The following is a 56,264-nucleotide window of genomic DNA, read 5'->3' on the forward strand; positions in this document are numbered from 1 at the left end:
TCTTGGGGGGGGGGGGGGGGGGGGGGGGGGGGGGGGGGGCCGCCGGGGGGGGGGGGGGGGGGGGGGGGGGGGGGCGGGGGTTTCGCCCCCCCCGGGCCCCCCCCCCCCCCCCCGCGCTCGGCTCCCCGCACCGCTCCCCCGCTCGGCTCCGTGCTCAGCCCGCCGACGCGAAGCGGACGCGGCCGCCGACCTCGACCGTGCCGTCCGGGCCGGGGGCGGTGAGGATCTGGGAGCCCGCGCCCTGGGTGATGTTCAGGGCGCGGTTCAGCTGGGCCGTCAGCAGGATCGCCGCCGAGCCGGTGGCCTCGTCCTCGACGACGGCCTCCCCGGGGCAAGCCCCGGCTCCACAGGAGCGGCTGTCGCCGCACGCATGGCGGCGCGGGAACCCGCGGGCGCGCACGCGGCCCGCGGTCTCGTCCTCCCAGGCCCAGGCGTACAGCCAGCCCTCGCCCGGGGGCGGGGCGGGCAGCGCCTCGACCTCGGCCGCGCTCGCGTACTGCTCGGTGCGCTTGTCCCCGACCCACTCCGGGCGGGCCGTGATCCAGGTGAACTCCCCGTCGTCACGCGCCCATACGGAGCCGGCCGGCGGGTGCAGTTCCTCGATGTCCAGCAACCACGCGACCCCGACCAGCGGGTGTCCCGCGAAGGACATCCGCGTGCCGGGGGTGCGGATGTCGACGACCCCGCGCTCGGGGTCGTCGACGAACACCGTCTCGCTGTAGCCGAGTTCGGCGGCCAGGGCCTGCCGCGACGCGTCGTCGGGGCAGGTCCGGCCGTCGCGTACGACTCCGAGCGGGTTGCCGTACCGGCCGTCACCCGCGCAGAAGACCTTGAGGACGTCGAGATCGTTCACGCGGGCATTGAAGCACGGCTCAGTTCCGGGCCGTACGGCGACGGCGGGCGAAGTACACCGCGCCCGCGCCGGCCGCGATGACCGCGCCGGAGGCGCCGAGCAGGGCGCCGGCCGGGATCTCGGCGCCGGTCGCGGCGAGGTTGCCGCCCACCGAGCCGCCGCCGACCGAACCGCCGCCGGAGCCGCCGCCCGCGGTGGCGCCCGCGGCGCCCGTACCGCCGGTGGAGGAGGAGCCGCCGGTCGCGCCGCCCGTGGCCGGGAGGGTGGCGTCCTTGTCCACGGCCACCGAGAAGCTCAGCGGGTCGATGGCGTCGCCCGCCTTGTACATGGAGCCGACGGTGTCGTTGGCGAAGACCGCAGCGCCCTGGGCGGTGAAGGCCGCCGGAACACCGTTCAGGGCCAGCACGCCGCCCTTGGTCCTGTAGTCGGCCTTCGACAGGTCCAGCGTGGCGAACGGGACGGCCGTCTTGCTGCCGGACGCGTTCTTGACGTCGACGTACAGGGTGCCGGTCCTGCCGGTGGCGTCGACCCGGGGGTTGGCGAAGCTCATGTCGATGCCGTGGCCCGTGTACTGAAAGCGGAGGCCGCCCTCGAAGGACACGTTCAGCTTCTGCTTCGCGGCGTCGAGCTCACCCTTGCCGAGGGCGAAGTCGTACAGGTCGCCGCTCTTCGCGGCGCCGCCGGACGGGGTGACGGAGCCCCCGCTCAGGACGTACCTGCGGAAGGACTCCTTCACGCCCCACGTCAGCTTGGCGCTGAGGACCTTCTGCGCGCCGGCCGGCGTCGTGGGCCGCGCGGTGGCGGTCGCGGTGGGCGTCGCCGCCGGCTTCGTCGCGGTGGGCGCCGGCGTGGGCGTCGGCTTCGTCGCGGTCGGCGTCGGGGTGGGGGTCGGCGTCGGCGTCGGCGTGGGGGTGGGGGTGGGGGTCGGCGTGGGGGTCGGCTTGGGCTTCTCGAACTCAAGCCGCGCGGTCAGCGGGTCGCCGAGCTTGCCCTCGTAGCTCGCCGAACCGAGCGCGTCGGCGGCCTCCTTGGTGAGGGTGGTCGCCAGCTTGTCCATCGCCTGGCCGCCGAAGGCGACCGCGGCGAGCGGGACGTCCTGGGTCGTGGCCCCGCTCTTGGTGACGTCGGCGGTGAGCTTCTTGGTGCCGGTGTCGATGCGGAAGTCCGAGAGCTTGACCTCGAACCCGTGGCCGGTCGGCGGCGCGGGCGAGGAGAAGGTGACGCTGCCCTTGAAGGCGGCCTTCACCACGTGCCCGGCGGCCGGGTCGTACTGGCCGGTGGCCTCGCCGAACCGCAGGGTGCCGTCCGCGTTGGCCTTGGCACCGTCGGCCGGGGTGATGGCGCCCTTGGCCATGCCCGTCACGTACGCGCGGTAGCTGGCGAGCACGCCCCAGTCGAGGGTGCCGCCGACGATCTTCATCGGCGCGGTCGGGGCACCGCCCGCCTGCGGGGCGACGGCCGGGGTGCCCGCGGCCGTGGCGGGCAGGACGAAGGCGGTGGTGCCCAGGGCGGCGGCGGTGAGGATGGCGGCCGCGACGGCGATCGGGCGACGGGTGGACGACATGGCGGAGCACTCCTGAAACGAGGAAGGAAAAGGGGGGAGAGGGGGTGCGCTACCGCGCGTCGGTGGGCGCGGGGCCGTCGGCGGGCGCGGCCTCGGCCGCCGCCGTACGGCGCTTTCGCACCACCAGGAAGGCCGCGCCGCCGCCCAGGACCAGCAGGGCTGCCGCGGCCAGGGCGGCGTACAGCCCGGTGTTCGAGGACTCCTCCGCCCGGGCGGCCGGAGCGGGGGCGGCCGCGGGGGTCGACTCCGCCGGAGCGGGGGCGGCCGTGGAGCCCAGGTCGGGCAGGGCCGGGAGCTTCGCGGTGGCGTCGAGTGCGACGGCGAGCGAGACGGGGTCCATCTCGGTGCCCGCCTTGTACATGGAATTGAACGCCTGGGAGCCGCCCTCGGTGAGCGTGGCCGGGGCCTCGGCGAGGGTGGCGAGGCCGCCCTCGGCCTTCAGGCCCTTGGCGTCGAACTCGACGAGCGCGACGGCGGGCTTCGTCTCGGTGGCGGTGGTGACGTCGGCGGACAGGACTCCCTTGCCGTTCTCCACCTTGACGCTCACCTTGCCGAGCTTGAGGTCCAGGTGGGCGCCGGTGAACTGGACGCTGCCCGCGAAGGCCGCGTCAAGCGTGCCCTTCTGGCCGTCGTACGCGCCCTTGCCCTGGGGGAAGCGGAACAGCGCGCCGCCGTCCTGGGCACCGTCGGCGAGGGTCCACTTGCCCTGGCCGATGGAGCCGGTGACGTACTCGCGGAAGGTGCGCCGGACGCCCCAGTCGACGGCGGCGTCGGTGAAGGCGCCCGCCGCCTGCGGGGTCTCGGCGGAGGTGCTCGGCTGCGGGCCGGCCGACGCGGCGGGCTGCGCCGGGCCGGCGGCCGGGGCCTTGACGTCGGCGGAGAGCGAGACGGGATCGAGCCGCGCGCCGGCCGCGTAGTAGCCGGCGAACGCCGTGGCCCCCTGCTCGGTGAGGGTGGCCGGGACGTTGGACAGGGCGATCGGGGTGCCGCCCCCCTTCATGTTGATGCCGCCGAGGCCGAGCGTGGCGAAGGCGACCTGGGACTGGTTCGTGACCGATCCGCTGCCCTTGGCCTTGCTGGAGACGTCCACGTACAGCGTGCCGCGGCCGCCGGAGATCTTGACGGTGGGGCGGCTGACGGTCATGTCCAGCTCGTTCGTGCCGTCGGGCTTCTGGTGGCCCTGGAAGGTCACCCCGCCGCTGAAGGAGGCACTGAACTCACCGCTGTCCGGGTCGTAGGAGCCGGCCGCCGAGTGGAAGCGGAAGAGGCTCCCGCCGACGGTGGCGGCGCCGCTCTTCAGCTTGAATCCGCCTTTCGCGATGGGCCCGGTGACATAACTCTGGAACGACGATTTGATGCCCCAGTCCAGCCGGCCCCCCTGCACGACGCGGTCGGCGGCCTGCGCGGCGGTGGCGGGGAGCAGGGCACCCAGCAGGGCCGCCAACAGGGCGACTGCGTACATACGGGCGGGCCTTGCGGACATGACGGTCCCCTCCAGGGGCTAGCAACTCAGGTTAGGCTAACCTAAACTACCTCCGCCCGGATACGGAACCCCCCGGTCGTTGAAAGTTCACCAATCAGCCAGCCGCACGAACAGGACGGTGCATTCGTGCCTTCGCCCGCCGCGTCTTCCCGCCCCTCCCGCACGCGCCTCGCCCTGACGGCCACTCTGGTCGCCCTGGCCCTGGCCGCGACGGGCTGCGGGGGTACGGCCACGCCCGCGGGCAAGCCCGCCCCCTCCGCTCCGGCCGCCCCGGACCGGGTCGAGCCGCTGTCCCCGTCGCCCGCCCCCGCCCTGCCCGTCACCGTGTCCTCGTACGACGGCGCCCAGGTGACGGTCGCCTCGGCGGACCGCGTCGTCCCGCTGACGGGCGGCCTCAACGAGATCGTCCACACGCTCGGCCTCGGCAGGCAGGTCGTCGCCCGGGACATCACCGCCACCTTCGAACAGGCCGCCCGACTACCGGTGGTGACGCGCGGCCACGACGTCTCCGCCGAGAGCGTGCTCTCGCTGCGCCCGACGCTGGTCCTCGCGGAGACCACCAGCGGACCGGCGGAGGCGATCCAGCAGATCCGCGACGCCGGCATCCCGGTCCTCGTCATCGCCCCGGCCAAGAGCCTGGAGGACGTACCGAAGCGCATCGACGCGGTCGCCACCGCACTCGGCGTCGAGGACGCGGGCGCGCAGCTGAACCGGCGCACCGCCGACCGGATCGCCGCCGTCCGCAAGGACATTCCGGCCGCCTCCGGGAAGAAGCCCCGGGTGGCGTTCCTCTACCTGCGCGGCACCGCCTCCGTCTACCTGCTGGGCGGCTCAGACTCCGGTGCCGCCTCGCTGCTGGAAGCGGCCGGCGCCGTCGACACGGGCAAGGACTCCGGCCTCGGCAAGGACTTCACCCCGATCACCAGCGAGGCCCTGGCGGCCGCGGCGCCCGACGCGATCCTGGTCATGTCCAAGGGCCTCGAATCGGTCGGCGGCGTCGACGGCCTCGTCACGATCCCCGGCGTCGCCCAGACCCCGGCCGGCATGGACCGCCGGGTGCTCAGCGTCGACGACGGCGTCCTGCTGAACTACGGGCCGCGCACCGACCAGGTGCTGTCCTCCCTGGTCGCCCAGCTCTACGGCAAGGGCGCCTGACGTGACCCTGCCCCACGACCCCCACCCGACGGACACCACCCCCGAGCCCACCCTCGAACCCACCCCGGCGAAGGCGGCGCCGGCCCCGGCCCGAGCCGGACGTTCCGCGCCCGTCTCGCAGCGGGCCGCCGGGTCCGGGCGGGTGCCGGGGCGCTCCCCGCAGGGTGCCGAACACAGTGCCGCGTCACTGTCCGACGCCCCGTCACGTTCGGCGTCCGAGGAGACGCCCCGGCGCCCTCCCGGACCCGGCACCCCCGCCGCCCAAGGACCCACCACCCCCGCCCAGGGACCAGGCCCCGCCGCCCCCCGCACGCCGCGCCGCCGCAAGGCCGTGCTGCTCACCGCGGCCCTGGTCGCCGCCCTCGTCGTACTCGCCCTGGTCTCCGCCGGCACCGGCGCCTACCGCATCCCCCTCGGCGACGTACTCGCCTCCGTCCAGCACCGCGCCGGGCTCGGCGGGGCGCCCCTCGACCGGGTCGGGGAGAGCGTGCTGTGGAACGTACGCCTCCCCCGCGTCGTCCTCGCCCTGCTCGTCGGCGCCAGCCTCGGCTGCGCGGGCGCGCTCATGCAGGGCGTGTTCGGCAATCCGCTGGCCGAGCCCGGCGTCATCGGGATCTCGGCCGGCGCGGCCGTCGGCGCGGTCGCCGCCATCGGCCTCGGACTCAGCTTCTTCGGCAACTGGACGATCACGGTGTGCGCGTTCGTCGCGGGCCTGATCACCGTCAGCGCCGTCTATCTGCTCTCCCGCAACGGCGGCAAGACCGAGGTCGTCACCCTCATCCTCACGGGCATCGCCGTCAACGCCTTCGCCGGCGCCCTCATCGGCCTGTTCGTCTTCTTCGCCGACAGCGGCCAGGTCAACCAGATCACCTTCTGGCAGCTCGGCTCCCTCGCCCAGGCCACCTGGCCCAAGGTCCTCGCCGTCCTGCCCTGCGCCCTCGCCGGCCTGCTCGTCGCCCCGTTCTACGCCCGCCGCCTCGACCTGCTGGCCCTCGGCGAGCGGCCCGCCCGCCACCTCGGCATCGACGTGGAGCGGCTGCGCCTCGCCCTCGTCCTGGTCGTCGCACTGCTGACCGCGGCCGCCGTCGCCGTGGCCGGCGTCATCACCTTCGTCGGCCTGCTCGTCCCGCACCTGCTGCGCATGGCCAACGGCCCCGGCCACCGCTTCCTCGTCCCCGGCAGCGCCCTCGCCGGCGCGGTCGTCCTCGTCGCGGGTGACCTGGCCGCCCGGACCATCGCCCAGCCCGCCGAGCTGCCGCTCGGCGTGCTGACCGCCCTGATCGGCAGCCCGTTCTTCTTCTGGCTGCTGCGCCGCACCCGCCGCAAGCAAGGAGGCTGGGCGTGACCAGCAGGCTGACCGGGCTCCTCGCCCGCAACAAGCGGACCGTCCCGGCCCGGCCCGCCCCCGGGGCGGCCCTCGCCGAGGTCACCGGCCTGCACGTACGGCTCGGACAGCGCGAGGTGCTCGCCGGGATCGACCTGACCGCCCGCGCCGGGGAGGTGCTGGCGCTGGTCGGCCCGAACGGCGCCGGCAAGTCCACGCTGCTGGCGGCGCTCGCCGCCGACCTGCCCGCCGCCTCCGGCGAGATCCGGATCGACGGCCGGCCGGTGGGCGACTGGAGCGCCGCCGACCTCGCCCTGCGCCGCTCGGTGCTCCCCCAGTCGGCCGCGCTGTCCTTCCCGTTCCCGGTGGAGGACGTCGTACGGATGGGCCGCGCGCCCTGGGCGGGCACCCCGTTCGCCGAGTCCGACGAGGAGGCGGTGGCCGCCGCCATGGCCGCCACCGAGGTCACGGACTTCGCCGAACGCCCGTTCTCCGCCCTGTCCGGCGGGGAGCGGGCCCGTGTCGCGCTGGCCCGCGTCCTCGCCCAGCGGGCCCCGCTGCTGCTGCTCGACGAGCCCACCGCCGCCCTCGACCTGCGCCACCAGGAGCTCGTACTGCGGATCTGCCGGGAACGGGCCGCCGCCGGGGACGCCGTGGTCGTCGTCCTGCACGATCTGGGGCTGGCCGCGGCCTACGCGGACCGGGCCGCCGTCCTGCACGACGGGCGGATCGCGGCGGACGGACCGCCGTCGGTGGTCTTCGAGGACGCCCTGCTGAGCCGGGTCTACCGGCAGCCCGTGGAGGTCTTCGCGCACCCCCGCTCCGGGGCTCCGCTGGTGGTTCCGGTACGCGCGACGGCGCCCGTCGCGGGGCGTTCCGCGCCGGCGGCGGAAGCGGGTTTGACGAGCGCTTGACCTGTCCGTGGGGCCGTCGTGGGGCGTCCGTGACGCGCCTGTGTCCGGCACGGAGAGGTGAGAGCTGAATCACTGTACGGGCGGGTATGGGTGAGGTAAGCCTCGGTTAAGTTAGGTCCGCCTCACTGGCCTGCCCCACCCCTGGGACGGCCCTCGTCCGAAGCCCAGGAGTCCCGTATGCGTCCCGCCCGCCTCACCGTCGTCGCCGCCGCCTCCCTGGTGGCCGCGCTCACCGCCGTCACCGGCTGCGCCGAGAAGAGCGGCGCCGGGGGCGACGGCGCGATCAAGGTCGCGGCCTCGGACACCGCCTGCGACGTCTCGAAGACGGAGTTCCCGGCCGGCAAGGTCCAGATCGACGTCGAGAACAAGGGCGCCAAGGTCACCGAGCTGTACGTCCTGTTCCCGGACGACCGGATCGTGACCGAGCGCGAGAACATCGGCCCCGGCACCAAAGCCTCCATCACCGCCGAGATCAAGGCGGGCGACTACGAGATCGTCTGCAAGCCGGGCATGAAGGGCGACGGCCTGCGCACCCAGGTCAAGGCCACCGGTCAGGGCGCCGCCGAGAAGCGCAGCCCCGAGGCGGACGCCGCGGTCGCCGCCTACCGCCAGTACGTGGTCGCGCAGTCCGAGGAGACCCTCCCCAAGGCGCAGGTCTTCGCGGACGCGGTCAAGGCCGGCGACGTCGAGGCCGCGAAGAAGGCGTACGCGCCCTCGCGCATCGGCTGGGAGCGCACCGAGCCGGTCGCCGAGTCCTTCGGCGACATCGACCCGAAGGTCGACGTCCGCGAGGACGGCCTGGAGCCCGGCCAGGAGTGGACCGGCTGGCACCGCCTGGAGAAGGCCCTGTGGGCCGACAACACGATCGGCGACGCGGAGAAGAAGCTCGCCGACACCCTGATCGCGGACCTCACCGACTGGCAGAAGAAGGTCGGCCAGGCGGAGATCACCCCGACCTCGATGGCCAACGGCGCCAAGGAGCTCCTCGACGAGGTCGCCACCGGCAAGGTCACCGGCGAGGAGGAGCGGTACTCCCACACCGACCTGGTCGACTTCAAGGCGAACGTCGAGGGTGCGGAGAAGGCGTACGCGCTCCTGAAGCCGATCGCCGCGAAGAACGACCCCGAGCTGTCCAAGCAGCTGGACACCCAGTTCGCGGCCCTGAACACGCTGCTGGACAAGTACCGCGCGGACAAGACCGGTTATGAGTTCACCGCCTACGACAAGGTCGGCGAGCCCGAGCGCAAGGAGCTGTCGGACGGCGTCAACGCGCTCGCCGAGCCGCTCTCCAAGCTGGCCGCCGCGGTCGCGAAGTAGGTACGGGGCGACGGAGCAGGCGGGAGAGCACGATGACCGAGCCGAAGCCGGAACAGCGGCCGGAACCGGAGGACCACGGCGCGGGCCCGGACACCTCCGCGAGCCCGGACACCCCCGCGGCCGCGCCCTCCCGGCGTGCCGTCCTGGGCTGGGGCGGCGCCGGGCTCGCGCTCGGCGCCGCCGCGGCCGGCGGTGCGGCGGTGGCCTTCGGCGGCTCCCCGGACACCGTGCCGGTGGCCGCGGCCGGGGGGGCCGTACCGTTCCACGGCGCGCACCAGGCGGGCATCGCCAGCGCCGTGCAGGACCGTCTGCACTTCGCGGCCTTCGACGTGAAGACGAAGGACCGCGCCGCACTGGTGGAGCTCCTGAAGGAGTGGACCGAGGCGGCCCGGCTGATGACGGCCGGACTTCCCGTCGGCGAGGGCGGCTTCGGCGGCCTGCCGCAGGCCCCGCCGGACGACACGGGCGAGGCGCTGGGCCTGAAGCCCTCCCGCCTCACCCTGACCGTCGGCTTCGGTCCGGACCTCTTCGCCAGGGACCGGTTCGCGCTGGAGGGCAGCCGCCCCGCCGCCCTCGTCGACCTGGAGCGGTTTCCCGGCGACAACCTGGACCCGGCCCGCTCCGGCGGCGACCTGTGCGTCCAGGCCTGCGCCGACGACCCCCAGGTCGCCGTGCACGCGATCCGCCAGCTCGCCCGGATCGGCTTCGGCCGGGTCGCGGTCCGCTGGTCGCAGCTCGGCTTCGGCAAGACCTCCTCGACCACCCCGGACGAGCAGACCCCGCGCAACATGATGGGCTTCAAGGACGGCACCCGGAACATCGCCGGCACCGACGCCGCCGCCCTGGAGAAGCACGTGTGGGCCCGGGCCGGCGACGGCAGCGACTGGATGACGGGCGGCTCGTACCTGGTGGCCCGGCGCATCCGGATGAACATCGAGACCTGGGACCGCACCTCGCTCCAGGAGCAGGAGGACATCTTCGGCCGCGACAAGGGCGAGGGCGCCCCCGTCGGCAAGTCCAAGGAGCGCGACGAGCCGTTCCTGAAGGCGATGAAGCCGCAGGCGCACGTGCGCCTCTCGCACCCCGACAGCAACGCCGGGGCGACGCTCCTGCGCCGCGGCTACTCCTTCACCGACGGCACGGACGGGCTGGGCCGGCTCGACGCCGGCCTGTTCTTCCTGGCCTACCAGCGCGACGTCCGCACCGGCTTCGTCCCGGTCCAGCGCAACCTGGCACGTCACGACGTGCTCAACGAATACATCCAGCACGTGGGTTCGGCCGTCTTCGCCGTCCCGCCGGGCGTCCGTGACAAGGACGACTGGTGGGGCCGGACGCTGTTCGCGTAAGCACCCGCCGGAGAGGAAGAACCGCCGTGTTCGGCAACTATCTGATCGGCCTGCGCGAGGGGCTGGAAGCCAGCCTGGTCGTCTGCATCCTGGTGGCCTACCTGGTCAAGACCGACCGCCGGGACGCGCTGCGCCCGGTGTGGCTGGGCATCGCCATCGCCTGCGGGATCTCGCTGGCCTTCGGCGCGATGCTCGAATTCGGCACGCAGGAGCTGACCTTCGAGGCGCAGGAGCTCCTCGGGGGCACCCTGTCGATCATCTCCGTGGCTCTGGTGACGTGGATGGTCTTCTGGATGAAGCGCACCGCGCGGCACCTGAAAGCCGAACTTCACGGCAGGCTCGACGCGGCGCTGGCCATGGGCACCGGCGCGCTGGTCGCCACCGCCTTCCTCGCGGTGGGCCGCGAGGGCCTGGAGACCGCCCTGTTCGTGTGGGCGTCGGTCCGGGCGAGCGGCGAGGGCTCCTCGGCGCCGCTGATCGGGGTGCTGCTGGGCATCGCCACCGCGATCGTGCTGGGCTGGCTGTTCTACCGGGGAGCGCTGCGGATCAACCTGGCGAAGTTCTTCACGTGGACCGGCGCCATGCTGGTGGTCGTGGCGGCGGGCGTGCTCGCGTACGGGGTCCACGACCTCCAGGAGGCCCGCTTCCTGGGCGGCCTGGGGAACCGGGCCTTCGACGTCAGCGGCGCGGTCCCGCCGGACAGCTGGTACGGGACCCTGCTCAAGGGCGTCTTCAACTTCCAGCCCGATCCGACCGTGCTCCAGCTGACCGTGTGGGTGCTGTACCTGCTTCCGGTGCTGGCCCTGTTCCTGGCGGGGCCGCGCACGCCGTCCTCCCCTCCGGCGGCGCCGCCCGCCCCGCCCACGGGCGCCGCGCAGGGCGGCTGACCCGCACCGGATCCCCGCCGGCGGAGGGACCCGCCTCAGGGGATCCGGACGCCCGCGCCGCCGACCCGCACCCGGGGGTCGCCGGCGCGCAGCTCCACGGTGAGCACTCCCGGGCGGCCCATGTCCTCGCCCTGGTGCAGTGTGAGCACCGCGTCCGGCGGGACCAGGCCCAGTTCCCGCGCGTACGCCCCGAACGCCGCGGCCGCGGCCCCCGTCGCCGGGTCCTCGACGACGCCGCCGACGGGGAAGGGGTTGCGTACGTGGAACTCCGCCGGGCCCGCCCGGTGCACCAGCTGGACCGTGACGAGGTCCAGGCGCCGCATCAGCGTCTCCAGCCGGGCGAAGTCGTAGTCGAGGTCGGCGAGCCGGGCGCGGGTGGCGGCGCCGAGCACCAGGTGCCGGGCCCCGGCGTAGGCGATGCGCGGCGGGAACGCCGGGTCCAGGTCCGCCGCCGGCCAGCCGAGCGCGGCCAGCGCCTCGGCGAGGTCGGCGGGGGCGATCTCCTCGGTATGCGGCTCGACGCTGGTCAGCACGGCCCGCAGCCGGCCCTCCTCGGAGGTGACCGAGACCGGCACGGTCCCGGCCCGCGTGGCGAACAGCAGCTCCCCGGGGCCGATCCGCTCGGCCAGGGCCACCGCCGTGGCGACGGTGGCGTGCCCGCAGAAGGGGACCTCGGTCTTGGGGCTGAAGTAGCGGACGGTGAACGCGCGCCCGGGCTCGCCTCCCAGCCCCTGCGGGGGCGCGGTCAGGAAGGACGTCTCGCTGTAGCCCAGCCCGGCGGCGATCTCCAGCATCGCGGCGTCGTCCAGCCCGGCCGCGTCGGGCACGACCCCGGCGGGGTTGCCGCCCGCGGGGTCGTCGGAGAAGGCGGTGTAGCGCAGCACTTCGGTCGTCATGACCGGCTCAACCTCCGCCACCCGCGGCCCATTCCCGGTTCCGCGGCCTCAGCCGCGCCCGACGTACGGCATGTTCGTCGCCATCACCGTCGCGAACTGCACGTTCGCCTCCAGCGGGAGCTCCGCCATGTGCAGCACCGTGCGGGCCACGTCGGCCGCGTCCATCACCGGTTCGACGGCGAGCTGTCCGTTGGCCTGGAGGATGCCCGTCCGCATCCGCTCGGTCATCTCGGTCGCCGCGTTGCCGATGTCGATCTGCCCGCAGGCGATGCGGTAGGGGCGCCCGTCCAGCGACAGGGACTTCGTCAGGCCGGTCACCGCGTGCTTGGTCGCCGTGTAGGCGATGGAGTGCGGGCGCGGCACGTGCGCCGAGATGGAGCCGTTGTTGATGATCCGGCCACCTTGCGGGTCCTGGGCCTTCATCAGGCGGAAGGCGGCCTGGGCGCACAGGAACGCGCCGGTGAGGTTGACGTCGACGACCGAGCGCCATGCCTCGTGGGTGAGGTCTTCCAGGGCGACGCCGCCCGGGCCGAAGGTGCCCGCGTTGTTGAAGAGGAGGTCCAGACGCCCGTACCGCTCCCGCACCGCTCCGAACAGCGCGGTCACGTCGTCCGGATCGCTGACGTCCGCCCGTACGGGGAACACGTCCGCCGCCGCCCCCGCCGCCGCGGCCGTGTCCTCCAGCGGCCCGGTCCTGCGGCCCGCCGCGGCCACGGCCCAGCCGGCCGCCGCCAGGGTGAGGGCCACGGAACGGCCGATCCCGGAACCGGCCCCGGTCACCACGGCGGTCTTCTTCCCACTCTCGTTCATGGGGCCGCAGGCTACGTCACACCGGGCACCGGCCTCCGGACGTTCCGACAGCTGAGAACATGGGTCGGTCAGGGGTCAGAAAACACACAAGATGACTGGAGTTCCGCATGTCGGAGAGAGGCCCCGCGACGGCCCCGTCGCACGAGTCGTCGCCCGAATCCACCTCCGCCCCCGCCCCCGCGGCCACCGCACCCCTGACGGCCGCCCGCCGCACCGGTCTGCTGGTCACCTTCATCCTCGGCGGGCTGACGGCCCTCCCTCCGCTGTCGATGGACATGTACCTGCCGGCCCTGCCGCAGGTCACCAGCGCCCTGAACAGCCCCGCCGCGACCGTGCAGCTCACGCTCACCGCCTGCCTCGCCGGCATGGCGCTGGGCCAGCTCGTCATCGGCCCCATGAGCGACAAGTGGGGCCGCCGCAGGCCCCTGCTCGCGGGCATGGTCGTCTACGTCCTCGCCACCGCGATCTGCGCGCTGGCCCCGACCACCGAGCTGCTGATCGCCTTCCGGCTGCTCCAGGGCCTGGCCGGCGCGGCGGCCATCGTCATCGCCCGCGCCGTCGTGCGCGACCTGTACGACGGTGTCGAGATGGCCCGCTTCTTCTCCACCCTGATGCTCATCTCCGGGGCCGCCCCGATCGTCGCCCCGCTCATCGGCGGCCAGGTGCTCCGCTTCGCCGACTGGCGCGGGGTCTTCGTCGTCCTCACCGGCGTCGGACTGGTGCTGACTCTGGTGGTGTGGCGCCGGCTCGACGAGACGCTGCCGCCCGAGCGGCGGCACACCGGCGGCGTCGGCTCGGCCCTGCGCACCATGCGGGGGCTGCTCGGCGACCGGGTCTTCGCCGGCTACACCCTGGCCGGCGGCTTCGCGTTCGCGGTGCTCTTCTCGTACATCTCCGCCTCCCCGTTCGTGGTGCAGGAGATCTACGGCGCCTCGCCGCAGACGTTCAGCCTGCTCTTCGGCCTCAACTCCGTCGGCCTGATCATCGTCGGTCAGGTCAACGGCAAGCTGCTGGTCGGCCGGGTCAGCCTGGACAAGGCACTGGCCGTCGGCCTCGGGGTGATCACCGCCGCCTCGGTGGCGCTGCTGCTGATGTCGGCCGGGGTGTTCGGGGAGGCCGGGCTCGTCCCGGTGTCCGCCGGGCTGTTCGTGCTGATGTCGGCGATGGGCCTGGTGCTGCCGAACACCAACGCGCAGGCGCTGATGCGGACCCCGCACGCCGCCGGCTCGGCGTCGGCGCTGCTGGGCACGTCCTCGTTCCTCGTCGGCGCCATCGCCTCCCCGCTGGTCGGGATCGCGGGCGAGGACACGGCGGTGCCGATGGCGGTGGTCCAGCTGGTCTGCTCGCTGCTGGCGGTGGGCTGCTTCCTCGGGATGTGCCGCCCCTGGCAGAGCCGCGAGCCGCAGGCCGCGTAGTCCGTACGGACCGGGCCGCCGCCCCTGCGCGGCCCGGAGCCCCGCGGGGGCGCCGTAAACTTCGCGGGTGAACGCCACCACCCCCACCACCAGCGCCGAGTCCCTCCGCAGCGTGCTCGGCGGGCTGCTCGACGGGCTCCCGCCTAAGCAGGCCACCGCCGCCGTCGAGCGGCTCATCGCCAGCTACCGGGGGCAGACCCCGACGGACGCGCCCGTCCTGCGCGACCGCTCCGACGTGGTGGCGTACGCGGCCTACCGGATGCCCGCCACCTTCGAGGCCGTACGGACCGCCCTGGACGCCTTCGCGCAGGCGGCGCCCGGCTGGGCCCCCGCCTCGCACGTGGACGTGGGCGGCGGCACGGGGGCCGCGACCTGGGCGGTGGACGCCACCTGGGACGGCCCCCGCGAGACGACGGTGCTGGACTGGGCGGAACCCGCGCTGGCCCTGGGCCGCGAGCTGGCGGGCGCCTCCTCCTCGCAGGCGCTGCGCGGAGCCGGGTGGCGGCGGGCCGTCATCGGCTCCGGGATGACCGTGCCCGACGCCGACCTGGTGACGGTCTCGTACGTCCTCGGCGAGCTGACCCCGCAGGCGCGCACGGCCGTCGTCGCGGAGGCGGCGCGGGCCGGTCAGGCCGTGGTGCTGGTCGAGCCGGGGACACCGGAGGGGTACCTGCGCGTCCGCGAGGCCCGCGAGCAGCTGATCGCGGCCGGGATGCACGTGGCCGCGCCGTGCCCGCACGACGGGACCTGCCCGATCGAGGTGGGCCAGGACTGGTGCCACTTCTCGGCACGGGTCAGCCGGTCCTCGCTGCACCGGAAGGTCAAGGGCGGCTCCCTCGCGTACGAGGACGAGAAGTTCAGCTACGTCGCCGCGACCCGCTTCCCGGTGGAGCCCGCCGCGTACCGGATCACGCGGCGGCCGCAGATCCGCAAGGGGCTCGTCCTGCTGGAGCTCTGCGGTCCGCAGGACGGGGACGGGGACGGGGACGGTACGGGCCTGTCCCGGGCCACCGTGACCAAGCGCCACGGCGACCTCTACAAGGCGGCGCGCGACGTCGACTGGGGCCGGGAGTGGCCGCCGGCCCCGTAGGACCCGCGGCCCCCGCAGGTCCGCCGGCCCGGGAGCGGGCCGCCGCCGGACCGCGACCGGGCCGCCGCCGGACCGCGGGCCGCCGTACCCGGCACCAGTGCCCCGGCGCTAGGGCCGCAGCTCCTGCGTGCAGCACTTCACGCTGCCGCCGCCCTTGAGCAGCTCTCCCAGGTCCATCGGGACCGGCTCGAAGCCCCGGTCGCGCAGCGGCTCCAGCAGTCCGGTGGCCGCCTGCGGGAGCAGGACGTGCAGGCCGTCGGAGACGGCGTTGAGGCCGAGCGCGGCGGCGTCCTGCCCGTCGGCGATCAGCGCGTCCGGGAAGAGCCGCCGGAGCACGGCCCGGCTGCCCGGGGAGAACGCGTCCGGGTAGTACATGACCTCGTCGCCGTCCAGCACGCTGAGCGCGGTGTCCAGGTGGTAGTAGCGCGGGTCGACCAGGTCCAGGCCGATGACCGGGCGGCCGAAGAACTCCTGGGCCTCGTCGTGCGAGAGCGGGCTGGAACGGAAGCCCCGGCCGGCCAGCAGATAGCTGGCGGTGACGGCGAAGTCCCCCTCGCCCTCGTTGACGTGGGCCGGCTCGTGGACGTCCCGGTACCCGTGGGACCGGAACCAGTCGAGGTGGATCGCGGCCTCGGCGGTCCGTTCCGGGTGGGCGAACCGGGCGCCCAGCACCCGTCCGTCGACGACGAGGGCGCCGTTCGCCGCGAAGACCATGTCGGGCAGCGCGGGGTCCGGTACGAGGGTCTCGACCGTGTGCCCGAGCGAGCGGTAGCGGTCCCTCAGGTCCTCCCACTGGGCGAGGGCGAGGGGCAGGTCCACCGGTTTCGTGGGATCCATCCACGGGTTGATGGAGTAGGTGACTTTGAAGTGTGCCGGTGGGCACATCAGGTAGCGCCGGGGTGTGGCGTCTCTGCGCAAAGAAGGCTCCTCACGACTTGCACGACGCGCACGATTGCGCGACGCGCGTGGAGAGAATCGTCTCCCCTCCGGGGGCGGGGCGCAGCCACCTGACCGGGTGGTTCAAGGGAGCGCCGGGAAGAGACGAGACGTATCGGGTTGGTACGTTCCCGGCATGACCAAGACCCCTGACGCCGCCCGCCGCAGCGACCGCTCCCGGCGCGCCATCCTCGACGCCGCGCTCGCCCTCGTCGGGGAGGTCGGCTACAACCGACTGACGGTGGAGGCCATCGCGGCCCGCGCCGGGGTCGGCAAGCAGACCATCTACCGATGGTGGCCGTCGAAGGCGGCGGTCCTCCTGGACGCCTCGCTGGCCCTCGCCGGGGACGCGGAGACGGAGGGCGGGTGGACCGGCTTCCCCGACACCGGGGACCTCGCGGCCGACCTGAAGTACGTACTGCGGGCGACCGTGGACGAGTTCGCAGACGCCAGGTACGAGGCCCCCGCGCGCGCCCTGGCGGCGGCCGGGGCGACCGACCCCGGGCTCGGCGCCCGCTTCACGGAGCAGCTGCTGGAGCCGCAGCTCGCCCTGTACGAGGAGCGCCTGCGCACGGCGCGGGAGGCGGGACAGCTCGCACCGGACACGGATCTACGCCTGACGGTGGAGATGCTGCTCGGGCCGCTGACGTACCGCTGGCTGCTGCGCACGGGCCCGCTCACGCACGCGTACACCGACGCGCTCGTCGACCGGGTGCTGGGCGGGGTGTCAAACGTCACCGGGGGCTAGGCGGGACGGGACGGACGGCCCACCGGGAACATATGCCCGAATAGTGTGCTTATCTAGGGGTTGTCCACTGCCCCTCCCCAACCCCCCGGTTGAGGAGTCCGGTCACCCGGGGCGCAGGATGGTGGGAGCATGGAAACGTCTGCCGGGTTAACGGTTCGGTTTGGTGAGGGGATAGATGGGGTCTGAGTCCGGCCGCGTCCAACGCGGCGAGAGCAGGATGTCCCAGTGGCTGCGCCGGCGGCAGAAACCCACCGCCGAGGATCCCGGACGCGAGCGCGAGGCGCTCCTCCTGGCCGTCGCCGCCGCCGGCCTGCCGATCTCCCCCGCCGCCCATCCCGTCGGCTACCGGTGTTCGTGCGACCGGATCGGCTGTCCGACGCCCGCGCGGCACCCCGTCTCCTTCGCCTGGCAGACCCAGTCCACCACCGACCGCGCCCAGGTCGAGCGGTGGGCCCGCGACCAGCCCCAGGCCAACTTCATCACCGCGACGGGCATGGTCCACGACGTGCTCGACGTCCCCCTCGAAGCCGGAGCCGCCGCACTGGCCCGCCTGCTGGAGGCCGGGATCGACGTCGGCCCGGTCGCCGAGTCCGGCGGTACGGGCGACCAGGCCCGGATGCTGTTCTTCACCGCCACCCGCGGCACCCCCGAGGACGAGGACGAGTGGTGGCCCTGCGAGCTGGACTGCCACCCCGAGACGATGGACGAGCACCCGGGCCTGCGCTGGCACTGCCGCGGCAGCTACGTCCTGGTGCCGCCGGCGGCCCTCCCCGGTGACGAGGCGGTGACCTGGCTCCGCGGCATCGAGCACCCGCTGCCGGACCCGCTGACCCTGCTGGAGACCCTGACCGACGCCTGCGCCCAGTACGCCGGCGCCTCGGACCAGGTCCCGGCCACGGTCGCCTGGCCGCTGGGCCGCGCGTAGCCCTCGCGGGCGGCGGGCCGACGACGCGTGCGGCCCCGTCGGACGGACGGGGCCGGGGGTGCGGGAGCGGCGGACCGGACGCACCGGATCACCGGATCACCGGACGCACCGGACGCACCGGACGCACCGGACGCACCGGACGCACCGGACGCACCGGATTCAGTGGATCTGGGACACGACCACGTCGAGCGACCAGGCTTTGCCCGCCTTCGCGGGAGCCCCGGCCTCCACGGTGTACCCCAGGTCCCGCAGGGCCTCGACCAGCTCGGCGGGTCCGGCCGGAACGGCCCCCGCCAGCAGCAGGTCCCGGACCATCCGCCCCTTCGTCGCCTTGTTGAAGTGGCTGACCACCGACCGCTTCTCCACGCCGTCGACGATCTGCGCGTGCAGCACCCGCACGGTCGCGGTCCGCCCCGCCACCTCGCCCTTCGGCTTCCAGGCGGACGCGTACGCCGACGAGCGCAGGTCCAGGACCAGGCCCTCCCCCGCCGTCCCCGGCAGCACCTCGGCCATCGGGCCGCGCCAGTACGCGCCGAGGGCGCCCAGCCCCGGCAGCTTCACGCCCATCGAGAAGCGGTACGAGGGGATCCGGTCGGTGACCCGTACCGCGCCCCACAGGCCGGAGAACACGAGCAGCGCGTCATCGGCGAGCTTGCGCGCCTGCGGGGTCAGGCCGGCCAGGTCCAGCGCGTCGTACAGGACGCCCGTGTAGACCTCGCCCGCCGGGCGGGCCACCGCCGTGCGCAGCTCCGCGTTCTTGGCGACCTCGCCGCGCAGTCCCTCGCTCAGGCCCAGCACCTCGCGCGCCGCGGTGTCGTCGCCCGTTCCGCACAGGGCGACCAGCTCCTCCAGTACCGCCGCACGCGCCGGGGCCAGTCCGGGCAGGGACAGCGACTCGGGCCTCAGCGGTGCGCCGGAGCCGCCGGCGGCCTTTCCCTCGGAGGGCGGCAGCAGCACGAGCACGGTGGTTCTCCTTCGGTACGGCACGGCGCGGGGATGCGGCCCCGGAGCCAGGGTAGACGGCTCGCCGTGCCGCTCCGGCCGGACGGCCCTACGCTCGGTCCATGCCACGCCGTCACCTGCACATCACCGGCGCAGACGGGGCTGCCCTGCGGGCGGCGCTGCGTGACCTGCGGACGAAGCTGGGGGTGCCGGGGGAGTTCCCGGCCGAGGTGCTCGCCGAGGCGGAGCGGGCCGCCCGCGGCCCGCGGCTGCCGGAGTACGACGCCACCGAGCTGCCCCTCTTCACCATCGACCCGCCCTCCTCCGTCGACCTCGACCAGACCATGCACCTGGCGAGGCGGCCCGGCGGCGGCTACCGCGTGCACTACGCCATCGCCGACGTCGCCGCCTTCGTCACCCCCGGCGGCCCGCTCGACGCGGAGGCCCACCGCCGCGTCACCACCCTGTACTTCCCCGACGAACGGGTCCCGCTGCACCCGGCCCTGCTCTCGGAGGGCGCGGCCAGTCTGCTGCCCGACCGGACCCGCCCGGCGCTGCTGTGGCGCCTGGACCTCGACCCGGACGGCCGGGCCGAGGCCGTCGACGTCCGCCGCGCGCTGGTCCGCAGCCGGGCCAAACTCGACTACGACGGGGTCCAGAAGGCCATCGACACCGGCACCGCCGAGGAACCCCTCGCCCTCCTGAAGGACATCGGCAGGCTCCGCGAGGCCCTGGAGCGCGAGCGCGGCGGCATCTCGCTGAACGTGCCCGAACAGGAGATCACCGTGCACGACGGCGGCTACCGCCTCGGCTACCGGGCGCCGCTGCCCGCCGACGGCTGGAACGCGCAGATCTCCCTCATGACCGGCATGGCCGCGGCCGACCTGATGCTCGCCGCCGGGACCGGCATCCTGCGCACCCTGCCCACCGCGCCGGACGGCGCCGTCGGGCGGCTGCGGCGGGCCGCGAAGGCCCTGCGCGTCGACTGGCCGCACCACGTCCCGTACGCCGAAATCGTCGGCTCGCTCGACCCGCACCGCCCCGCCCACGCCGCCTTCCTCCAGGAGTGCACCTCGCTCCTGCGGGGCGCGGGCTACACCGTCTTCACCGGCGGCCAGACCCCCGATCCGGCGGTCCACGCCGCGGTGGCGGCCCCGTACACGCACTGCACGGCGCCGCTGCGCCGGCTGGTCGACCGCTACGCCGGCGAGCTGTGCGTGGCGGCGTCCGCCGGGGCCGGGACCCCCGAGTGGGTGCTGTCGGCGCTGGCGGCCCTGCCCCGGGAGATGGCCGACGGCACCCGGCTGGCGAACACCGCCGAACGGGAGTCGGTGGACCTGGTCGAGGCCGCCCTGCTCAAGGACCGCGTCGGGGAGGCGTTCGAGGCGACGGTGATCGACGTCCGGGAGCGCGAGCCACTGGTCGGCACGGTCCAGCTGGCGGACCCGGCGATCGTCGGCCGTGTCGAGTCCGCCGGTCCGGAGCTCCCGCTGGGCGAGCGCGTCCGGGTCCGGCTGACGGAGGCGGACCCGGGCACCGCGAAGGTCCTGTTCGCCCTGGCGTGAACGGGCGGGCGCCCGGCTGCTCGGCCGTCAGGCGGGCTGTCGCAGGGCGCCGACCAGAGCGCGCGGGTCGTCGGCGTGGAAGCGGATCGTCCGGGCCTCGCCCCGCCCGCCGAGCGGGCGGACGAAGGGCAGCGGCCGGTTCAGCTCCACGGTCACCGAGGTCTGGCTGCCGACGATCAGGTCGAGCACCCCGTCCTCGGAGAGGGTGACGAGCCGGCCCTCGGGGTAGCGCCGGTCGACCCGGACCGAGGCCACCGCGTCCGGCGGGACGGCGAGGTCGAAGAGGGCTCCGTAGCGGATCCGCAGGGAGCCGTCCGGGCGGACCACGTGCGGCCGGGTGACGCAGGCGGCGTGCAGGGCGAGGACGGCCAGGATGCCGTACAGGTCGAGGACCAGCATCACCCGGTGGACGGCCGGCCAGGGGATGAGGAAGGCCAGGGCCGCCGTCTCGATCACCGACACGAAGAGCAGGCCGTACATCATCGCCGTCTGGGGTCCGGTGTAGGCGGCGGCCAGGTCCCCGGGGCGCACCCCGTGCTTCCGGCGCAGCGCCCACCGGCCGAGGGAGCCGGTGGAGCGCAGCTCGTGCCCGAGCAGGCGCCGCACCGCCACCGGTACCACCTGCCGCAGCGCCGACCGCCGGGCCGCCCGGCGGTCCTCGCCGCGGGCGCGGGCGGCGGCGTACAGGGAGCGCAGCACCCAGCTCTCCAGCAGCAGCACCGCCAGGACGAGGACCTCGGCGCCCGCCAGCGCCCAGCCGGGCGGCCGGACACCGGCCACCAGGCAGACCGCCAGGGCCAGTTCCGCCGGCAGGACGGCGGCGACCGCGATCCGTGCCGCCCGTACGCCCCGCGCCCCTGCCCGTTCCCGTGCTCCGCCCCCACTCATCCCCGGCCCCTTTCCATGAAAGCGTCCATGAGCAGGCGGACGACTTCCGCCTGCGCGGGCGCGTACTCGGCTAGCAGCGCCTCCTTGAACCCGGTCACGACCACCCCGTCGGCGGGGATCGCGGCGAACAGCTCGTCGGGGACGGCGGCCAGCAGGTCACCCACCAGGGGTGCGATCCGCGGATCGTCGCCGGGCGCTCCGGCGAGCGCGTCCAGCCGCTCGTACAGCGCGAGCATCGCCGGGTCGGCGGCCACCGTGCCGAGCACCTCGTAGACCTGCCGGCCGCCGGTGCCGGTGGCGTCCAGCAGGGTCAGGTACTCGCGGTCCTTGGCGGCGCTCGGCGAGGCCGTCTCCGGGGCCCGTGCCAGGAGGGCGGCGAGCGCGGGCGAGACGGGCCCGGTGTCGCCGGGCGGCTCCGCGAGCAGCGCGGCCAGCCGCAGCCGCCGCTCCCGCAGCGCGGCCTCCTGCCGCGCCAGGTCGGCGTCGAGCTCGGCCAGTACCTCGGCCAGCTCGCGCCCGGCGTCGTCCGCGAGCACGTCGCGGACCTCGTCGAGGCTCAGGCCCAGCTCGGTGAGCCGGCGCACCCGGGCGAGCAGGACGGCGTCGCGAATGCTGTAGGCCCGGTATCCGTTGGGGCGCCGCTCCGGTTCCGGGAGCAGCCCGACATGGTGGTAGTGCCGGATCGCCCGGGTGGTGAGCCCGACGAGCGCGGCGATCTCTCCGATCCGCATGCCCTCCAGTAGAAACCCTGCCGCTGCGTCAAGGTCAAGCCCGTCAAGGTCAAGGTCAAGGCGGGGCGCGGCCACGGGTAGCATGGTCGGCACGACAGACGAGTCGGCCGGGCGGCCGCGTCGGGGTCTTCGGATCCCGCCGAGGAACGTCCGGGCTCCACAGGGCGGGGTGGTGGGTAACGCCCACCCGGGGTGACCCGCGGGACAGTGCCACAGAAAACAGACCGCCTGCGGCTTCGGCCGCCGGTAAGGGTGAAACGGTGGTGTAAGAGACCACCAGCGCCTGGGGTGACCCAGGCGGCTAGGTAAACCCCACCCGGAGCAAGGTCAAGAGGATCCGTCCCCGGACGGGTCTGCGCGAACGCTTGAGGGCTGCCCGCCCGATGTTCGCGGGTAGACCGCACGAGGCCGGCGGCAACGCCGGTCCTAGATGGATGGCCGTCTCCCCGGCGACCGCGAGGTCTCCGGGAGACAGAACCCGGCGTACAGGCCGGCTCGTCTGCCGCTTTCCGCCCCGCCCCGGCTCACGCCGGGCCCGGGGCGGTTTTTCGTGCCCGGCCTCCCCCGCCCGCCGGCCCGGCGCGTCCCCTGCGGGCCGGCGGAACCGGAGGGGACGGCGGGCCGGGTCAGCGCAGGTGCGAGGTGTCGTTGAGCAGACGGACCGAGGCGTTGCCGTCGGCGTAGTAGGCCACCTCCGACACCGAGGCCGCCGAGAGCTCCATGCGGAACAGCGACTCCGGCGGGGCTCCCAGGGCCAGCCGGACCAGGATCTTGACCGGGGTCACGTGCGTGACCAGCAGCGTGGTGCGGCCCGCGTGTGCGGCCAGCAGCCGGTCCCGGGTCGCGGAGATCCGCCGGGTGGCGGCCGCGAAGCTCTCGCCGCCGCCGGTCGGGGCGGCCCGGGGGGAGTCCAGCCAGGCCTGGAGGTCGTCCGGGAAACGCTCCCGCACCTCGGCGAAGGTCAGGCCCTCCCAGGCGCCGAAGTCCACTTCGCGCAGGCCCTCTTCCACCGTCACGGTGAGCCCGAGGCGGTCCGCGACGGCCTGGGCGGTCTCGCGGCAGCGGCGCAGCGGGGAGCTGACCACCGTCTGGACGGTGCGGCGGGCCGCGAGGGACTCGGCGACGGCCGCCGCCTGGCGACGGCCGGCCGGGGACAGCTCCGGGTCGGAGCCGCCGCTGCCGGAGAAGCGCTTCTGCGGGGTGAGGGCGGTCTCGCCGTGGCGCAGCAGCACGAAGGTGGCGGGGGCGCCCATATCGGGGCCCCAGCCGGGGGCGGCAGCCGTGTCCGCGCCCGCCACTGCGTCCGCGCCCGTGTCCTCGTCCTCGTCCCCGAACAGGGTGTCGGCGCGGGCGGGCTGCGCCGCCGCGCCGCCGCGCGCGCCGGTGCCGGCGGCGAGGGCGGCCCGTACGGCCGCCGCCCCGGCCGCGGCGTCGCCGACGGGACCCGACGGCGGCGGGGTGGCCAGGGCGCGGGCGGCGCCCCGGTCGAAGACGGCCGTGGAGCCCGACGGCTCCCAGCGCTCGCCGCGCTTGCCCGCGTCCATCGCCTCGTTGGCGAGCCGGTCCGCGTGCTTGTTCCGCTCGCGCGGGATCCACTCGTACGTCACCTGCGCGCGCGGCAGGATCTTCGCCGCCTCCGCCGCGAGCGGCTTCATGTCCGGGTGCTTGATCTTCCAGCGGCCCGACATCTGCTCGACGACGAGTTTGGAGTCCATCCGGACCAGCACCCGCGCGTCCGCGTCGAGTTCGCGCGCCGCCCGGAGCCCGGCGATCAGTCCCCGGTACTCCGCCACGTTGTTCGTCGCGACGCCGATCGACTCGGCGCGCTCGGCGAGCGTCTCGCCCGTCGCCGGGTCGAGGACGACCGCGCCGTAGCCGGCGGGCCCCGGGTTGCCCCGGGAGCCGCCGTCCGCCTCCACCACGAACCGGACGAGCCCCGGCATCAGACGCCCGAGTCGGCCGTACGGACCAGGATGCGGCCGCAGTTCTCGTGCCGCACGACCTGGTCGCGCGGCTGGGCCTTGATCTCGTTGACCTCGGCCATGTCCAGCTCCAGGCGGCAGCCCTCGCAGCGGCGCTGGTACAGGCGCGCGGCGCCGACCCCGCCCTGCTTCACGCGGATCTTCTCGTACAGCGCCATCAGCGCGTCCGGCATGGAGCCGACGATGACCTCGCGGTCCTTCTCGATCTTGGCTACCTCGGCGTCGATCTCGGCGGTGGCCGCGTCGCGGCGCGCGGTGGCGTCAGCCGTCTCGGCCTCCAGCGAGGTGACCCGCCCGGTCAGACCGGAGACCCGCTCCTGCGCGGCCTCCAGACGCTCCATGACCTCCAGGACCAGGTCCTCCAGGTCGCCCTGGCGCTTGGCGAGGGAGACGACCTCGTTCTGCAGGTTCGCCAGGTCGCGCGCCGAGACGCCGACGCCGGAGTCCAGCCGCTGCTGGTCGCGGGCCGCGCGCGTGCGCACCTGGTCCACGTCCTGCTCCGCCTTGGTCTGCTCGCGCGCGGTGTCGCTGGCCTGGGTCTGGGCGGCGACGAGCAGGTCGCGCTGCTGGACGAGGTCCTTGGTGAGCGTGTCCAGCTCGGCGTGCACGGGCAGCGACTTGCGCTTGTGGGCGAGCTGAGACAGCCGGACGTCCAGGGCCTGGACGTCGAGAAGTCGGATCTGGTCGGCGGGCTCGGCGTTCAGTTGGGGGCTCCAGAGATAGAAGGGGTGCTCACGGACGGCGCGTGCGCCGTCCACGGGTCGGTGACCGTGCGCGAGACGTGGGTCCGCAGACCCCAGCCGTGGCGTTCGGAGATCGCGTCGAGCTGCGCGGCGGCCTGCTCGCACCAGGGCCACTCGGTGGCCCAGTGGGCGGCGTCCACGAGGGCGAGCGGGCTCTGCTCGCGGGCCTCGGACACGGGGTGGTGGCGCAGGTCGGCGGTCAGGAAGGCGTCGACGCCGGCGGCCCGCACCTGGCCGAAGAGGCTGTCGCCGGAGCCGCCGCTGACGGCGACGGTACGGATGACCGCGTCCGGGTCGCCCGCGACGCGGACGCCCTGCGCGGTGCGCGGCAGCCGGGCGGCGGCGCGGGCGGCGAACTCGCGCAGGGTCTCGGGGTGATCCAGCTCGCAGATCCGGCCGAGGCCGCGGCGGCCGGCCGGGTCGCTCGGGTCGGGTACGAGGGGTCCGGTGATCCGCAGGTCCAGGGCGCCCGCGAGGGCGTCGGAGACGCCGGGGTCGGCGCTGTCGGCGTTGGTGTGGGCCACGTGCAGCGCGATGTCGTTCTTGATCAGCGTGTGCACGACGCGGCCCTTGAAGGTGCCGGCCTCGACGGTGGTGGTGCCCCGCAGGTAGAGGGGGTGGTGGGTGACGATCAGGTCGGCGCCCAGCGTGACCGCCTCGTCGGCGATCTCCTGGACCGGGTCGACGGCGAACAGGACGCGGGTGACCTCGGCGTCGGGGTCGCCGCAGACGGTGCCGACGGAGTCCCACTCCTCGGCCCGCGAGGGGGGCCAGAGAGCGTCCAGCGCGGTGATGACTTCAGAGAGACGGGGCACGGGCCAAGGCTACCGTCCGTGGCGACCGGCCCACGGCCCCGCCGGCCCCGGAGGCCCCGGCCCCGCCGGCCCCGGAGGCCGCTGGGCCGACGGCCGGGAGGCGGGCCGGGAGGCGGGCCGGGGGGCGGCCGGGGGGCGGCCGGGGGTCCGGTGCGGCACGACCCGACGACTCCGCACCCCAAACGCCCCGTTATCGCACAGCACAATCGCCGCCTCCGGTACAGCAGAACCCCCGCGCGGCCACCCGTATGTGTGAAGCGGAGTTGCTGGTGTTGTTCGGCGTGAGGTGCGAAAACTAGCTTCCACTCCGGAGGTGACGCACGGATGACTGTCTGTGCCATCGAGATGACGACCACGACCCCGTTCACGATCGCCGCGGACGGGTCGTACGCCGCCCGGCTCGCCGGGGACGGACAGGCGCGGTACGTGGAGCGCTGGACCCTCGCCGGGCCCGAGGCGTACGCGGTGCCGTTGCCGCTCGCGCAGCCCGAGGAGGCCGACAGCGAGGTGCTGCCGCTGACGGACGGCCGGGTGCTGATCCACCGGCGGGTGGCGGACCGGCACGCTTTCGCCCTGCTGTACCCGACCGGCGCCGCCTCCGGGCCGCGCACCGGGCAGCTGTCCCTCGGGGCGGTGGACTGGGAGGAGGGCGTCCTGGTCACGATGCTGCCGCCGTCGCCGGACGGCCACGCGGCGTTCGCCCTGGCCGCGTCCGACGCCGGGACCACGGTCTGGCGGGTGGCCGGCGGTCCCTTCGGGCCCCAGCGGGTCGCCCGGATCCCGGGCCGGTGCTCCGGCGGCGTCTGGCTGGACCGGTCCGGCCGGCTGCTGGCCCTGGACCGGGAACTGGACGGCGTCGTCAAGGCCGTCGCCGTGGACCTGGGGTGCGGCGAGGTGTCCCCGCTGCTCCAGATCGCCGAGGACAGCGACGACCGGCTGCTGCTGGCCGACCCCGACAGCGGGCTGCTGCTGCTCCGCTCCGACGCGCCGGGCGAACCGCGCCTCGGCTGGGGGGTGCTGGGCAGCTCCCTTCCGGTGCGCTTCCCGGACTGCCTGCGCGCGGACGGGGCCACGGCCGTGCCGTTCGCCGTGCAGCCGGGCCAGGCGCTGATGCCGGAGACCTGCGGGGTCGCGCTGCGGCTGGAGGGGGGCGGGCTCGCCCTGTGGCGGCCCGCCGACCGGCACGTGTTCCGGCTCGGCGCCCCGGTGGGCTGGCTCGGGGGGACGGGCCTGTGGAGCGCGGAGGGCCGGCTGCACCTGCCGTACGCGACGCCCGAGGTGCCCTGCGGGGTCCTCGGGATGAGCCTGCCGGTGGCGCCCCCGGCGCCGGTCCGCGTGGACCCGCCGCCGGCGGCGGCGCGCCCGGTGCCGTTGCAGCAGGCTCCGCTGCGGTGACACCGGGCGCGTACGGGCCGGTGCCGGCCCCGGCGGCCGGCACCGCTGTCCGTCAGCCGTGCTTGAGGCCCAGCACCTCCGCCGCCGCGAAGGTCTCGTTCGCGGGGCGCGCCTCGTAGTGCGGGGTGAGCAGCTCGTCGAGCTCCTCGTAGGAGAAGGACTCCTTGGCGGTGTCGAACTTGGCCGCCACCCTGGGGCGTTCCATCACGACGACGATCCCGCCGTGTACGACGAACAGCTGTCCGTTGGCTTTGGCGGAGGCGGGCGAGGCCAGGTAGCCGACGAGCGGTGAGACGTGCTCGGGGGCGAGGGCGTCGAGCTTGCCCTCCTCCGGGACCTGGAACCCGGCGAAGACGTCCTCGGTCATCCGGGTGCGGGCGCGCGGGCAGATGGCGTTGGCCGTGACCCCGTACTTCGCCAGGGCCAGGGCGGTGGAGGTGGTCAGGCCGACGATGCCGCCCTTGGCCGCCGCGTAGTTCGGCTGGCCGGCCGAGCCGCCGAGGAACGCCTCGGAGGAGGTGTTGACGATCCGGCCGTAGACCGGCCCGCCCGCCGCCTTCGAGCGCTCCCGCCAGTGCGCGGAGGCGAAGTGGGTGGTGTTGAAGTGGCCCTTGAGGTGGACCCGGATGACCGAGTCCCATTCCTGCTCCGACATCGAGAAGACCATCCGGTCGCGCAGGATGCCCGCGTTGTTGACCAGGACGTCCAGCTTCCCGAAGCTGCTGACCGCCAGCTCGACGAGCTCGCGCGCCTGCTCGAAGTCGGCCACGTCGCCCAGGTGCGCCACCGCCTGCCCGCCCGCGGCGCGGATCTCCGCGGCCACCTCCTCCGCCGGCGCGGCCGAGGCGTCCCCGGAGCCGTCCCGGCCGGGCTGGCCGAAGTCGTTGACGACCACGCTCGCGCCGAGCCGTGCGAGCTCGACCGCCTCGGCCCGGCCGAGGCCGCGGCCGGCGCCGGTGACGATGGCGGAGAGTCCCTCAAGTGGCAGTGACATCCGTACGGTTCCTCTCGAAACGGGTCAGAGTTCGATGCAGGTGCGCAGCGCGGTGCCGGTGCGCATCTGGTCGAGGGCGTCGTTGATCTCGGCGAGCTGCACCCGGTGCGTGATCAGGCTCTCCAGGTCCACCCGGCCGGCGCGCCACAGGGCGATGGTGCGCTCGTAGGAACGGAGCACGTCGCCGCCGCCGTACATCGACGGCAGGATCCTCTTCTCGTCGAAGAACAGCGAGAACATGTCGATCTGGAAGGTGTCGTCCATGGCGCCGGCCCCGACCACGCACACGGTGCCGCCGCGCCGGGTCATCTTGTACGCGGTCTGCGCGGTGGCGGACTTGCCGACGACCTCGAAGACGTAGTCGAAGCCCTCGCCGCCGGTGATGCGGTTCTTGGCGTCGTCGAAGGCGTCCGGGGCGACGGCCTCGGTGGCCCCGAAGCGCAGGGCGGCGTCCCGGCGCGACTGCACCGGGTCGACGGCGACGATCTGGGCGGCGCCCTGGATCTTGGCGCCCTGGATGACGGAGATGCCGACGCCGCCGCAGCCGATGACGGCGACGGAGGAGCCCGCCTCCACCTTGGCGGTGTTGATGGCGGCGCCGAGGCCGGTGGTGACGCCGCAGCCGATGAGGGCGGCGATGTCGAACGGCACGTCGTCGGGGATCGGTACGGCGCACGCGGCGTCGACGACCAGTTCCTCGGCGAAGGTGCCGGTGGCGGCGAAGCCGAAGATGTCGCCGCCCGCGCGGCGGAAGTTGGGGGTGCCGGCGTTGACCAGGCTGGCCAGGCAGAGGTGGCCCTGGCCCCGCTTGCAGGACGGACACCGGCCGCACGGCGGCAGCCAGCAGACGAGGACCCGGTCGCCCTGCTTCAGGTCCGTGACGCCGTCACCGACGTCGGCGATCACCCCGGAGCCCTCGTGGCCGGGGACGAAGGGGGCGGGCTGCGGCAGGATCCCGCTCATCGCGGAGAGGTCGGAGTGGCACAGGCCGGTGGCCTTGACACGGATCTTCACCTTGCCGGGACCGAGGCCCACGGCCTCCATGTCGTCGACGACTTCCAGCTTGTCCTGGCCGATCTCGCTCTGCAGTGCTGCGCGCACGGTGCGGCTCCTTCAGTCGGTCTGTCTTACGCGTGCTGTCGGTCTGTCTTACGCGTGTTCGACGACGGTGTCGGCGAGGACCGGCGCGTCGTCCCGGTCGGCGACGGTCACCGACACCAGGACGCGGCCGGGCTCCCGCCACATCCGGATGCGCAGCGTCTCGCCCGGGAAGACGATCCCGGCGAAGCGCGTGCGGTAGGCGCGGACCCGGGAGACGTCCCCGTCCAGCGCCGTGTCGACGACGGCCTTGAGGGTCATGCCGTACGAGCACAGGCCGTGGAGGATCGGCCGGTCGAAGCCGGCCAGCTTGGCGAACTCCGGGTCGGCGTGCAGGGGGTTCCAGTCGCCGGAGAGCCGGTAGAGCAGCGCCTGCTCCTCACGGATCGTGCGCTCCTCGGTCCGGTCGGGCGCCCGCTCGGGCAGCTCCTCGCGGACGGAGGGCCCGCGCTCGCCGCCGAAGCCGCCCTCGCCGCGTACGAAGATCTGCGCGTCGCTGGTCCACAGCGGCCCGTCGGCGTCGGCGACCTCGGAGCGCAGCACGATGACGGCCGCCTTGCCCTTGTCGTAGACGGCGGCGACCTTGGCCGTGGTGGTGGCCTCACCCTTGACGGGGATGGGCCGGTGCAGCCGGATGGACTGGCCGCCGTGCAGGACGGCGGCGAGGTTCACGTCGATCCCGGGGGCGGCGAGGCCGCCCATCATGGCCATGCCCGCGCCGGCGACGGTCGCGAAGCTGGGGAGGACGTGGAGCTTGGACTCCAGGGTGTAGCGCAGCTCGTCGGGGTCGGTGGCGGGCAGGCCCGCGCCGAGGCCGAGGTGGTAGAGCTGGATGTCCTTGTGGTCCCAGCCGATGTCCCCCCGGCGGGGGTCTGCGGCGAGGGCCTTGGCGGCATCGATCGGCATGAGGATGCTGCTCCTTGTTCTTTGGAAGACCTCGGTGCGGCCGTCCGCACCGTCGGTCGCACCGAGGTCGTATGCGGGAACCGGCTCGGTGAGCACGTTCTAGAACGCGTTCTAGGGCTGGGCCGGTGAAGGAATGTATAACGCACCCCCCAGCAGTTGGGAAGACTCCCGGCCGCACTCCTGACTGAACGTCAGATGCGATGTCCGCCTGGCGCCCCTGGCCCGATCGGAGGCCGGGGGCCTAACCTGGCGAGGTGGACGAAATGCCCGTTGCGCACCGCCCTGCCCGATCCCTGCGCGTGCTGCTGCACCCGCCGAACCCCGCGCTGGCCATCCAGCTGGGCCTCCAGCCGGACATCGAGGTCGTACGGGACCAGCTGGCCCGGCCGGCGGTCGCGCTGGTGGAGGAGGCGGACTCGGTCGGGGAACTGCTGGCCGAGGACCCGGAGTGCCGGGTGCTGGTGCTGACGGGGTCCGCGCACCCGGGGCTGGCCGCCGCCGTACTGGCCGCCGGGGCGGCGGGCCTGGTCCTGCGGGACGGCCCGGTGGACGACCTGGCCGACGCGATCCGCCGCGCCTCCCGCGGCGAAACGGTGATCGACCCGTCCCTGACCGGCCCGTAACCCCACCCCGGGCGCGGGGTCCGGGGCGGAGCCCCGGAAACGGCTCCGCTACCTCCGGAGCAAGGTCACCACCGCCGCACCCCCCAGCCCGATGTTGTGGGCGAGGCCCACCCCCGCTCCCGGCACCTGCCGCGCCCCCGCCTCGCCCCGCAGCTGCCACACCAGCTCCGCCGCCTGCGCGAGCCCAGTGGCCCCCAGCGGGTGCCCCTTCGAGATGAGCCCGCCGGACGGGTTGACCACCCACCGCCCGCCGTACGTCGTCGCCCCGCTCTCCACCAGCTCCCCGGCGGCGCCGTCCCCGCACATGCCCAGCGCCTCGTACGTCAGCAGCTCGTTGACCGAGAAGCAGTCGTGCAGCTCCACCACGTCCACGTCCTCGATGCCGAGCCCCGACGCCTCGTACACCTGCCGCGCCGCCGCGGCCGTCATCGGCTTGCCCACCACGTCGATGCACGAGCCCGACGCGAACGACGCCTCCGTGTCCGTCGTCATCGACTGCGCCACGATCTCGACCGCCTTGTCGTGCAGCCCGTGCCGCACCACGAACCGCTCGGAGACCACGAGCGCAGCCGCCGCGCCGTCCGAGGTCGGCGAGCACTGGAGCTTGGTCAGCGGGTCGTGGATCGGCTTGGCGGCCAGGATGTCCTCCACCGAGTACACGTCCTGGAACTGCGCGTTCGGGTTGTTCGCCGAGTGCCGGTGGTTCTTGGCTCCCACGGCCGCCAGCTGCGCGGCCGTGGTCCCGTACCGCTCCATGTGCTCGCGCGCCGCGTTGCCGAAGATCTGGGCGGTGGGCGGGGACATCTCGAAGCCGTGCCCGGCGGCCATGATCCCGTAGTGCCGGGCCACCGGCGAGGTCGCGAAGTCCCCGCCGTCGGCGCCGCCGCCCAGCGCGCCGCGCTTCATCTTCTCGAATCCGAGGGCGAGCACGCAGTCGTTGATCCCGCCCTCGACGAACTGCCGCGCCATCATCAGCGCCGTCGCTCCGGTCGCGCAGTTGTTGTTGACGTTGTAGACCGGGACCCCGCTCAGTCCCAGTTCGTACGCCGCCCGCTGACCGGCCGTGGAGGACTGGAAGCAGTAGCCCACCGGCACCTGCTCCACCAGCCCGTAGTCCACGCCCGCGTCCGCGAGCGCCGCCTGACCGGCCTCCTTCGCCATGTCCCAGTACTGCCAGTCCCTCGACTCCGGCTTCTCGAACTTCGTCATGCCGACGCCCACGATGTACGACTTCATGTCCCTGCTGTCCCTTCAGTCCCTGTGCGTCCGGTGAGCCCCTGTGGGTCCGGTCAGTCCCTGTGGGTCCGGTCAGTCCCTGGGCAGGCCGAGGATCCGCTCGGCGACGACGTTGAGCTGGACCTGCGTGGTGCCCCCGGCGATGGTCAGGCAGCGGGACATGAGCATCCCGTGCACCGCCCGCTCCCCCGCCCCCTCCCGTACCGCGCCCGCCGGCCCCAGCAGTTCGAGCGCGAGCTCGGCGGTCCGCTGCTGGTGCGGGGTCTGGACGAGTTTGCGCACGGACGCGCCCGCGCCCGGCTCCAGCCCCGACACCTGCTGGAGGGTGGTCCGCATCCCGATGCACGCCAGGGCGTGCGCCTCGGCGGCCAGCGCCCCGATCCGGGCCCGGTACGCGCCGTCGAGCGCGTCGGAGCGGGCGATCAGCGCCTCCAGGCCGGTGTCGAAGGTCATCTGGTCGGCCATGTGGACCCGCTCGTTGCCCAGCGTGTTGCGGGCCACCTTCCAGCCGCCGTCGGCCGCCCCGACGAGCGCGTCGGCGGGGAGGGACACGTCGTCGAAATAGACCTCGTTGAAGAGGGCCTCGCCGGTGAGCTCCTTGAGCGGGCGGACCTCGATGCCGGGGGTGTTCTTCATGTCGACGAGGAAGTAGCCGAGGCCCTTGTGCCTGGGCGCGGCCGGATCGGTCCGGGCGAGGAGGATCCCGAAGTCGGCGCTGTGCGCGGAACTCGTCCACACCTTCTGTCCGTTGACCTTCCAGCCGCCGTCCCCGGTGCGCTCCGCCCTGGTCCTCAGTGAGGCCAGGTCGGAGCCGGCTTCCGGTTCGGAGAACAGCTGGCACCAGGTGGTGTCCCCGCGCAGGGTCGCCGGCAGGTGCGTCCCGATCTGTTCCGGGGTGCCGTAGGCGAGCAGCGAGGGCACGACCCAGGTGGCGATCCCCAGGTCGGCGACCTTGACCCCGGCCGCCCGCAGCTCCTGCTGGACGACGAGCTGCTCGACGGGTCCGGCGCCCAGCCCGTACGGGGGCGGCAGGTACGGCGCCGCGTAGCCGGTGGGGGCCAGGACCCGCCGGGCGGCCGCCGGGTCGAGGCCGCGCGCGTCCTCGATGGCGGTCCGGGCCCGCGCCCGGTGCGCCTCGGCCTCCGGCGGGAGTTCGAGGCGCAGCTCGCGCCGGGCGCCGGCCGCCGCGAGCCGGGCGGCCCGTACGCGGTGCCCGTCGCCGGGGCCGAGCAGCTGGCGGGCGACGAGGGCCCGGCGCAGGTAGACGTGGGCGTCGTGCTCCCAGGTGAAGCCGATGCCGCCGAGGATCTGGATGCAGTCCTTGGCGCAGGTGTACGCGGCGTCCAGCGCGGTCCCGGCGGCCAGCGCGGCGGTCAGCGACCGTACGTCGGCGCTCTCGTCCACCGCCCGTGCGGCGTCCCAGGCGAGCGCCCGCGCCTGTTCCAGGCGCACCAGCATGTCGGCGCACAGGTGCTTGACCCCCTGGAACCGTCCGATGGGCCGGCCGAACTGCTCGCGCACCTTGGCGTGTTCGGCAGCCGTGCGCACCGCCCAGGCGGCGGTGCCGCAGGCGTCGGCGGCGAACAGCGCGCAGGCCAGGTCCCGTACCAGGGCGGCGTCCAGCTCCAGCAGCCGCCCGGGCGGCACGGTGACCCCGCGCGCCCGTACTTCGGCGGTGGGCCGGGTGGGGTCGGCCGCCTCGTGCGTACGGATGTCCAGCGTGGCGGCGTCCACGGCGAACCAGCGGGTGCCGTGCGCGGCCTCGGCGGCCAGCAGTACGACCTCGGCCTCGCCGGCGCCGAGCACCGGGGGCGCGTCCCCGTCCAGCAGGTGGCCGCCGCCCTCGACGGCGACGGCGGTCAGGCTGCCGGGCCCCAGCGCGACGGCGCCGACCCGTCCGGCGAGCGGCTCGGCCCCGGCCCGGTCCAGGAGTACGGAGGCCAGCGCGCTCGGCAGGTACGCCCCCGGCAGCGCCCCGCGGGCGGCCTCCTCCACCACGACGGCGAGGTCGAGCAGGGTGCCGCCCTCCAAGTGCGGCTCCAGCAGCCCCGACTCGGCCAGCGCGTCCCAGTAGGCGGGCCGCAATCCGGTCCGCGGCGGGCTGTCGAGCAGCTTGCGCACCTCCTCGGGCGGCACGGCCCGCGCGACCCAGCCGCGCACGGCCTCGGCCAACTCCCGCTGTTCCTGCGTGATTCCGATGCCCATGCGCGGCAGACTAGAACACGTTCCAATCTGACGGAAGGTCAGAACTGTAACGCGTTCTCGCTTCGGCGTGCCGCGTGCGGGGGCGTGCCGGGCCGCCTCTCGGGGTCAGGAGCGTTGGTAGTAGTACCCGTCCGCGTGCGCGGGGCCCACGTTGTGCTGGAGCCCGGCCGGCTCGCTCTTGCTGAAGAAGGACGCCTCCAGGACCCCGCAGAACTGGCCGGTGGACTTGCTCTTGTCCACGGCCGCGGCGCCGATGTTGATCCGGGACCCGCCGGAGGCCACCGACGTCACCTTGGCGGTGTTCTCGCAGTGGCCCATGGCCGTGTTGCTGATCAGCCGCACGGCCCCGGAGGACGCGATGGTCACCGTCACGGGCTGATTGATGTTGACCTGCTCCTTGTAGGTCCAGGAGCCGACGAAGTACGCGGGGAGCCCGCTGCCGCCGGAGGAGCCCCCGCTCGGCGAACCGCCGCCGCCCGGGGAACCGGCACCGCCCGGGGAACCGCCGCCGCCCGGAGTCGCGCCCGAGCCGCCGCCGGGGGTGGCGCCGCCGCCCGCGCCTCCGGCGGCGGGGCCCGAGCCGGTGCCCTTGGTCGCGCCGGTACCCGTACCGCCCGCTCCACCCGGGGTGCCCGCGCCGCCGGGCGTCCCCGCGCCCGCCGCGGTGCCCTGGGCGGTGCCCTGCGCGGCGGCGCCGACCGGGGTCGAAGCGCCGCCGACCTGACCGCCGACCTGACCGTCCGGCGCCGGGGCGGCGGGGTTCTGGGGGCTGGGCCCGCCCGGGGTCGGTGAACCTGCCGCCCCGGAGGGGGAGCCGCCGGGGGTGCCGGGCATCGCGGGAGCGCTCGCGGCCGGGGGCGCGGCCTGCGCTCCGGTGCCGGCGCCGCCGCCGAACGGCTGGATCAGGGCCACCGTGCCACCACCGACCGCGAACACGAAGACGGCCGGAACGGCGATGGTCAGGCGACGCCTGCGCCCGGACCGCCCGTCCCCGGCCGTGGCACCCCCGGCCGGCGGACCGGCCGAGGGACCGGCCGAGGGACCGGCCGAGGCGTCGGGCACGGGACCCGGCACGGATGCGTCCACCGGATCGGCGACCGGGGCGATGACCACCCCGGCCGCCGCCCCGCCGGACGCCCCCTCCGGCCGCAGATCGACCGTCGCCCGGTCGATGCCGCCGGCCGGGGTCCGCGCCTCCCGCCCGGGCGCCGCCTCCACGTCGAGCAGCCGCGCCGCCTGCCGGGCGAGGCTCGCCACCACCTTCGGGGGCAGCCACGCCCCGGCGAGCACCGCCGGGCGGACCCGTTCGGGATCCTCCAGCAGCTCGTCCACGCCGGGCCGGTCGTCGACGCGCTTGGCCAGACACCGGGCGACGAACGCGCGCAGCGCCTCGTCCTCGATCCGCTCAAGCTCCGGCTCGCCCTCCACGATCTGGAACATCACCGCGTGCTGGTTGCTCGCGCCGCGCCCGAAGGGCAGTTCGCCCGTGGCCGCGTACATCAGGACGCAGCCGAGGGTGAACACATCGCTCTTCGCCCCGGCGCGCTGCCCGCGCACCTGCTCGGGCGACATGAACCCGGGCGAGCCGACGACCAGGCCGGTGCTGGTGAGCAGCGACTCGACGGACGTCTCCAGGGCGCGCGAGATGCCGAAGTCGATGACGCGGGTGCCCTCGACGGTCAGCATCACGTTCGACGGCTTGAGGTCGCGGTGCACGATCCCCGCCGAGTGGATGTCCTGGAGAGCGTGGAGCAGTCCGTCGGCGAGGGCGTGCACGGACCCCACGGGCAGGGGCCCGTACCGGCGCACGATCTGCTCCAGCGAGAGCCCCGGCACGTACCCCGTGGCCACCCAGGGCCGATCAGCCTCGGCGTCCGCGTCCAGCACGGGTGCGGTGTACCGCTCGCCGACGCGCCGGGCGGCGTCGATCTCGTGGCGGAACCGGGCCCGGAACTGCGCGTTCGACACGTGCTCCTCGTGCACCACCTTCACCGCGACCGTGCGCCCGCCTTCGGACCGGGCCAGGAACACCCGCCCCATGCCGCCGGCGCCGAGCCGCCCCAGCAGCACGTACGGGCCGATCCGGCTCGGATCCCCGGCCGCGAGCGGCTTTATGCCGCCGTCGACGTTGTCGTCGTCGTCGTTCAGTGCGCTGCTCATGCTGCCCGCCCCCGGTGATCCCCTGTGGTCGCCCGAACCGGCCGCCCGGCCGGTCGAACCCGCCTCAGACTAGAGCCAGTTGGATGCCGGATGAAGGGAAGGGTGACCGACGCGACGGTGACCCCGGCCAGTCGCCCACCGCCCCACGTCCGCGTCCGCACTGCCGCCATCGGCGCCACGAAGGCCGCGGGGCTCGCTCCGCCCGTACCACCGGCCACGCGGGTACTCCTCCCGAGAACCGGGGGCTGGGGGGCGGGCTCCAGCGAAACCTTTCTCCTCAAGGGAGGGCGGGCAGGGCCCGCCACCGCGTCCGGAGTCGGCACCAAGGGGCCCCGAATGGCCGATATGCCGGTCTCCCCAATCTTGCTTGAGTGCGCCTGTTCCGCTCACCCCGTCCCCCAGGGAGTCCCCGTGTCCCACCGTCCCCACCTCCGCAGCGCACTGATCGGCGCGTGCACCGCGGCGCTGCTCGCCGGCTCCGGCCTGCTCGCACTGCCCGTGCAGGCCGCAGGACCGCAGTCGTCGTCGCAGACCGCCGCCGAACACAGGATGACGCGGCCCGAAATGCAGGTGACCACGTTCTTCGGGGACTACAAGGACGCCATCAACGGCCGGCACTCGGAGGGCCACAGCCCGGCCAAGGTCCGGGAGGAGTTCCTTGTCCCCAAGCTCGACGCGGACTTGTACCAATGGGGCGCCGACAACCAGAAGGACCCGATCTTCCGCCGGACCGATGTACCCGAGGGCTGGGCCGTGGAGGAGACGGGCCAGGCGGACGGCCACGCCAAGGTCGTCCTGACCCAGACCATGGAGGACGGCACGACGTCCAAGGTCTGGTACCAGGTGAACCTCGACGGCCTGCTCATCGATGGTCTGACCGACCCCTCCTGAGCATCTGCCCCGGCCGCCGCGCGTCGGCGGCCGGGATGGCTCCGGCCGTCAGAGGCTCCGCACGAACTCCGAGAAGGCGGCCGGGGCCACGGTGAACGCGGGCCCGCCGGGATTCTTGGAATCCCGCACGGCGATCCGGCAGGACTGCGCGGCAACCTCGACGCACTCACCGCCGGTGTCGGCACTGTACGAAGACTTCTGCCAGGCGGCGCCGCCGAGCGGGGCGCACTCGACGCACTCGCCGCCGGTTGTTCCGCTGTACGAGGACTTGCGCCAAGCGGCGCCGCCCAAGGGGGCACACTCGACGCAATCCCCTCCGGTGTCACCGCTGTACGAGGACTTACGCCACCGCACGCCCGTCAGGTTCTGGATGGTGTCCATAGCGCTCCTCCATTACGCGGGCGATCAGCGCCGCCGAATCCTCCAAGGACAGCGCGGCGGCCTGCAGGTGATCGTAACGGAGCGAACCTTCCCTGAGAGCTATCGGATTGGCCGTCATGTGGCCCTGGACGAAGTCCTCGGTGTAGACGAGATCTGGGTTGTCGTCGAACCGCAGAAGGTTGAACGAACCCATCAGCCCCGCATGGGCGCCCGCCTCGAACGGCAGGATCTGCACCTTCACCCACTCCCGCCTCCGCAGCGCCAACAGGTGCGCGAGTTGGTTCCGCATGACCGCCCGGCCGCCGACCTCCTGGTGCAGTACGGCCTCGCTCAGCACCACCCACATCAGTGGCGGGTTCTCGCGGTCCAGGATGCGCTGCCGCTCCATTCGGGCGGCGACCCGCGCGTCGAGCCGTTCCTCGTTCCGTACGCCCAGCACGGTCCGCGCGTACTCCGGCGTCTGCAACAGCCCGTACACCAGCTGCGCCTGGAACGTGGAGATGTAGGCGGCCTTCGCCTCCATCTCGGCGTACGCCTGGAACCAGGTCGGCAGCTGGCTGCGGAGCACCAGGCCCGCCAGCCGAGAGAAGACCCCGCCGGTGCCCAGGGCGGCGTCGACCCGTTCCGAGAAGTCGCGCGTCGGGACCTTGCGCGCGGTCTCCACCTGGCCGACCAGCGAGGCCGTGCAGAACACGATCTCGCCCAACTGCCCTTGCTTCAGGCCCGCGTCCTCCCTCAGGCGGCGCAGTTCCGAGCCGTAGTAGTCCAGCGGCGAGGCGCTGGGGTCCAGATCACGGATGTTGACCATGAGGCGGTCACCCCCAAGTTCACGCGGTGCGGCGTTCGTTTCAGGCCGTAGCCGAGCGTAACCATCCCTCCCCATTCTGGTGACATGAATCACGCAACCGACCTCCTCCCCGCAGGCATTGGCGACAGCTACCGCATGGGCTTCACCGTCGGTGCGCACTCGGCCCGGCCGATACGGCGGATCCTGCGGGCGTTCCTGCGCCACTGGGGCCTGGCCGGGCTGGCCGGGGACGCGGAGCTGGCGCTGACCGAGCTGGTCGCGAACGTCGTGCGGCACGTACCGGGGCAGGTGTGCCGGGTGGTGATCCTGCGGCGGCCGGACGGGCTGCGGGTCGAGGTGTCGGACGCCTGTCCGGACCCGGTCCGCCGCGCACCCGCGCACACGGGACCGGGGGAACCCGCCGGGGGAGGCCGGGGCCTGCTCCTCGTCGAGGCGCTGACCGACCGCTGGGGCTGCCTGCCGCTGCCCGTCGGCAAGACGGTCTGGTTCGAGTGCGACGCCCCCCGCACCGCGGACCCCGGCCCGCCCGGCCCCCGCCATGGACCGCTACCGGGCGGTAGGGCAACATGAGCGCCCAGGCCCGACCACCCCTCACCCCGCCGGAGACGACATGGCCACCCCCAAGCCGGAGACCCTCGCCGCCTTCGAGGCCGCCAAGGGGTTCATGCCCGTACGGGAGGGCCTCGCCCTGTACGAGGCGGCCGTCGCCGCGGCCGCGCTCGGGCTCCCGCTGCTGGAGGTCGGCACGTACTGCGGGCGCTCCACGATCCTGCTCGCCGATGCCGCCCGCGAGGCCGGGGTGGCCGCGGTCACCGTCGACCACCACCGCGGCAGCGAGGAGCAGCAGCCCGGCTGGGAGTACCACGACCCGAGCGTCGTGGACCCGGAGGTCGGCCTGATGGACACGCTGCCCACCTTCCGCCGCACCCTGCACGCGGCCGGCCTGGAGGACCACGTGATCGCGGTCGTCGGCCGCTCCCCGCGGGTCGCCGCGGCGTGGGGCGGTCCGCTCGGGCTGGTCTTCATCGACGGCGGCCACACCGACGAGCACGCCACCGGCGACTACGAGGGCTGGGCCCCGCACGTCGCGGTGGGCGGGACGCTCGTCATCCACGACGTGTTCCCGGACCCGGCGGACGGCGGGCAGGCCCCGTACCGGATCCACCAGCGCGCGCTTGCCTCCGGGGCCTTCGAGGAGATCTCCGTCACGGACTCGCTGCGCGTGCTGCGCCGGACCGCCCCCGGCATATAAGCGCACCGCGCCCCCGGATGGCCCAGGGTCCGGACGGGGGCCGGACCGCAGGTCTAGCATCGCCGCGTGCGCTACGACGGCAGTTCCCCGACCCCCGAGTCCGGCTCTTCGGTCAGCCCGGACCGTCCCTGGTACGCCCGCCGCTCCACGCTCGTCGTCGCGGCCGCCGCGGTCGCGCCGGCCTGCCTGGCGGGCTGGCTGCTGACCCAGGTGCTGGACTCCGGCGGAGCCGGGGAGCGGCCCGCCGGGGCGTCCGCGGCGTCCGGCCCGGACGCGAAGCCCGCCGCCCCGGCGACGGGCAGCCCCTCGGCCACCGCGTCCGCGTCCGCGTCGGCCTCCGCGTCGGCCTCCGTTTCCCCCTCCCCGGCGGCCTCCGCGCCCGCTCCCGCCAAGGGGCCGCTGACCGGCCGGACCGTCGTCGTCGACCCCGGCCACAACACCGGCAACTTCAAGCACGGCACCGAGATCAACAAGCAGGTGAACATCGGCACCAACCGCAAGGAGTGCGACACCACCGGCACCACCACGAACTCCGGCTACATGGAGGCCGAGTTCACCCTCGACGTCTCGCTGCGCGTCAAGGCCGTCCTGGAGGCCCAGGGCGTGAAGGTCCTCCTCACCCACCAGGCCGACCGCCCCTGGGGCCCCTGCATCGACGAACGCGCCCGCATCGGCAACGAGGCCGCCGCCGACGCCGTCGTCTCGGTCCACGCGGACGGGGTTTCGGCCGGCAGCCGCGGCTTCCACGTCATCCTCCCGGCCACCGTCAAGGCGGGCGGCGCGGACACCGCGAAGATCGTCGGTCCCTCCCGCGAACTCGGCGAACGGATCGCCGGGAACTTCGCCCGGACCACCGGTTCCGCCCCCGCGAACTACCTCGGCGGCGGGACCGGACTGGTCGTCCGCGACGATCTGGGCGGGCTGAACCTGTCAACCCGCCCCAAGGTGTTCATCGAATGCGGCAACATGCGTGACGCCAAGGACGCGGCGCAGCTGACGAGTCCGCAGTGGCGGCAGCAGGCGGCCCAGGGCATCGCGAACGGCATCGTCGGCTTCCTCGGCGGGTAGTCCCCACGGGCGGTCCCGCCGGGACCGCTCGCCGCCCCGATCCCCTCGGAACCCGGTGACCTCCGTACCATGGTGCCGCCCGCCCCGCTCCAGGCACGCTCTGCGACCGCGGCACCACGACACGACCGAGACCGAGAAGGACACCTAAGACGTGAACATCCGCTCCCTCACTCGAGGCGACGGCGTGGTGATCGGAGCAGCGGTACTGCTGTTCATCGCCTCGTTCCTCGATTTCTACTCCTCCCCCCGCATCGACACCCCGAGCGCGTGGGACACAGACTCCTACCGGCTCGTCCTCCCCAGCGTCTTCCTGATCGGCTTCATCGCGGCCGGCCTGCTCGTCGCCGCCCGCTTCCAGCCGGAGACCCGCAAGGTGCTGGGCCTTCCGCTCGGCGCCTGGGGCACCGTGCTCGCGGTGTCGGCGGCCTGGTCCGCGCTGTGGGCGCTCATCACCTGCCCGAGCGGGATCGACCTGGGCGCGGGCGCCGTCATCGCCTTCCTCGCCACCCTGCTCCTCGCCGGCGTGGCCCTGTTCGGCTCCAAGGTCCCGGCGCTCGCCGGCGGCCTGGTGCCGGAGCCGAAGCCGGCCGCGGTCCCGCCGTACGGCGGCCAGCCCCAGCCGGGCGCCGGCTACGGCTACCCGGGCGGTCAGCAGCAGCAGCCGCAGTACGGCAACACCCCGCAGCCGGTCCCGCCCTACGGCGGCTCCCACGAGCCCACCCCGGCCCCCGCCCCGGGTCCGCGGGACGCGTCCCACGGGGGCCAGCCGGCCCCGTCCCCGGCCCCGGCCGCGGACTTCACGCCGTTCTGGTTCGCGGTCCCGGTGGCCCGGCCCCTCTTCGGCGAGGACGGCTCCCCCGCCCCCATCGCGGAGCTCGCCCCGGGCACCTGGTACCTGGCCGTCGACCAGCGCGGCCCGGCCACGCTGATCGCGCAGACCCAGGACGGCCGCCGCGGCGTCCTGAACGACACGTCGAACATCCAGCGGGGCTGAGCCCCGCGCCCTCCGCGCCTCGGCCCGTCGGCAACGGCCCCCCGCCCCCTTCCGGGCGGGGGGCCGTTGCCCTACAGTCACCTGACGCACCGTCAGATACGGCATCGCGGAGGGGACCGTACATGCGCCTGGGACTCGCACTCGGCTACTGGGGCCGCGGCCCCACCCCGGACCACCTCGACCTCGCCACCGAGGCGGAGCGCCTCGGCTACGACTCCGTGTGGACCGCAGAAGCCTGGGGCTCTGACGCCTTCACCCCGCTGACCTGGATCGCCGCGCACACCTCGCGCATCCGCCTCGGCACGGCCATCGCGCAGATGGCCGCCCGCTCCCCCACCGCCACCGCCATGCACGCGCTCACCCTGGACCACCTCTCCGGCGGGCGCATGATGCTGGGCCTGGGCCTGTCCGGACCGCAGGTCGTCGAGGGCTGGTACGGGCGCCCGTTCCCCGCGAGCCCGCTGACCGCGACCCGCGAGTACGTCGACGTCATCCGCCAGGTCCTGCGCCGCGAGGGCCCGGTCACCCTGGACGGCCGCTTCCACCAGCACCCGTACCGCGGCGGGGACGGCACCGGCATCGGCAAACCGCTCAAGCCCATCACCCACCCGCTCCGCGCCGACCTGCCGCTCCTGCTGGGAGCCGAGGGGCCGAAGAACATCGCGCAGACCACCCGCATCGCCGACGGCTGGCTCCCCCTGTACTGGTCGCCGACCCGCACCGACGTCTACCAGTCCTCCCTCACGGACCTCCCCGACGGGTTCATGATCGCTCCGATGGCCCGCGCCAAGGTCTGCGACGACGTCGCCGAGGGCCTGCTGCCGGTCAAGGCCATGCTCGGCTTCTACATCGGCGGCATGGGCCACGCGGCCCGCAACTTCCACGCCGACCTGATGGCCCGCATGGGCTACGAGGACGAGGCCCGCCACATCCAGGAGCTGTTCCTCGCCGGCCGCAAGGAGGAGGCGGTTCTCGCCGTCCCGGACGCCTTCGCCGACGAGATCTCCCTGATCGGCCCCCGCGAGCGGATCGCCGAACGCCTGGAGCTGTGGCGCAAGGGCCCGGTCACCGACCTGCTCCTGACGGCCCCGGACCCCCACACCCTGCGTGTCCTGGCGGAACTCAACAGCTGACGGCGGTCCGCATCGCCCTGCGCCGGACGGGAGTTCGCTCCCGCGCAGGCCGTTCTTTCGAGATGACAACACGTGTTCCACCAGGGATGATGTCCGGAGTCTCCGCGGGTTTCGCATGCGCCCGACCGGCTCTGGGGGAGAAGGCCGATACCGCGTCGCGTGGCGCCGTACCCGCACCCACTTCGCGTCATCTCGTTCCCGAAGGAAACTCCTGGTGCGTCCCACTCGTGCGACGGTCCTGCTCACCGCGGGTCTCGTCACCCTCCTCGGCGTGCCGGCGGCAGTCGCCGCCGAGACCCCGTCCGACCTCTACGTCAGCAACCGCGCCGGGGCCAACTGCGCCGACGGAGGCACCGGTTCACGGTCCGTACCCTTCTGCACGATCTCGGCCGCGGCCAAGGCCGTCCAGCCGGGGCAGACCGTGCGGATCGCCACGGGCACCCCGTACGCCGAATCCGTCACGATCGACCGCCCGGGGGAGCCCGGCAAGCCCATCGCCCTCGTCGCCGAAGCCAGGGACGGGTACCCGCAGGCGCGCCTGGACACGGATCGGACCCTGACCATCAGCCGCGCCGCCCACGTGCGGATCCGTGGCCTGAGCGTGTCCGGCGAACTGCGGGTCGACGCTTCCACCGACGTCGAACTCACCGCTGTCCATGCGCCGTTGAAGGTCACCGGGGCAAGCGCGGACGTCCGCGTCAGCCGGAGCGAGCTGGAGGACGTCCGGATCGCGGGCGGTTCCCGGCGCACCGTGCTCAGCCACAACCTCGTCACCGGGTACCTCGGGTCGCCGGTCGACGCTGTCGACGCGCCCGGCACCGTCATCACCAACAACTCCTTCGTCCTCCAGTGCGACGCGGCCGTCTCACTCAGCGGCGGCTCGACCGGCTCCGCGGTGTTCAACAACTACGTCCGCTCCCCCGGTACCTGCGTGGCGCCCAAGACGCGCACCGGCATCGCGGTGACGCAGAGCGCGACCACCGGCACCCGCGCCGACTACAACCTGATCGCGCTCGTGGCCGGGCGCGCAGTCGCGTACCAGTGGGCGGGCACCACCTACGAGCAGCCGGCCGCGTTCCACACGGCCACCGGCCAGGGCGCGCACGACATCCTTTCCCGGGCGACTGCCGGCTTCGATGCCGTCGACGGCATCACACCCCTCGTCGACTCCGCCGATCCGACGGCCCCGGGCGCGCTGCCCACCGACTACCTCGGCAACCCGGCCGCGGACGACCCACGGGTCCCCAACACCGGAAAGGACGGGGCGTACCTCGACCGCGGAGCGCACGAGTCCCAGGACTGGCTGCAGACGGTCCGCCTCGCCCTCGACCAGCCGTGGGCGCCCGCCGGCACTCCGGTGAAGGCCACCGCCGCCGCGACGAGCCGCTGGTCCGGTCCGCTGACCTACCGGTTCGACTTCGGCGACGGCACTGCCCCGGTCGTCACCTCCGAGCCCACCGCCACGCACGCGTACGGCACGCCGTGCGCGTGCACGGTCAAGGTGACGGCGTCCAACGGCATCGGTCAGCAGCGCGCCGCCGAGCAGTCGGCGAAGGTGACCGCGACCGGTGCCCTGGCCGCGGCCGTCACGGCCACGCCGTTCCTGCCCACCGCGGAGGAACCTCGTGCGTACGTAGCCCCGCTGACCTTCTCCGTCGACGCGCGGACCTCCGTGGCGCCCTGGCCGATCGCCCGGGTGGACGTGGACTTCGGTGACGGCACCAAGACGGGCGCCGACGGGCTGGACCCCGTACGGCACGCCTACGCCAAGCCCGGCGACTACACGGTCACCGCGACGGTCGAGGACGTCAAGGGCAGCACGTCCACGACCACCCGGACCGTGCGGGCCGACTACGCGGCGTCCGGCTACGTCGCGCTCGCCCCGACCCGTGTACTCGACACCCGCACCACCGGCTCCCCGCTCCAGGGCGGCACCGCCACGCCGGTGACCCTGCCCGTCGTCTACACCGGCTCGGGCCCGAACCACACCGCCGGAATGACCGCGGGCGTGGTCAACGTGACCGTCACCGACGCGACCGAGGACACCCACCTCACCCTGTGGCCCTCGGGCCAGGCCCGCCCCGCCACCTCGAACGTGAACGTCACCGCGGGCGGCACCTCGTCCAACACGGTCACCGTCCCCGTCGGCGCCGACGGCAAGATCTCGGCCCGGCTCAACGCCGGCCAAGCCACCCTCGTCGTCGACTTCATCGGCTACTACCAGCCGAACACCGGGCAGCGCTTCAGCCCGATCGCCCCGACCCGCATCGCCGACACCCGCGTCGGTTCCGGCGGCATCCTCTCCGCGGGCCAGACCCGCACCGTCCCGGTCGCGGGCCTCCACGGGATCCCCGCGGACGCCACCGCGGTAGCGCTCAACCTGACCAGCACGGACAGCAGCGGCAACTCCTTCGTCGTCGCCTACCCCCGCCCGGACTACCGCCCCAACGCCTCGCACCTGAACCCGGAGCCCGGCAAGGACAAGTCCAACCAGGCCATCGTGCCTGTGGGCCCCGCGGGCACCATCACCCTCTACACCAACACCGCTTCCACCCACCTCGTCCTCGACGCCGTCGGCTACTACGGCAAGGACGGCACGACGCTGTTCACGCCCGCCGTGCCCCAGCGCCTCGCCGACACCCGCACCACCGGCAAGCTGAACCCGGGAGCCACCACCACCGTGGCCGGCATTCCCGCGGGAGCCGTCGGCGCCGTCCTCAACGTCACGGCCACGGACAGCACGGCCCCCGGCTTCCTGACGGTGTACGGCCACGGCAGTGCCCGCCCGGACGCCAGCAGCCTCAACACCCGCCCCGGCGCCACCGTCCCCAACCACGTCACCACCCCGGCCGCGGGTGGCCGCGTCTCCATCTGGAACAACCCCGGCGGCAGCACCCACGTCATCACCGACCTCCTGGGCTACTTCACCCGGGGCTGACCCGACCCCCGCAGCACACCGGAGCCCCGGCCACCGCGACCACGCGGTGGCCGGGGCTCCGGCCGTACGACGGTTCTAGCTCCCGGGCTCCGGCTCCGGCTCCGGGATCGTCTCCAGGAGTTCCCGCAGGTCCAGCGCCATGACGGCGATCTCGATGGTGCCGCCGCCGTCGTACGCGCAGGTCACGATCCGCGAGCCGGGGTTGATGGACATCGCCTCCTTCACGGAGGGTGCCCGGACGGCGGTGGCGCGGCCGCCCGGCAGCGGGACGGGGTCGCCCCGCCCGGGGACGCAGCGGGCCGTGCCCTGGCCGGCGTACACCCGGCCCGGACGCCAGCGGCCCGCCCCGGCCGGGTTGCGCACCATGCAGGGGATCCCGGCCGCCGGTCCGGCGACCACCCGGCGCAGGTGCTTGCGGCGGAGCAGCCAGCCGGCCCCGGCCGCCCCGAGGACGACAGCCACGATTTCGATCACGCCCCATTGAAACAGTCCCGACGGCGCTCCGCGCAGCCGGAAGGGGCGGCCGGAACCGCCGGCCGCCCCGCTCCCGGTCGCGTGCCCGCCGGCTACCCGCCGAGCTGGGAGACGCTGGGCACCTTGTCGGTCACCGTGGCTCCCGCGCTCTTGCCGGCTTCCTTGACGCCGTTGATGACGTCCTGGAAGGCGCCGATGTCGGCGTCGCCCGCCTGGCCCTTGCGGAGTTTGGTGCCGAGGCCCTTGAGGGACTCGATGCCCGCCGTCAGCGGGACCATCGCCTTGGACAGCAGCGGGTCGCCCTTGGCGTTGTCACCTGCGGCCTTCAGCCTGTTGTAGGCGAAGGCACCGGCGAGACCGGCCTTGACCAGCGCGAACGTACGTCCCTTCGTGCCCTTCTTGAACTTGCCCGCCTGGTACGGCTTGATGATCCACTGGTAGGTCGCCCCGGCCGCGAGACCGGCGTTGGCGACGAACCGCGTCTTGGCGAACTTCTGCTTCTCGGCGCTCGTACTGGGCGACGGCGTCGCGGCCGCGGCCTCGTCGGCCTCGTTCGCGGCCGGCACGGCGGCGGCGAGGGCCGCCAGTTCGGCGGCCGAGGCCATGGAGACGCTCTCGCCCTGGGCCCTGCTCTCACCGCCGCTGCCGCACGCGGTGGCACCGGCCAGCAGCGACGTGGACAGGACCACCGCGGCGAGGGATCGACGGAATCGGACGGTTGTGGGTACGGACACGATTGCCTCCGGGGACTGAGGTGTCTTCCGCAGCCTCGCCCGGGATGTCCTGATCCGCCCTCCAGGAGGGCCCGTTCGGGTACACGTTCGCCTTTACGGCACGTTTACGACACGCCCGGGCGGCAACACGGGCCGTATGACATCACACACGCGGACGCGTACCCGGGGAAGCAGTCAGGCAGGCCGTGCCGTCGCACTGGTGGCGGACGTGCTCGCCTTCGTGATCGGCCTCTGGATCCTGCTGTACCTGCTGGAGGCCAACCAGGCGAACGGCCTCGTCGACTTCATCCACGACGCCGCCTCCTGGCTGGCCGGATGGTCCTACGACCTCTTCACCTTCAGCCGCGAATGGGTCCAGGTCGTCGTCGGCTACGGTGTCGCGGCCGTGGCCTACCTGCTCATAGGCCACGCCGTCGCCGGCTGGCTCTACCGCCGCTGACACGCCTGTCGCTGCCCCGTCCGCCGCTGACACCCCCGCCGGTCCGGTACCGGCGGCGTCCGGTCAGCCGCAGCAGTCGGGCTCCAGCCCGGCCGGGAGCGAGGCCCCGCCGAACACCTCGGTGGTGGCCTCGTCCCCGCCCAGCGCCGCGACGGCGAGCAGCAGGGACCCGGCGGTCCAGGTCGTCTGCTCCACCGGCCAGACCGCCCCGTCCTGGAACACGTAACCCGTCCAGTACATGCCATTGTCCGCGCGCAGGTGCGTGATCGACCGCAGGATGTCCAGCGCCCGGTCGGAGCTCCCGGTCGCCCACAGCGCGAGCGCCAGCTCGCAGGACTCTCCGCCCGTGACCCACGGGTTCGGCAGGACGCAGCGCACGCCCAGGCCGGGGACCACGAACTCGTCCCAGCGCTCCGCGAGGCGCTCCGCCGCCTCGGCTCCGGTCAGGGCCCCGCCCAGGACCGGGTAGTACCAGTCCATCGAGTAGCGGTTCTTGTCGAGGAAGCGCTCCGGGTGGCGCCGGATGGCGTGCCGCAGGGCGCCCGCCGCGAGCTCCCAGTCGGGCTGCGGCTCCTCGCGGTGCTCGGCGATGGCCAGGGCGCAGCGCAGCGCCTGGTGGATGGAGGAGGAGCCGGTGAGCAGGGCGTCGGTGACGGGCGTGCCGTCGGCCTCCCGCTTCCAGCCGATCTCGCCGCCGGGCTGCTGGAGGGTCAGTACGCACTCCACGGCCGCGTAGACGGCCGGCCACATACGGTCCAGGAAGGCGTCGTCGCCGGTGGACAGGTAGTGGTGCCAGACGCCGACGGCTATGTACGCGGTGAAGTTGCTCTCCCGGCTCGCGTCCTGCGGTTCGGCGGTGTCCACCCCGTCGGGCCGGTCGGCGTAGGCCGCGTACCAGGAGCCGTCCCGGTTCTGGTGGCGGACCAGCCAGGCGTACGCCCGCCCGGCGGCCTCGTGCTCGCCGGCCGCGTCCAGGGCCATGGCGGCCTCGGTGTGGTCCCACGGGTCGAGGTGGTGGCCGCGGAACCACGGGATGGCGCCGTCCGGCCGCTGCGCGGCGAGGATGCCGGCGACGGTCAGCGCGGCCTCCTCGGCGGTCAGTACGCCCTCCAGGACCAGGTGTTCCGGTTCGGTGCGCCCGGGTGAGGTCACTGGGCGGCGCCGACGGGGAGGTGCGGCTTGGTCGCGTACGCCACGAAGGACTTGCCGATGACCGGGTTGAGGGCCTGCTCGGCGAGGCGGGTGGCGAGGGGCTTCTTCATGATGTCCCAGACCAGGAGCTTGTGGTACGCCTTGACGGGCAGCGCCTGGTCGTTGTCGACGCCGAAGGCGCACTTGAGCCACCAGTACGGGGAGTGCAGCCCGTGGGCGTGGTGCGTGCCGTACGGCTTGAGGCCGGCGGCCTCCATCTTGCCGAGCAGTTCGTCGGCCTTGTAGATGCGGATGTGGCCGCCCTCGACCTCGTGGTAGGCGTCGGAGAGCGTCCAGCAGATCTTCTCGGGGCCGTAGCGCGGGACGGTGATGGCGATGCGGCCGCCGGGCTTGAGGACGCGGACCATCTCGGCGAGCACGCCCTTGTCGTCGGGGATGTGCTCCATCACCTCGGAGATGATGACGACGTCGAAGGAGTCGTCGGGGAAGGGCAGCGCGAGCGCGTCGCCCTCCATCGCGGTGGCGGTGGCGCCGACCGGGGCCTCGCCGGCCTCCTTCATGGCGGCGAACCACTTGGCGACCTCGCGGATCTCCTCGCCGTTGCGGTCGACGGCGACCACCTGGGCGCCTCTCCGGTAGCACTCGAAGGCGTGCCGGCCTGCGCCGCAGCCCAGGTCGAGTACGCGGTCGCCTGCGGCGAGCGGGAACCGGGAGAAATCGACGGTCAGCACGGGGTCCTGCCTTCGCGGTCGCGGGGGTGGAGGGGGTGGGGGCCGGGGGGGGGCGTGGATCGGTGGGACCGGGCGGAGCCGAAGGTCACCGGGTACCGGGGGTACGGGCGGCCGCCGCCGCGATGGCGGCGCGGTAGTGCGCGGCGGTGCCCTCGGCGGCCTTGGCCCAGGTGAAGCGGGTCAGGACCCGCTCGCGCCCGGCGGCGCCGAGTCTGGCGCGCAGCTCGGGGTCGCCGAGCATCCGGCCCAGCGCGGCGGCGAGGGCGCCCGCGTCGCCGGGCGGCACGGCGAGGCAGGTCTCGCCGTCGGTGCCGGCGACCTCGGGGATCGCGCCGCCGGTGGTGGCGACGAGCGGGGTGCCGGTGGCCATGGCCTCGGCGGCCGGCAGCGAGAAGCCCTCGTACAGGGAGGGGACGCAGGCGATCTGGGCGCTGCGGACGAGATCGACGAGTTCGGCGTCGGTGATGCCCTTGACGAAGCGCACGGCGTCCTGGAGCCCGTACGTCTCGATGGCGCGGGCGACCGGCCCCTTCTCGGCGCGCTTGCCGACGACGACGAGGTGGGCGGCGGGCTGCTCGGTGCGCAGTTTGGCGAGCGCCTCGACGAGGTGGACGAGGCCCTTGAGCGGGACGTCGGCGCTGGAGGTGGTCACGATGCGGCCGGGGACCTCGGCGACGGACGCGTCGGGCGACCAGAGGTCGGTGTCGGCGCCGATGTGGACGACGTGGATGCGCTCGTCCCGGACGCCGAGGTGCTGGGCGATCTCCTGCTTGGAGGAGCCGGAGACGGTCAGTACGGAGGGCAGGCGGCGGGCGACCCGGCCCTGCATGCGGGTGAAGCCGTACCAGCGGCGCACGGAGGCCCGCTTGCGGCGGTCCTTGGCGGCGGCGAGGTCAAGCTGCCGGTCGACGGTGATGGGGTGGTGAATGGTGGTGACCAGGGGTGCGCCGAGGTCGCCCAGCAGGCCGTAGCCGAGGGTCTGGTTGTCGTGGACGACGTCGAACTCGCCCGCGCGGGCGGCGAGGTGGCGCCGGGCCCGGAGTGAGAACGTCAACGGCTCGGGAAAGCCGCCGGTCCACATGGTGGCGACCTCGACGGCGTCGATCCAGTCCCGGTACTCGTCGCGCCCCGGGGTCCGGAAGGGGTCGGGGTGCCGGTAGAGGTCCAGGCTCGGCAGCTCGGTGAGCGTGGCGCCCGTGTCGAGGACCGGGTAGGGCTGCGCGCCGATGACCTCGACGGAGTGTCCCAGGCGTACGAGCTCGCGCGAGAGGTGACGGACGTAGACGCCCTGCCCGCCGCAGAACGGGTTCCCCTTATAGGTGAGCAGTGCGATGCGCATCGGACGGTCGCCGTCAGTGGCGGAACCCGTGAAAGGGCTTGTCACCATGGCCTCAGCGGTCACTCTCGGCCCCCATCTCCCTGCACTTTCGCCGGAGCGTAACCGCTCGGATAATGTAGAACAAGTTTCAGACTTGATCCGTCGAAGACCATTGAATCTACCGGCCGGAAACTACACCGTAAGAGGCGGAGCAGGTGATTCGCGCCACGACTCCGGCGCCTGGCATGCTGGCTCCGGATCAGCCCGGAACCTGCCCCCATCTGCCCCCCGCACACGACACGGAACGCCATGGAACGGGACACATGACAGCGGAAGCGAAGGGCGTCACCACGCCGGCGTCCCCGCCCCTGACGGAGCGCCAGGAGGCGCGCCGCCGCAGGATCCTGCACGCCAGCGCCCAACTGGCCAGCCGGGGCGGTTTCGACGCGGTGCAGATGCGCGAGGTCGCGGAATCGTCCAGCGTCGCGCTCGGCACGCTGTACCGCTACTTCCCGTCCAAGGTGCACCTGCTCGTCGCCACCATGCAGGACCAGCTCCAGCACATGCACGCCACGCTGCGCAAACGCCCGCCGGCGGGCGACGACCCGGCGGCCCGCGTCGCGGAGACGCTGATGCGCGCCTTCCGCGCCCTCCAGCGGGAACCGCACCTGGCCGACGCGATGGTGCGGGCACTGACGTTCGCGGACCGCAGCGTGAGCCCCGAGGTGGACACGGTGTCCCGGCTGACGACGGCGATCATCCTGGACGCGATGGGCCTGGAGGCCCCGCCGACGGCGGAACAGCTCTCGGCGGTCCGCGTCATCGAGCACACCTGGCACTCGGCGCTGATCACCTGGCTGTCGGGCCGCGCCTCGATAGCCCAGGTCAAGATCGACATCGAGACGGTCTGCCGCCTGATCGACCTGACGTCCCCGGAAACGGCCTGATCCTGCCGGTGGGGCGGAGGCACGCGGGCACCCGCCCGAAGTCCCGTCCCCCCACCCGCCGGAGGCGGGCGGCCGGCCGGTGGCGCCCGCCACTTCGCGCGCCGAGCCGACCACGGAACGTCCGCCGGCCGCCACCCGCACCGCGGCCCGGGGCGCCCGCTCGTCCAGGGTCCGCGCCGTGCGGGCGGCGCTGCGCAGCCCACCCTCCCGCTCCGAGCCCGTTCGGTGCACCCGGCCCGGGGGCGGGCTAGTCCTCCGGGGGGAAGACCGGTTCGCCCGTGGCGGCCAGGGTGATCAGGATGGCTTCGACCGGGCAGCCCTCCGCCGCCGTGAGGACCGGTTCGTTCGCGTCCGTCTGCGGCGTGCGCGGGTGCGACTGGCGCGCGGTGTCGAGGGCGAAGCCGTCCGGGGCGTGGTTGACGCACATCCCCGAGCCGATGCAGACCCCGCGGTCCACCTCGACCTGCCAGCGGTCGCCCATCAGGCTCCCGCCCCGTAGCCCGCGGGCAGGTGGATCATCTTGTGTTCCAGGTACTCGCCGAGCCCCTCCGGGCCGAACTCCCGCCCCAGGCCGCTGTTCTTGTAGCCGCCGAAGGGGCCCAGCATGTCGAGGCTGAAGGTGTTCACGTTGAAGGTGCCCGTGCGGACCTGGCGGGCGAAGTCGATGCCGTGCTCGACGTCCCCCGTCCAGACGCTCCCGCTCAGCCCGAACTCCGAGTCGTTGGCGATGCGCAGGGCCTCCTCCTCGTCCCCGTACGGGATGAGGCAGACGACCGGCCCGAAGATCTCCTCCCGCGCGATCCGCATGGAGTTGTCGACGTCGCCGAAGAGGGTGGGCTCCACGTACCAGCCGCGCTCCTGGTCCGCCGGGCGGCCGCCGCCGGTGAGGATCTTCGCGCCCTCCTCCTGGCCGATGCGGATGTAGTCCAGGGAGCGCTGCTGCTGGCGCCGGGCCACCAGCGGGCCGAGCTGGGTGGCCGGGTCGAGGGGGTCGCCGACGACGAGGGCGCCCGCCGCGGCCGCGAGGGCCTCGGCCACCTCCCCGTACCGGCCGCGCGGTGCGAGGACGCGGGTCTGGGCCACGCAGGCCTGGCCGTTGTTCATCCACGCCGCGGGCACGATCCCGGCGACGGCGGCCGCCACGTCGGCGTCGGGGAGGACGACGGCGGCGGACTTGCCGCCGAGTTCGAGGGTGACGCGGGTGAGGTTGCGGGCGGCGACCTCCATCACGCGCCGTCCGGCGGCGACCGAGCCGGTGAAGGCCACCTTGTCGACGCCGGGGTGCCCGACCAGGTACTCGCTGACCTCCCGGTCGGCGGGCAGGATCGACAGCACGCCCTCCGGCACCCCGGCCTCGCGTGCGATGTCGGCGAGGATGTAGGAGTCGAGCGGGGCTTCCGGGGAGGGCTTCAGGATGACGGAGCAGCCGCTGAGCAGCGCGGGGCCGAGTTTCGCCGCCGCCACGAACTGCGGCACGTTCCACGGGATGACGGCCGCGACGACCCCCACCGGCTCGCGGCGCACCAGGATCGGCCCGAGGGCGCCCTGGCGGTGCTCCTCGTACGGGTAGGCGCGCGCGACGGTGATCGCGGCGTCGTAGACCATCATCGGCCCGAGCGCCTGGGCCAGGACGCTCCAGGAGTACGGGGAGCCGTTCTGGGAGCTGATGGAGCGGGCGATCTCCTCGTGCCGGACGGCGATGGCGTCCTTGATCCGGGAGACGACCTCGATCCGCTCCTCCAGGCTCATCCGCGGCCAGGGCCCGGAGTCGAAGGCCCTGCGCGCGGCCGCGACCGCGCGGTCGACGTCCGCCTCCGAGGCGTGCGGGACGGAGCCGATGACCTGCTCGGTGTGGGGGGAGACGACCTGGATCGTCCCGGTGCCCAGTGGATCCGTCCATTCCCCGCCGATGAACAGCTGTCCGTGTTCCACGAGCTCCGTCATGGCTGATGCCTCCTGCGGCTTGGCGTTCCCGAACTGATACCAGTTCTAGTTCTAGGAGTCCACGGCCAGGACAGAACGGCGGAGAAGATCCAACGACTAGTCAGACGCGTCCGAAGATGGTCGACTTGGGCTACTACTGCAACAAGTTCTCGTTCGCCGTCGGGTCACGGACAGGTGCGCCGACAGGTCACAGACAGGGGCCCTCATGCCGGAGGACACGTCACACACCACCCCGCAGGCACCACCACGGGCGACGCCGGAGGCGGCCCCGCACCCCGCCCCGCACCCCGCCCCACCGACGGCGTCAGAGGTGACCCCACAACCGAACCCGCAGGTCACCGACCACGGCGGAGGCGTCTGGGCCGTCAAGGTCCCCATCCCCGACAACCCGCTCGGCCACACCCTCGTGCACGTCCTCGACACCGACCGCGGCCCCGTCCTCATCGACACCGGCTGGGACGACCCCGACTCCTGGGACGCCCTGGCCGGCGGTCTCGCCGCCCTCGGCACGTCCGTCGCCGACGTCCACGGCGTCGTCATCACCCACCACCATCCCGACCACCACGGCCTGTCCGGCCAGGTCAGGGAGGCATCCGGGGCCTGGATCGCCATGCACGCCGCCGACACCGAGGTCGTCGTGCGCACCCGCGCCTGCGAACCCGGCGTCTGGTTCGACTACATGAGCGAGAAGCTCGCCGCCGCCGGAGCCCCCGAGGAACACGTCGCCCCGCTCCGCGCCGCCCGCGCGAGCGGCCGCATGCGGACCCTGCCCGGGCTGCGGGCCGCCGTCCCCGACCGGGAGATCGTCCCCACCGAGCTGCTCCCCCTCGCGGGCCGCCGGCTGCGGGCCATCTGGACCCCCGGACACACCCCCGGCCACGTCTGCCTCCACTTGGAGGAGGACCATCCCGCCCAGCTCCCCGGCAACGGCCGCCTCTTCTCCGGGGACCACCTGCTGCCCGGCATCTCGCCCCACATCGGCCTGTACGAGGCCCCCGACGAGCACGGCGTGACCCGGGTCACCGACCCCCTCGGCGACTACCTCGACTCCCTCGAACGCATCGGCCGGCTGCGCCCCGCCGAGGTCCTCCCGGCCCACCAGCACGCCTTCACCGACGCCCCCGCCCGGGTGCGGGAGCTGCTGGACCACCACGAGGAGCGGCTGACCGGGCTGTGGGAGCTGCTCGCCGAGCCGCTGACCCCGTGGGCGCTGGCGGAGCGGATGGAGTGGAACCGGCCCTGGGAGCAGATCCCGTACGGCTCCCGGAACATCGCCGTCTCGGAAGCGGAAGCGCACCTGCGGCGCCTGGTGAAGCAGGGCCGCGCGGAGGCGGTCCCGGGCAGCGATCCGGTGGCGTACCGGGCGCTGTGAGCCGTACGGGGACCCCCGCGGCCGCGGCCCGGTAAGGGGTGCGGCGGGCCGGCGCCCCGGGCACGGACGCTACGGGCCGGTACAGTGGGCAGGTCGTCCACACTTCCGTACGGGGGGAAGCCGGTGCGATTCCGGCGCTGACCCGCAACCGTGACCCGCCTCGGCCCCCGCCGGGTGGGGAGCCGGAATGCCCCGTAGCGGAGGTGCGCGGCTCGTGCCGCCGGGTCCCCCGGCGGCCGGCACCGTCGAGGTAAACGGAGCCGGAGCCCGGTGCCTGCGCGTGCCTGCCTCCCGCTCCCCAGCACGAGAGGCACCCGCCCCATGATCGTCCGCCGCAGCGCCGCCGCGCTCGCCGCCTCCGCCGTGCTCTGCGTGGGCGCCGCCCCCGCAGCCCTCGCCGACACCGCGCCGCCCGCCTCCCCGTCCGCACCCCCGGTGATCCCCTCCGGCCTGTACGGCAAGAACGACCCGACGTACGACGGCGTGTGGCGGCAGTCCTTCGCGCTGCTCGCCCAGCACACGGCGGGCGTCAGGCCCGCCCAGCAGGCCGTCGACTGGCTGGTCGGCCAGAGCTGCGCGAACGGCGCCTACGCCTCCTTCCGCGCCGACCCGGCCGCGGCGTGCGACGAGAAGACGATGTACGACACGAACGCCGCGGCCGCGGCCGTGCAGGCGCTGAAGGCCCTCGGCGGCCAGGACGCCGCGGTCGCGAAGACCGTGGGCTGGCTGAAGTCGGTGCAGAACGAGGACGGCGGCTGGGCGTACGTCCCGGGCTCCCCGAGCGAGGCCAACTCCACCGCCCTGGTGATCAGCGCGCTCGCGGTGGCCGGCGAGAAGCCGGCCGAGGTCCGGTCCAAGGCCGGCAAGTCGGCGTACGAGGGCCTGCTCCCCTTCCAGCTCGGCTGCGCCGCCGAACCGGCCGCCGACCGGGGCGCGTTCGCGTACCAGCCCGTCGACGGCAAGCTCCTCGCCAACCCCGACGCGACGGCCGCCGCGACGCTCGCCGGCCTCGGCAAGGGCGCGGCCGTGCCGCAGTCGGCCACGGACACCCCGGCGGCCCCGCTGGTCTGCCCGGCGGCCTCCGCCGACCCGGCGGCCGCCGCCCAGGGCGCGGCCGGCTACCTCGCGGAAACCCTCAAGAAGGACGGCCACCTCACGGCCCTGACCCCGGGCGCGGACCAGCCGACCGCCGACACCGGCAACACCGCCGACGCGGTGATCGCCCTGGCCGCGGCCGGACACGGGCAGTCGGCGGCGGGCGCGCTGGAGTGGCTCAAGACCAACTCGGCGGCGTGGGCGAAGGACAGCCCGGCCGCCCTCGGCACGCTCATCCTGGCCGCGCACGCCACGGGCACCGACCCGAAGTCCTTCGGCGGCGCCGACCTCGTCGCCCAGCTGAACGCGACCGGCCCGGCCCCGCAGGGCGCGGACACCGGCGCCACGAAGGTGGACAGCGGCAAGGACGGCGACTCGGGCGGCAGCAACGTCTGGTGGATCGTCGGCGCGGGCGCCGCGGCCGGCATGGGCATCGGCGTCCTGCTGAGCGGCCGCCGGAAGAAGAACCAGCTCTGATGCGCCGCCGTCCGCCGCCGCACCCGGCCGGCCCCGAGGGGCACGGCTCCCGGCGCCCCCGTCCGGGCCGGGCCATCGCCCGTCGCGGGCCGGCCGCCCGGGCCGTGGCCTTCGCCCTGGCCCTCGGTACGGTCCTCTCCGTCCTGGCCGCCGCCCCGGCGTTGGCGGCG

The 56,264-nt window shown here is 74.0% G+C and carries 51 protein-coding genes, 1 other RNA gene, 1 pseudogene and 1 riboswitch (1 of these 54 cut by a window edge); of the genes and pseudogenes, 26 read left to right on the forward strand and 27 right to left on the reverse strand.

Features of this window, described 5'->3' with window-relative positions:
• Positions 1–154: 154 nt before the first annotated feature.
• The 3 genes from ABT106_RS03390 to ABT106_RS03400 are packed head-to-tail and all read right to left on the reverse strand — an operon-like array spanning position 155 to position 3,879.
• Positions 155–853, reverse strand: a complete 699-nt coding sequence (locus ABT106_RS03390) for a PhzF family phenazine biosynthesis protein (RefSeq protein ID WP_351271580.1) — start codon at positions 851–853, stop codon at positions 155–157.
• Positions 854–872: 19 nt separating this feature from the next.
• Complete coding sequence (locus ABT106_RS03395; protein ID WP_351271582.1) at positions 873–2,417, reverse strand: HtaA domain-containing protein; 1,545 nt, start codon at positions 2,415–2,417, stop codon at positions 873–875.
• 49 nt (positions 2,418–2,466) lie between these two features.
• A complete protein-coding gene (locus ABT106_RS03400; RefSeq protein WP_351271584.1) occupies positions 2,467–3,879 on the reverse strand; it encodes an HtaA domain-containing protein in 1,413 nt (470 codons plus the stop codon).
• Between the two features lie 147 nt (positions 3,880–4,026).
• On the opposite strand from ABT106_RS03400, the gene ABT106_RS03405 reads away from it, so the two are divergent.
• The 6 genes from ABT106_RS03405 to efeU all read left to right on the forward strand — a co-directional run bounded on the left by ABT106_RS03405 (position 4,027) and on the right by efeU (position 10,843).
• Entirely contained in the window at positions 4,027–5,055 is a 1,029-nt protein-coding gene (locus tag ABT106_RS03405) for a heme/hemin ABC transporter substrate-binding protein (protein ID WP_351271586.1), read from the forward strand.
• 1 nt (position 5,056) lies between these two features.
• Positions 5,057–6,400, forward strand: a complete 1,344-nt coding sequence (locus ABT106_RS03410) for a FecCD family ABC transporter permease (protein WP_351271589.1) — start codon at positions 5,057–5,059, stop codon at positions 6,398–6,400.
• A gap of 8 nt (positions 6,401–6,408) precedes the next feature.
• Positions 6,409–7,293, forward strand: a complete 885-nt coding sequence (locus ABT106_RS03415; protein ID WP_502979188.1) for a heme ABC transporter ATP-binding protein — start codon at positions 6,409–6,411, stop codon at positions 7,291–7,293.
• 177 nt (positions 7,294–7,470) lie between these two features.
• A complete protein-coding gene (gene efeO, locus ABT106_RS03420) occupies positions 7,471–8,610 on the forward strand; it encodes an iron uptake system protein EfeO (RefSeq protein WP_351271592.1) in 1,140 nt (379 codons plus the stop codon).
• A gap of 32 nt (positions 8,611–8,642) precedes the next feature.
• A complete protein-coding gene (efeB, locus tag ABT106_RS03425) occupies positions 8,643–9,956 on the forward strand; it encodes an iron uptake transporter deferrochelatase/peroxidase subunit (RefSeq protein ID WP_351271595.1) in 1,314 nt (437 codons plus the stop codon).
• A gap of 26 nt (positions 9,957–9,982) precedes the next feature.
• A complete protein-coding gene (efeU, locus tag ABT106_RS03430; protein WP_351271598.1) occupies positions 9,983–10,843 on the forward strand; it encodes an iron uptake transporter permease EfeU in 861 nt (286 codons plus the stop codon).
• A gap of 35 nt (positions 10,844–10,878) precedes the next feature.
• On the opposite strand, the gene ABT106_RS03435 is transcribed toward efeU, so the two are convergent.
• Both ABT106_RS03435 and ABT106_RS03440 read right to left on the reverse strand, forming a co-directional pair.
• Positions 10,879–11,739: a PhzF family phenazine biosynthesis protein gene (locus ABT106_RS03435; protein ID WP_351271601.1), complete on the reverse strand. Its 861-nt coding sequence runs from the start codon at positions 11,737–11,739 to the stop codon at positions 10,879–10,881.
• Positions 11,740–11,787: 48 nt separating this feature from the next.
• On the reverse strand, positions 11,788–12,549 hold the full coding sequence (locus tag ABT106_RS03440; RefSeq protein ID WP_351271604.1) for an SDR family oxidoreductase: 762 nt from the start codon (positions 12,547–12,549) through the stop codon (positions 11,788–11,790).
• A gap of 107 nt (positions 12,550–12,656) precedes the next feature.
• Here ABT106_RS03440 and ABT106_RS03445 point away from each other — a divergent pair, with 107 nt between their 5' ends.
• Positions 12,657–13,964 carry a Bcr/CflA family multidrug efflux MFS transporter gene (locus ABT106_RS03445; protein WP_351271607.1) on the forward strand — a complete coding sequence of 436 codons (1,308 nt, stop codon included), beginning with the start codon at positions 12,657–12,659 and terminating at the stop codon, positions 13,962–13,964.
• A 67-nt stretch (positions 13,965–14,031) separates the two neighbouring features.
• The gene (locus tag ABT106_RS03450; RefSeq protein ID WP_351271610.1) at positions 14,032–15,054 is read left to right on the forward strand and encodes a small ribosomal subunit Rsm22 family protein; all 1,023 of its coding nucleotides are present in this window, start codon (positions 14,032–14,034) and stop codon (positions 15,052–15,054) included.
• A 108-nt stretch (positions 15,055–15,162) separates the two neighbouring features.
• Here the strand turns inward: ABT106_RS03450 and ddaH are convergent.
• Positions 15,163–15,990, reverse strand: a pseudogene (ddaH, locus tag ABT106_RS03455) (dimethylargininase); the annotation flags it as partial.
• A gap of 136 nt (positions 15,991–16,126) precedes the next feature.
• Here ddaH and ABT106_RS03460 point away from each other — a divergent pair.
• Together ABT106_RS03460 and ABT106_RS03465 are read left to right on the forward strand one after the other, a co-directional pair.
• A complete protein-coding gene (locus ABT106_RS03460) occupies positions 16,127–16,738 on the forward strand; it encodes a TetR/AcrR family transcriptional regulator (RefSeq protein ID WP_351271612.1) in 612 nt (203 codons plus the stop codon).
• Between the two features lie 175 nt (positions 16,739–16,913).
• Positions 16,914–17,663: a bifunctional DNA primase/polymerase gene (locus tag ABT106_RS03465; RefSeq protein ID WP_351271615.1), complete on the forward strand. Its 750-nt coding sequence runs from the start codon at positions 16,914–16,916 to the stop codon at positions 17,661–17,663.
• A 159-nt stretch (positions 17,664–17,822) separates the two neighbouring features.
• On the opposite strand, the gene yaaA is transcribed toward ABT106_RS03465, so the two are convergent.
• Entirely contained in the window at positions 17,823–18,626 is an 804-nt protein-coding gene (gene yaaA / locus ABT106_RS03470; RefSeq protein ID WP_351271617.1) for a peroxide stress protein YaaA, read from the reverse strand.
• 101 nt (positions 18,627–18,727) lie between these two features.
• On the opposite strand from yaaA, the gene ABT106_RS03475 reads away from it, so the two are divergent.
• The gene (locus ABT106_RS03475; protein WP_351271620.1) at positions 18,728–20,170 is read left to right on the forward strand and encodes an RNB domain-containing ribonuclease; all 1,443 of its coding nucleotides are present in this window, start codon (positions 18,728–18,730) and stop codon (positions 20,168–20,170) included.
• A 27-nt stretch (positions 20,171–20,197) separates the two neighbouring features.
• Here the strand turns inward: ABT106_RS03475 and ABT106_RS03480 are convergent, their stop codons facing one another.
• On the reverse strand, positions 20,198–21,058 hold the full coding sequence (locus ABT106_RS03480) for a hypothetical protein (protein WP_351271623.1): 861 nt from the start codon (positions 21,056–21,058) through the stop codon (positions 20,198–20,200).
• Entirely contained in the window at positions 21,055–21,789 is a 735-nt protein-coding gene (locus tag ABT106_RS03485) for a MerR family transcriptional regulator (protein WP_351271626.1), read from the reverse strand. Before ABT106_RS03485 ends, ABT106_RS03480 begins: the two co-directional genes overlap by 4 nt.
• Positions 21,790–21,888: 99 nt before the next feature.
• Here ABT106_RS03485 and rnpB point away from each other — a divergent pair.
• An RNA gene (rnpB, locus tag ABT106_RS03490) (RNase P RNA component class A) lies at positions 21,889–22,291 on the forward strand.
• Between the two features lie 124 nt (positions 22,292–22,415).
• Here the strand turns inward: rnpB and ABT106_RS03495 are convergent.
• Genes ABT106_RS03495 through ABT106_RS03505 form a run of 3 tightly spaced genes read right to left on the reverse strand, consistent with a single transcriptional unit; the run spans position 22,416 to position 25,329 of the window.
• Positions 22,416–23,732 carry a bifunctional RNase H/acid phosphatase gene (locus ABT106_RS03495; RefSeq protein WP_351271629.1) on the reverse strand — a complete coding sequence of 439 codons (1,317 nt, stop codon included), beginning with the start codon at positions 23,730–23,732 and terminating at the stop codon, positions 22,416–22,418.
• On the reverse strand, positions 23,732–24,475 hold the full coding sequence (locus ABT106_RS03500; protein WP_351271726.1) for a zinc ribbon domain-containing protein: 744 nt from the start codon (positions 24,473–24,475) through the stop codon (positions 23,732–23,734). Before ABT106_RS03500 ends, ABT106_RS03495 begins: the two co-directional genes overlap by 1 nt.
• The gene (locus ABT106_RS03505) at positions 24,472–25,329 is read right to left on the reverse strand and encodes a Nif3-like dinuclear metal center hexameric protein (protein WP_351271632.1); all 858 of its coding nucleotides are present in this window, start codon (positions 25,327–25,329) and stop codon (positions 24,472–24,474) included. Before ABT106_RS03505 ends, ABT106_RS03500 begins: the two co-directional genes overlap by 4 nt.
• 324 nt (positions 25,330–25,653) lie before the next feature.
• Between ABT106_RS03505 and ABT106_RS03510 the strand changes: the two genes are divergently transcribed.
• Complete coding sequence (locus ABT106_RS03510) at positions 25,654–26,724, forward strand: hypothetical protein (RefSeq protein ID WP_351271635.1); 1,071 nt, start codon at positions 25,654–25,656, stop codon at positions 26,722–26,724.
• A gap of 52 nt (positions 26,725–26,776) precedes the next feature.
• On the opposite strand, the gene ABT106_RS03515 is transcribed toward ABT106_RS03510, so the two are convergent.
• The 3 genes from ABT106_RS03515 to chsH3 are packed head-to-tail and all read right to left on the reverse strand — an operon-like array spanning position 26,777 to position 29,722.
• The gene (locus ABT106_RS03515; RefSeq protein ID WP_351271637.1) at positions 26,777–27,718 is read right to left on the reverse strand and encodes a 3-oxoacyl-ACP reductase; all 942 of its coding nucleotides are present in this window, start codon (positions 27,716–27,718) and stop codon (positions 26,777–26,779) included.
• Between the two features lie 24 nt (positions 27,719–27,742).
• Positions 27,743–28,819, reverse strand: a complete 1,077-nt coding sequence (locus ABT106_RS03520) for a Zn-dependent alcohol dehydrogenase (RefSeq protein ID WP_351271640.1) — start codon at positions 28,817–28,819, stop codon at positions 27,743–27,745.
• 48 nt (positions 28,820–28,867) lie between these two features.
• A complete protein-coding gene (chsH3, locus tag ABT106_RS03525; protein WP_351271642.1) occupies positions 28,868–29,722 on the reverse strand; it encodes an enoyl-CoA hydratase ChsH3 in 855 nt (284 codons plus the stop codon).
• A gap of 263 nt (positions 29,723–29,985) precedes the next feature.
• Here chsH3 and ABT106_RS03530 point away from each other — a divergent pair, with 263 nt between their 5' ends.
• The gene (locus ABT106_RS03530; protein WP_351271645.1) at positions 29,986–30,345 is read left to right on the forward strand and encodes a response regulator; all 360 of its coding nucleotides are present in this window, start codon (positions 29,986–29,988) and stop codon (positions 30,343–30,345) included.
• A 48-nt stretch (positions 30,346–30,393) separates the two neighbouring features.
• On the opposite strand, the gene ABT106_RS03535 is transcribed toward ABT106_RS03530, so the two are convergent.
• The 3 genes from ABT106_RS03535 to ABT106_RS03545 all read right to left on the reverse strand — a co-directional run bounded on the left by ABT106_RS03535 (position 30,394) and on the right by ABT106_RS03545 (position 35,946).
• On the reverse strand, positions 30,394–31,581 hold the full coding sequence (locus ABT106_RS03535; protein ID WP_351271648.1) for a lipid-transfer protein: 1,188 nt from the start codon (positions 31,579–31,581) through the stop codon (positions 30,394–30,396).
• A 72-nt stretch (positions 31,582–31,653) separates the two neighbouring features.
• Positions 31,654–33,786 (reverse strand): acyl-CoA dehydrogenase family protein, encoded by a 2,133-nt coding sequence (locus tag ABT106_RS03540; protein WP_351271650.1) that lies wholly within the window; start codon positions 33,784–33,786, stop codon positions 31,654–31,656.
• Positions 33,787–33,891: 105 nt separating this feature from the next.
• Positions 33,892–35,946 (reverse strand): protein kinase domain-containing protein, encoded by a 2,055-nt coding sequence (locus tag ABT106_RS03545; protein ID WP_351271653.1) that lies wholly within the window; start codon positions 35,944–35,946, stop codon positions 33,892–33,894.
• Between the two features lie 411 nt (positions 35,947–36,357).
• On the opposite strand from ABT106_RS03545, the gene ABT106_RS03550 reads away from it, so the two are divergent.
• A complete protein-coding gene (locus ABT106_RS03550; protein WP_351271656.1) occupies positions 36,358–36,837 on the forward strand; it encodes a hypothetical protein in 480 nt (159 codons plus the stop codon).
• Positions 36,838–36,885: 48 nt separating this feature from the next.
• Here ABT106_RS03550 and ABT106_RS03555 read toward each other — a convergent pair whose 3' ends face one another.
• Together ABT106_RS03555 and ABT106_RS03560 are read right to left on the reverse strand one after the other, a co-directional pair.
• Entirely contained in the window at positions 36,886–37,218 is a 333-nt protein-coding gene (locus ABT106_RS03555; RefSeq protein ID WP_351271659.1) for a DUF397 domain-containing protein, read from the reverse strand.
• Positions 37,178–38,026, reverse strand: coding sequence for a helix-turn-helix domain-containing protein (locus tag ABT106_RS03560; RefSeq protein ID WP_351271662.1), 849 nt, complete (start codon positions 38,024–38,026; stop codon positions 37,178–37,180). The genes ABT106_RS03555 and ABT106_RS03560 overlap by 41 nt, the downstream gene beginning before the upstream one ends.
• An 84-nt stretch (positions 38,027–38,110) precedes the next feature.
• Between ABT106_RS03560 and ABT106_RS03565 the strand changes: the two genes are divergently transcribed.
• The 6 genes from ABT106_RS03565 to ABT106_RS03590 all read left to right on the forward strand — a co-directional run bounded on the left by ABT106_RS03565 (position 38,111) and on the right by ABT106_RS03590 (position 45,411).
• Complete coding sequence (locus tag ABT106_RS03565) at positions 38,111–38,596, forward strand: ATP-binding protein (RefSeq protein WP_351271664.1); 486 nt, start codon at positions 38,111–38,113, stop codon at positions 38,594–38,596.
• Between the two features lie 40 nt (positions 38,597–38,636).
• On the forward strand, positions 38,637–39,278 hold the full coding sequence (locus ABT106_RS03570) for a class I SAM-dependent methyltransferase (RefSeq protein WP_351271667.1): 642 nt from the start codon (positions 38,637–38,639) through the stop codon (positions 39,276–39,278).
• 66 nt (positions 39,279–39,344) lie between these two features.
• Positions 39,345–40,346: an N-acetylmuramoyl-L-alanine amidase gene (locus ABT106_RS03575; protein WP_351271670.1), complete on the forward strand. Its 1,002-nt coding sequence runs from the start codon at positions 39,345–39,347 to the stop codon at positions 40,344–40,346.
• A gap of 151 nt (positions 40,347–40,497) precedes the next feature.
• Positions 40,498–41,340, forward strand: coding sequence for a DUF5336 domain-containing protein (locus ABT106_RS03580; protein WP_351271673.1), 843 nt, complete (start codon positions 40,498–40,500; stop codon positions 41,338–41,340).
• A gap of 122 nt (positions 41,341–41,462) precedes the next feature.
• Positions 41,463–42,473, forward strand: a complete 1,011-nt coding sequence (locus ABT106_RS03585; protein WP_351271676.1) for an LLM class F420-dependent oxidoreductase — start codon at positions 41,463–41,465, stop codon at positions 42,471–42,473.
• Between the two features lie 214 nt (positions 42,474–42,687).
• Entirely contained in the window at positions 42,688–45,411 is a 2,724-nt protein-coding gene (locus ABT106_RS03590; RefSeq protein WP_351271678.1) for a PKD domain-containing protein, read from the forward strand.
• 75 nt (positions 45,412–45,486) lie between these two features.
• Here ABT106_RS03590 and ABT106_RS03595 read toward each other — a convergent pair whose 3' ends face one another.
• Entirely contained in the window at positions 45,487–45,885 is a 399-nt protein-coding gene (locus ABT106_RS03595) for a hypothetical protein (RefSeq protein WP_351271681.1), read from the reverse strand.
• Positions 45,886–45,977: 92 nt separating this feature from the next.
• The gene (locus tag ABT106_RS03600) at positions 45,978–46,619 is read right to left on the reverse strand and encodes a hypothetical protein (RefSeq protein ID WP_351271683.1); all 642 of its coding nucleotides are present in this window, start codon (positions 46,617–46,619) and stop codon (positions 45,978–45,980) included.
• A 136-nt stretch (positions 46,620–46,755) separates the two neighbouring features.
• On the opposite strand from ABT106_RS03600, the gene ABT106_RS03605 reads away from it, so the two are divergent.
• Positions 46,756–47,058, forward strand: a complete 303-nt coding sequence (locus ABT106_RS03605) for a hypothetical protein (RefSeq protein WP_267725394.1) — start codon at positions 46,756–46,758, stop codon at positions 47,056–47,058.
• A gap of 63 nt (positions 47,059–47,121) precedes the next feature.
• Here the strand turns inward: ABT106_RS03605 and ABT106_RS03610 are convergent, their stop codons facing one another.
• The 3 genes from ABT106_RS03610 to ABT106_RS03620 form a co-directional block, all read right to left on the reverse strand.
• On the reverse strand, positions 47,122–48,210 hold the full coding sequence (locus ABT106_RS03610) for a prenyltransferase/squalene oxidase repeat-containing protein (RefSeq protein ID WP_351271686.1): 1,089 nt from the start codon (positions 48,208–48,210) through the stop codon (positions 47,122–47,124).
• Positions 48,207–48,941, reverse strand: a complete 735-nt coding sequence (locus ABT106_RS03615) for a class I SAM-dependent methyltransferase (RefSeq protein WP_351271689.1) — start codon at positions 48,939–48,941, stop codon at positions 48,207–48,209. Before ABT106_RS03615 ends, ABT106_RS03610 begins: the two co-directional genes overlap by 4 nt.
• 85 nt (positions 48,942–49,026) lie before the next feature.
• Positions 49,027–50,343: a glycosyltransferase family 4 protein gene (locus ABT106_RS03620; RefSeq protein WP_351271692.1), complete on the reverse strand. Its 1,317-nt coding sequence runs from the start codon at positions 50,341–50,343 to the stop codon at positions 49,027–49,029.
• Between the two features lie 239 nt (positions 50,344–50,582).
• Between ABT106_RS03620 and ABT106_RS03625 the strand changes: the two genes are divergently transcribed.
• Positions 50,583–51,206, forward strand: a complete 624-nt coding sequence (locus ABT106_RS03625) for a TetR family transcriptional regulator (protein ID WP_351271695.1) — start codon at positions 50,583–50,585, stop codon at positions 51,204–51,206.
• A gap of 247 nt (positions 51,207–51,453) precedes the next feature.
• Here the strand turns inward: ABT106_RS03625 and ABT106_RS03630 are convergent, their stop codons facing one another.
• Positions 51,454–51,687, reverse strand: coding sequence for a ferredoxin (locus tag ABT106_RS03630; protein ID WP_267725408.1), 234 nt, complete (start codon positions 51,685–51,687; stop codon positions 51,454–51,456).
• Complete coding sequence (locus ABT106_RS03635) at positions 51,687–53,150, reverse strand: aldehyde dehydrogenase (RefSeq protein ID WP_351271698.1); 1,464 nt, start codon at positions 53,148–53,150, stop codon at positions 51,687–51,689. The genes ABT106_RS03630 and ABT106_RS03635 overlap by 1 nt, the downstream gene beginning before the upstream one ends.
• A gap of 310 nt (positions 53,151–53,460) precedes the next feature.
• Between ABT106_RS03635 and ABT106_RS03640 the strand changes: the two genes are divergently transcribed.
• The 3 genes from ABT106_RS03640 to ABT106_RS03650 all read left to right on the forward strand — a co-directional run.
• The gene (locus ABT106_RS03640; protein WP_351271700.1) at positions 53,461–54,522 is read left to right on the forward strand and encodes a Strvi_7410 family MBL fold metallo-hydrolase; all 1,062 of its coding nucleotides are present in this window, start codon (positions 53,461–53,463) and stop codon (positions 54,520–54,522) included.
• 77 nt (positions 54,523–54,599) lie between these two features.
• Positions 54,600–54,699: riboswitch (cobalamin riboswitch) on the forward strand.
• A 144-nt stretch (positions 54,700–54,843) separates the two neighbouring features.
• Positions 54,844–56,094 (forward strand): SCO2321 family membrane protein, encoded by a 1,251-nt coding sequence (locus ABT106_RS03645; protein WP_351271703.1) that lies wholly within the window; start codon positions 54,844–54,846, stop codon positions 56,092–56,094.
• Positions 56,094–56,264: the 5' end (the start) of an SCO2322 family protein gene (locus tag ABT106_RS03650; RefSeq protein ID WP_351271706.1), read on the forward strand. It continues 645 nt past the right edge of the window; only the first 171 of its 816 coding nucleotides appear in the window; it begins with the start codon at positions 56,094–56,096; its stop codon lies beyond the right edge, outside the window. Before ABT106_RS03645 ends, ABT106_RS03650 begins: the two co-directional genes overlap by 1 nt.

The sequence above is a fragment of the Streptomyces sp. NPDC002044 genome (assembly GCF_040296725.1).
Lineage (GTDB): Bacteria > Actinomycetota > Actinomycetes > Streptomycetales > Streptomycetaceae > Streptomyces > Streptomyces antarcticus.

Coding starts and splice junctions, on each gene's coding strand:
- ABT106_RS03395 (WP_351271582.1), bottom strand. CDS start 2,417: ATGTCGTCCACCCGTCGCCCGATCGCCGTCGCGGCCGCCATCCTCACC.
- ABT106_RS03400 (WP_351271584.1), bottom strand. CDS start 3,879: ATGTACGCAGTCGCCCTGTTGGCGGCCCTGCTGGGTGCCCTGCTCCCC.
- efeO (WP_351271592.1), top strand. CDS start 7,471: ATGCGTCCCGCCCGCCTCACCGTCGTCGCCGCCGCCTCCCTGGTGGCC.
- efeB (WP_351271595.1), top strand. CDS start 8,643: ATGACCGAGCCGAAGCCGGAACAGCGGCCGGAACCGGAGGACCACGGC.
- ABT106_RS03435 (WP_351271601.1), bottom strand. CDS start 11,739: ATGACGACCGAAGTGCTGCGCTACACCGCCTTCTCCGACGACCCCGCG.
- ABT106_RS03440 (WP_351271604.1), bottom strand. CDS start 12,549: ATGAACGAGAGTGGGAAGAAGACCGCCGTGGTGACCGGGGCCGGTTCC.
- ABT106_RS03445 (WP_351271607.1), top strand. CDS start 12,657: ATGTCGGAGAGAGGCCCCGCGACGGCCCCGTCGCACGAGTCGTCGCCC.
- ABT106_RS03460 (WP_351271612.1), top strand. CDS start 16,127: ATGACCAAGACCCCTGACGCCGCCCGCCGCAGCGACCGCTCCCGGCGC.
- ABT106_RS03465 (WP_351271615.1), top strand. CDS start 16,914: ATGGGGTCTGAGTCCGGCCGCGTCCAACGCGGCGAGAGCAGGATGTCC.
- ABT106_RS03475 (WP_351271620.1), top strand. CDS start 18,728: ATGCCACGCCGTCACCTGCACATCACCGGCGCAGACGGGGCTGCCCTG.
- ABT106_RS03480 (WP_351271623.1), bottom strand. CDS start 21,058: ATGAGTGGGGGCGGAGCACGGGAACGGGCAGGGGCGCGGGGCGTACGG.
- ABT106_RS03485 (WP_351271626.1), bottom strand. CDS start 21,789: ATGCGGATCGGAGAGATCGCCGCGCTCGTCGGGCTCACCACCCGGGCG.
- ABT106_RS03495 (WP_351271629.1), bottom strand. CDS start 23,732: ATGCCGGGGCTCGTCCGGTTCGTGGTGGAGGCGGACGGCGGCTCCCGG.
- ABT106_RS03510 (WP_351271635.1), top strand. CDS start 25,654: ATGACTGTCTGTGCCATCGAGATGACGACCACGACCCCGTTCACGATC.
- ABT106_RS03515 (WP_351271637.1), bottom strand. CDS start 27,718: ATGTCACTGCCACTTGAGGGACTCTCCGCCATCGTCACCGGCGCCGGC.
- chsH3 (WP_351271642.1), bottom strand. CDS start 29,722: ATGCCGATCGATGCCGCCAAGGCCCTCGCCGCAGACCCCCGCCGGGGG.
- ABT106_RS03530 (WP_351271645.1), top strand. CDS start 29,986: ATGCCCGTTGCGCACCGCCCTGCCCGATCCCTGCGCGTGCTGCTGCAC.
- ABT106_RS03535 (WP_351271648.1), bottom strand. CDS start 31,581: ATGAAGTCGTACATCGTGGGCGTCGGCATGACGAAGTTCGAGAAGCCG.
- ABT106_RS03540 (WP_351271650.1), bottom strand. CDS start 33,786: ATGGGCATCGGAATCACGCAGGAACAGCGGGAGTTGGCCGAGGCCGTG.
- ABT106_RS03545 (WP_351271653.1), bottom strand. CDS start 35,946: ATGAGCAGCGCACTGAACGACGACGACGACAACGTCGACGGCGGCATA.
- ABT106_RS03555 (WP_351271659.1), bottom strand. CDS start 37,218: ATGGACACCATCCAGAACCTGACGGGCGTGCGGTGGCGTAAGTCCTCG.
- ABT106_RS03560 (WP_351271662.1), bottom strand. CDS start 38,026: ATGGTCAACATCCGTGATCTGGACCCCAGCGCCTCGCCGCTGGACTAC.
- ABT106_RS03565 (WP_351271664.1), top strand. CDS start 38,111: ATGAATCACGCAACCGACCTCCTCCCCGCAGGCATTGGCGACAGCTAC.
- ABT106_RS03570 (WP_351271667.1), top strand. CDS start 38,637: ATGGCCACCCCCAAGCCGGAGACCCTCGCCGCCTTCGAGGCCGCCAAG.
- ABT106_RS03585 (WP_351271676.1), top strand. CDS start 41,463: ATGCGCCTGGGACTCGCACTCGGCTACTGGGGCCGCGGCCCCACCCCG.
- ABT106_RS03605 (WP_267725394.1), top strand. CDS start 46,756: ATGACATCACACACGCGGACGCGTACCCGGGGAAGCAGTCAGGCAGGC.
- ABT106_RS03625 (WP_351271695.1), top strand. CDS start 50,583: ATGACAGCGGAAGCGAAGGGCGTCACCACGCCGGCGTCCCCGCCCCTG.
- ABT106_RS03630 (WP_267725408.1), bottom strand. CDS start 51,687: ATGGGCGACCGCTGGCAGGTCGAGGTGGACCGCGGGGTCTGCATCGGC.
- ABT106_RS03635 (WP_351271698.1), bottom strand. CDS start 53,150: ATGACGGAGCTCGTGGAACACGGACAGCTGTTCATCGGCGGGGAATGG.
- ABT106_RS03645 (WP_351271703.1), top strand. CDS start 54,844: ATGATCGTCCGCCGCAGCGCCGCCGCGCTCGCCGCCTCCGCCGTGCTC.